General features: G+C 44.7%; 54 protein-coding genes (2 of these 54 only partly in view). 28 read left to right on the top strand and 26 right to left on the bottom strand.

Features of this window, described 5'->3' with window-relative positions; genetic code table 11:
• The 7 genes from L3V35_RS10160 to L3V35_RS10130 all read right to left on the bottom strand — a co-directional run.
• Positions 1–1,315, bottom strand: partial view of an amidase gene (locus L3V35_RS10160; protein WP_237299552.1) — the 5' portion only. 257 nt of this gene lie to the left of the window's left edge; the window shows 1,315 of its 1,572 coding nt (coding positions 1–1,315); it begins with the start codon at positions 1,313–1,315; its stop codon lies off the left edge, out of view.
• Between the two features lie 186 nt (positions 1,316–1,501).
• Positions 1,502–2,746 carry an alpha/beta fold hydrolase gene (locus L3V35_RS10155; RefSeq protein WP_065205601.1) on the bottom strand — a complete coding sequence of 415 codons (1,245 nt, stop codon included), beginning with the start codon at positions 2,744–2,746 and terminating at the stop codon, positions 1,502–1,504.
• A 168-nt stretch (positions 2,747–2,914) separates the two neighbouring features.
• On the bottom strand, positions 2,915–3,361 hold the full coding sequence (locus tag L3V35_RS10150) for a pentapeptide repeat-containing protein (protein ID WP_054546715.1): 447 nt from the start codon (positions 3,359–3,361) through the stop codon (positions 2,915–2,917).
• A 104-nt stretch (positions 3,362–3,465) separates the two neighbouring features.
• Positions 3,466–3,888, bottom strand: coding sequence for a rhodanese-like domain-containing protein (locus tag L3V35_RS10145; RefSeq protein ID WP_065205599.1), 423 nt, complete (start codon positions 3,886–3,888; stop codon positions 3,466–3,468).
• 127 nt (positions 3,889–4,015) lie between these two features.
• On the bottom strand, positions 4,016–5,464 hold the full coding sequence (locus L3V35_RS10140; protein WP_114633178.1) for an FAD-dependent oxidoreductase: 1,449 nt from the start codon (positions 5,462–5,464) through the stop codon (positions 4,016–4,018).
• A gap of 95 nt (positions 5,465–5,559) precedes the next feature.
• Positions 5,560–6,969, bottom strand: a complete 1,410-nt coding sequence (locus L3V35_RS10135) for a cation:dicarboxylase symporter family transporter (RefSeq protein ID WP_054546712.1) — start codon at positions 6,967–6,969, stop codon at positions 5,560–5,562.
• Positions 6,970–7,207: 238 nt separating this feature from the next.
• Entirely contained in the window at positions 7,208–8,470 is a 1,263-nt protein-coding gene (locus L3V35_RS10130) for an amidohydrolase family protein (protein WP_237299549.1), read from the bottom strand.
• 488 nt (positions 8,471–8,958) lie between these two features.
• Between L3V35_RS10130 and L3V35_RS10125 the strand changes: the two genes are divergently transcribed.
• On the top strand, positions 8,959–10,311 hold the full coding sequence (locus L3V35_RS10125; RefSeq protein ID WP_237299547.1) for a CAP domain-containing protein: 1,353 nt from the start codon (positions 8,959–8,961) through the stop codon (positions 10,309–10,311).
• Between the two features lie 305 nt (positions 10,312–10,616).
• Complete coding sequence (locus tag L3V35_RS10120) at positions 10,617–11,105, top strand: hypothetical protein (protein ID WP_010439759.1); 489 nt, start codon at positions 10,617–10,619, stop codon at positions 11,103–11,105.
• A gap of 99 nt (positions 11,106–11,204) precedes the next feature.
• Here L3V35_RS10120 and L3V35_RS10115 read toward each other — a convergent pair whose 3' ends face one another.
• A complete protein-coding gene (locus L3V35_RS10115) occupies positions 11,205–12,935 on the bottom strand; it encodes an amidohydrolase (protein ID WP_237299545.1) in 1,731 nt (576 codons plus the stop codon).
• Between the two features lie 125 nt (positions 12,936–13,060).
• Positions 13,061–13,237, bottom strand: a complete 177-nt coding sequence (locus tag L3V35_RS10110) for a hypothetical protein (protein ID WP_237299543.1) — start codon at positions 13,235–13,237, stop codon at positions 13,061–13,063.
• Positions 13,238–13,289: 52 nt separating this feature from the next.
• Here L3V35_RS10110 and L3V35_RS10105 point away from each other — a divergent pair, with 52 nt between their 5' ends.
• Entirely contained in the window at positions 13,290–14,252 is a 963-nt protein-coding gene (locus tag L3V35_RS10105; protein WP_237299542.1) for an AraC family transcriptional regulator, read from the top strand.
• Between the two features lie 150 nt (positions 14,253–14,402).
• Positions 14,403–14,927 carry a lipocalin family protein gene (locus L3V35_RS10100; protein ID WP_237299540.1) on the top strand — a complete coding sequence of 175 codons (525 nt, stop codon included), beginning with the start codon at positions 14,403–14,405 and terminating at the stop codon, positions 14,925–14,927.
• An 85-nt stretch (positions 14,928–15,012) separates the two neighbouring features.
• Here the strand turns inward: L3V35_RS10100 and L3V35_RS10095 are convergent, their stop codons facing one another.
• Positions 15,013–15,387, bottom strand: coding sequence for a hypothetical protein (locus L3V35_RS10095; RefSeq protein ID WP_237299538.1), 375 nt, complete (start codon positions 15,385–15,387; stop codon positions 15,013–15,015).
• Between the two features lie 76 nt (positions 15,388–15,463).
• Positions 15,464–15,769: a monooxygenase gene (locus L3V35_RS10090; RefSeq protein WP_076671309.1), complete on the bottom strand. Its 306-nt coding sequence runs from the start codon at positions 15,767–15,769 to the stop codon at positions 15,464–15,466.
• Positions 15,770–15,925: 156 nt separating this feature from the next.
• Between L3V35_RS10090 and L3V35_RS10085 the strand changes: the two genes are divergently transcribed.
• Positions 15,926–16,837: a LysR family transcriptional regulator gene (locus tag L3V35_RS10085; protein ID WP_237299537.1), complete on the top strand. Its 912-nt coding sequence runs from the start codon at positions 15,926–15,928 to the stop codon at positions 16,835–16,837.
• A gap of 22 nt (positions 16,838–16,859) precedes the next feature.
• On the opposite strand, the gene L3V35_RS10080 is transcribed toward L3V35_RS10085, so the two are convergent.
• The gene (locus L3V35_RS10080) at positions 16,860–17,474 is read right to left on the bottom strand and encodes a TetR/AcrR family transcriptional regulator (RefSeq protein ID WP_099166335.1); all 615 of its coding nucleotides are present in this window, start codon (positions 17,472–17,474) and stop codon (positions 16,860–16,862) included.
• A 200-nt stretch (positions 17,475–17,674) separates the two neighbouring features.
• Here L3V35_RS10080 and L3V35_RS10075 point away from each other — a divergent pair, with 200 nt between their 5' ends.
• The 7 genes from L3V35_RS10075 (at position 17,675) to cyoE (ending at position 27,423) form a co-directional block, all read left to right on the top strand.
• The gene (locus L3V35_RS10075) at positions 17,675–18,790 is read left to right on the top strand and encodes an efflux RND transporter periplasmic adaptor subunit (RefSeq protein WP_237299535.1); all 1,116 of its coding nucleotides are present in this window, start codon (positions 17,675–17,677) and stop codon (positions 18,788–18,790) included.
• An 8-nt stretch (positions 18,791–18,798) separates the two neighbouring features.
• The gene (locus L3V35_RS10070; RefSeq protein ID WP_237299533.1) at positions 18,799–21,897 is read left to right on the top strand and encodes an efflux RND transporter permease subunit; all 3,099 of its coding nucleotides are present in this window, start codon (positions 18,799–18,801) and stop codon (positions 21,895–21,897) included.
• Positions 21,898–22,640: 743 nt separating this feature from the next.
• Entirely contained in the window at positions 22,641–23,537 is an 897-nt protein-coding gene (gene cyoA / locus L3V35_RS10065) for a ubiquinol oxidase subunit II (protein ID WP_237299532.1), read from the top strand.
• A 5-nt stretch (positions 23,538–23,542) separates the two neighbouring features.
• Positions 23,543–25,624 (top strand): cytochrome o ubiquinol oxidase subunit I, encoded by a 2,082-nt coding sequence (gene cyoB / locus L3V35_RS10060; RefSeq protein WP_237299530.1) that lies wholly within the window; start codon positions 23,543–23,545, stop codon positions 25,622–25,624.
• The gene (cyoC, locus tag L3V35_RS10055) at positions 25,614–26,231 is read left to right on the top strand and encodes a cytochrome o ubiquinol oxidase subunit III (protein WP_010439790.1); all 618 of its coding nucleotides are present in this window, start codon (positions 25,614–25,616) and stop codon (positions 26,229–26,231) included. The genes cyoB and cyoC overlap by 11 nt, the downstream gene beginning before the upstream one ends.
• The gene (gene cyoD, locus L3V35_RS10050; RefSeq protein ID WP_052879838.1) at positions 26,231–26,542 is read left to right on the top strand and encodes a cytochrome o ubiquinol oxidase subunit IV; all 312 of its coding nucleotides are present in this window, start codon (positions 26,231–26,233) and stop codon (positions 26,540–26,542) included. The genes cyoC and cyoD overlap by 1 nt, the downstream gene beginning before the upstream one ends.
• 8 nt (positions 26,543–26,550) lie before the next feature.
• Positions 26,551–27,423 carry a heme o synthase gene (cyoE, locus tag L3V35_RS10045; RefSeq protein ID WP_237299528.1) on the top strand — a complete coding sequence of 291 codons (873 nt, stop codon included), beginning with the start codon at positions 26,551–26,553 and terminating at the stop codon, positions 27,421–27,423.
• Between the two features lie 140 nt (positions 27,424–27,563).
• Here the strand turns inward: cyoE and L3V35_RS10040 are convergent, their stop codons facing one another.
• From L3V35_RS10040 to L3V35_RS10025, 4 genes are all read right to left on the bottom strand, one after another.
• The gene (locus tag L3V35_RS10040; protein WP_237299526.1) at positions 27,564–28,052 is read right to left on the bottom strand and encodes a hypothetical protein; all 489 of its coding nucleotides are present in this window, start codon (positions 28,050–28,052) and stop codon (positions 27,564–27,566) included.
• A 161-nt stretch (positions 28,053–28,213) separates the two neighbouring features.
• Positions 28,214–30,190: an alkyl sulfatase dimerization domain-containing protein gene (locus tag L3V35_RS10035; protein ID WP_237299524.1), complete on the bottom strand. Its 1,977-nt coding sequence runs from the start codon at positions 30,188–30,190 to the stop codon at positions 28,214–28,216.
• A 265-nt stretch (positions 30,191–30,455) separates the two neighbouring features.
• Positions 30,456–31,445, bottom strand: coding sequence for a biotin/lipoyl-binding protein (locus tag L3V35_RS10030; protein WP_171314722.1), 990 nt, complete (start codon positions 31,443–31,445; stop codon positions 30,456–30,458).
• Positions 31,445–32,071: a magnesium transporter gene (locus L3V35_RS10025; RefSeq protein WP_237299523.1), complete on the bottom strand. Its 627-nt coding sequence runs from the start codon at positions 32,069–32,071 to the stop codon at positions 31,445–31,447. The genes L3V35_RS10030 and L3V35_RS10025 overlap by 1 nt, the downstream gene beginning before the upstream one ends.
• Positions 32,072–32,975: 904 nt before the next feature.
• On the opposite strand from L3V35_RS10025, the gene L3V35_RS10020 reads away from it, so the two are divergent.
• The 4 genes from L3V35_RS10020 to L3V35_RS10005 all read left to right on the top strand — a co-directional run bounded on the left by L3V35_RS10020 (position 32,976) and on the right by L3V35_RS10005 (position 36,589).
• Positions 32,976–33,911: a LysR family transcriptional regulator gene (locus tag L3V35_RS10020; RefSeq protein ID WP_054546694.1), complete on the top strand. Its 936-nt coding sequence runs from the start codon at positions 32,976–32,978 to the stop codon at positions 33,909–33,911.
• 217 nt (positions 33,912–34,128) lie between these two features.
• Positions 34,129–34,506: a lactoylglutathione lyase gene (gene gloA / locus L3V35_RS10015; RefSeq protein ID WP_237299520.1), complete on the top strand. Its 378-nt coding sequence runs from the start codon at positions 34,129–34,131 to the stop codon at positions 34,504–34,506.
• A gap of 14 nt (positions 34,507–34,520) precedes the next feature.
• Positions 34,521–35,618: an alkene reductase gene (locus tag L3V35_RS10010; protein ID WP_237299518.1), complete on the top strand. Its 1,098-nt coding sequence runs from the start codon at positions 34,521–34,523 to the stop codon at positions 35,616–35,618.
• A gap of 110 nt (positions 35,619–35,728) precedes the next feature.
• Positions 35,729–36,589: a DMT family transporter gene (locus L3V35_RS10005; protein ID WP_054546691.1), complete on the top strand. Its 861-nt coding sequence runs from the start codon at positions 35,729–35,731 to the stop codon at positions 36,587–36,589.
• Positions 36,590–36,679: 90 nt separating this feature from the next.
• Here the strand turns inward: L3V35_RS10005 and L3V35_RS10000 are convergent, their stop codons facing one another.
• Together L3V35_RS10000 and L3V35_RS09995 are read right to left on the bottom strand one after the other, a co-directional pair.
• Positions 36,680–37,108, bottom strand: a complete 429-nt coding sequence (locus L3V35_RS10000) for a MarR family transcriptional regulator (protein ID WP_054546690.1) — start codon at positions 37,106–37,108, stop codon at positions 36,680–36,682.
• A 16-nt stretch (positions 37,109–37,124) separates the two neighbouring features.
• Positions 37,125–37,769, bottom strand: coding sequence for a cytochrome b/b6 domain-containing protein (locus tag L3V35_RS09995; RefSeq protein WP_065205577.1), 645 nt, complete (start codon positions 37,767–37,769; stop codon positions 37,125–37,127).
• 208 nt (positions 37,770–37,977) lie between these two features.
• On the opposite strand from L3V35_RS09995, the gene L3V35_RS09990 reads away from it, so the two are divergent.
• On the top strand, positions 37,978–38,415 hold the full coding sequence (locus L3V35_RS09990) for a cytochrome c (protein WP_065205576.1): 438 nt from the start codon (positions 37,978–37,980) through the stop codon (positions 38,413–38,415).
• Positions 38,416–38,545: 130 nt separating this feature from the next.
• Here L3V35_RS09990 and L3V35_RS09985 read toward each other — a convergent pair whose 3' ends face one another.
• The 4 genes from L3V35_RS09985 to L3V35_RS09970 all read right to left on the bottom strand — a co-directional run bounded on the left by L3V35_RS09985 (position 38,546) and on the right by L3V35_RS09970 (position 41,018).
• Positions 38,546–39,040, bottom strand: a complete 495-nt coding sequence (locus L3V35_RS09985; protein WP_004736286.1) for a peptidylprolyl isomerase — start codon at positions 39,038–39,040, stop codon at positions 38,546–38,548.
• Positions 39,041–39,243: 203 nt separating this feature from the next.
• A complete protein-coding gene (locus tag L3V35_RS09980) occupies positions 39,244–39,843 on the bottom strand; it encodes a thiol:disulfide interchange protein DsbA/DsbL (RefSeq protein WP_065205575.1) in 600 nt (199 codons plus the stop codon).
• Between the two features lie 89 nt (positions 39,844–39,932).
• Positions 39,933–40,307 carry a hypothetical protein gene (locus L3V35_RS09975; protein ID WP_237299516.1) on the bottom strand — a complete coding sequence of 125 codons (375 nt, stop codon included), beginning with the start codon at positions 40,305–40,307 and terminating at the stop codon, positions 39,933–39,935.
• 102 nt (positions 40,308–40,409) lie between these two features.
• On the bottom strand, positions 40,410–41,018 hold the full coding sequence (locus tag L3V35_RS09970) for a TetR/AcrR family transcriptional regulator (RefSeq protein ID WP_237299515.1): 609 nt from the start codon (positions 41,016–41,018) through the stop codon (positions 40,410–40,412).
• 167 nt (positions 41,019–41,185) lie between these two features.
• Here L3V35_RS09970 and L3V35_RS09965 point away from each other — a divergent pair, with 167 nt between their 5' ends.
• Positions 41,186–42,172, top strand: coding sequence for a glycosyl transferase family protein (locus L3V35_RS09965; protein ID WP_081279963.1), 987 nt, complete (start codon positions 41,186–41,188; stop codon positions 42,170–42,172).
• Positions 42,173–42,271: 99 nt separating this feature from the next.
• On the opposite strand, the gene L3V35_RS09960 is transcribed toward L3V35_RS09965, so the two are convergent.
• Both L3V35_RS09960 and L3V35_RS09955 read right to left on the bottom strand, forming a co-directional pair.
• A complete protein-coding gene (locus L3V35_RS09960; RefSeq protein ID WP_054546683.1) occupies positions 42,272–42,568 on the bottom strand; it encodes a hypothetical protein in 297 nt (98 codons plus the stop codon).
• 184 nt (positions 42,569–42,752) lie between these two features.
• Positions 42,753–42,986, bottom strand: a complete 234-nt coding sequence (locus L3V35_RS09955; protein ID WP_004736278.1) for a hypothetical protein — start codon at positions 42,984–42,986, stop codon at positions 42,753–42,755.
• 283 nt (positions 42,987–43,269) lie between these two features.
• Between L3V35_RS09955 and L3V35_RS09950 the strand changes: the two genes are divergently transcribed.
• From L3V35_RS09950 to udp, 4 genes are all read left to right on the top strand, one after another.
• Positions 43,270–43,686, top strand: a complete 417-nt coding sequence (locus tag L3V35_RS09950; RefSeq protein ID WP_054546682.1) for a CBS domain-containing protein — start codon at positions 43,270–43,272, stop codon at positions 43,684–43,686.
• A gap of 185 nt (positions 43,687–43,871) precedes the next feature.
• A complete protein-coding gene (locus L3V35_RS09945) occupies positions 43,872–45,335 on the top strand; it encodes an MATE family efflux transporter (protein ID WP_017086104.1) in 1,464 nt (487 codons plus the stop codon).
• Positions 45,336–45,509: 174 nt separating this feature from the next.
• Positions 45,510–47,858 (top strand): zinc/cadmium/mercury/lead-transporting ATPase, encoded by a 2,349-nt coding sequence (locus L3V35_RS09940; RefSeq protein ID WP_237299513.1) that lies wholly within the window; start codon positions 45,510–45,512, stop codon positions 47,856–47,858.
• Positions 47,859–48,143: 285 nt separating this feature from the next.
• On the top strand, positions 48,144–48,902 hold the full coding sequence (gene udp / locus L3V35_RS09935; protein ID WP_004736272.1) for a uridine phosphorylase: 759 nt from the start codon (positions 48,144–48,146) through the stop codon (positions 48,900–48,902).
• A gap of 239 nt (positions 48,903–49,141) precedes the next feature.
• Here udp and L3V35_RS09930 read toward each other — a convergent pair whose 3' ends face one another.
• Both L3V35_RS09930 and L3V35_RS09925 read right to left on the bottom strand, forming a co-directional pair.
• Positions 49,142–50,308 (bottom strand): DUF1887 family protein, encoded by a 1,167-nt coding sequence (locus L3V35_RS09930; RefSeq protein WP_004736271.1) that lies wholly within the window; start codon positions 50,306–50,308, stop codon positions 49,142–49,144.
• Between the two features lie 197 nt (positions 50,309–50,505).
• Positions 50,506–52,497, bottom strand: coding sequence for a methyl-accepting chemotaxis protein (locus L3V35_RS09925; protein WP_054546680.1), 1,992 nt, complete (start codon positions 52,495–52,497; stop codon positions 50,506–50,508).
• A 277-nt stretch (positions 52,498–52,774) separates the two neighbouring features.
• On the opposite strand from L3V35_RS09925, the gene hinT reads away from it, so the two are divergent.
• The 6 genes from hinT to ycfP form a co-directional block, all read left to right on the top strand.
• Complete coding sequence (gene hinT / locus L3V35_RS09920; RefSeq protein WP_004736268.1) at positions 52,775–53,125, top strand: purine nucleoside phosphoramidase; 351 nt, start codon at positions 52,775–52,777, stop codon at positions 53,123–53,125.
• 523 nt (positions 53,126–53,648) lie between these two features.
• Complete coding sequence (locus tag L3V35_RS09915) at positions 53,649–55,040, top strand: hypothetical protein (protein WP_237299512.1); 1,392 nt, start codon at positions 53,649–53,651, stop codon at positions 55,038–55,040.
• Positions 55,040–55,423, top strand: a complete 384-nt coding sequence (locus L3V35_RS09910) for a YcfL family protein (protein WP_017060222.1) — start codon at positions 55,040–55,042, stop codon at positions 55,421–55,423. Before L3V35_RS09915 ends, L3V35_RS09910 begins: the two co-directional genes overlap by 1 nt.
• 90 nt (positions 55,424–55,513) lie before the next feature.
• Positions 55,514–56,104, top strand: coding sequence for a penicillin-binding protein activator LpoB (gene lpoB, locus L3V35_RS09905; RefSeq protein ID WP_004736264.1), 591 nt, complete (start codon positions 55,514–55,516; stop codon positions 56,102–56,104).
• 189 nt (positions 56,105–56,293) lie between these two features.
• Positions 56,294–57,148, top strand: coding sequence for a phosphotransferase (locus L3V35_RS09900; protein WP_237299510.1), 855 nt, complete (start codon positions 56,294–56,296; stop codon positions 57,146–57,148).
• A gap of 108 nt (positions 57,149–57,256) precedes the next feature.
• A protein-coding gene (ycfP, locus tag L3V35_RS09895; protein ID WP_237299508.1) for an alpha/beta hydrolase YcfP crosses the window boundary here: on the top strand, positions 57,257–57,671 show its 5' portion. It continues 125 nt past the right edge of the window; only the first 415 of its 540 coding nucleotides appear in the window; it begins with the start codon at positions 57,257–57,259; its stop codon lies beyond the right edge, outside the window.

Here is a 57,671-nt window from a genome sequence, read left to right as displayed (position 1 = left end):
TCTCCAAAGGCACGTGGTTTGCACAAGGAGTCAGCCAAATATCGATGCTTTTAAAGAACTCTCGGTTGTGAGTGAGCGCGAAACTTTGGCATTGCGCTTGAGAGTCGATATACATGTTAGGAGCGGCTTTCAAGCGTGCTTGCATCGTACGAGCTAAATAGACGATGTTATCGCTTACTTTGTCGGGCATCGATTCTAGCGGCATGCCTAGGCGGTCGAACTGCTCAGCAAAGCTTGCCATCTTGTTGCCAAATACGCCCATGTAGTTGTGCATGAATACATCGCCATCTTGGATCGGTTGCTCAACTTCGATAACGATATGTCCAAGTCGCTCGAGCAAAGAGACCGTCGAACGAATAGCTGCGAGCGTATCTTCATCGGGAAGCCTGCCGTGGATATCTTTGAGGGTGACGCCAATTTTTACCTGACGGTTAAGAGAAGCATTAACCATTCCTATAGGGGTTCGAGGAAAAGGCGTCTCAAAGTCATTTTTTGTATGATGCTCTGTGACTGATACAGCCAAAGCTGCATCACGAACGGTTCTCGACATAAACGATTGATGAGTAAAATCTTCGTTTGTTGAGCCGTCAGTTAGCCCTGAAATCAAAGACTCTCGACTTGGCTTAAAGCCAAAAATACCTGTCGCTGAAGCGGGCATGCGCGAAGAGCCGCCACCATCAGTGGAATGCACTAATGGTACATAGCCAGCAGCAATTGCCGCTGCGCCACCACCAGTCGATGAGTGAACACCTCGGCTTAGATCCCATGGGTTACGCGTCGCGCCATAAAGGGGATTCTGCGTGCAGCCTAGTGCCATCATCTCGGGGATATTCGTCATACCAATGGTGTTGAGCCCTGCATTCTGTGTTGCACGAATAAACCAAGAGGTAGCGTTGGGCTTTCTACCTTGGTTTAACTTCGATCCCATCGTGCATTCAAGCCCGACAACATCAACGCAGTCTTTCGCTAAGAAAGGCACGCCTGCAAAAGGGGAGTTCGGGTTAAATGAGTTGGCACGCTCTAGCGCTAAGTCAAAGCACTCAGAAACAACCGCATTAACTTGATCGTTTGTCTGGCGAATTTTATAGATGGCTTCTTGTACGAATTCTTTTGGCGAGGCTTTTTTGTCTCTTATCAGATTTGCCATCTCAGTTGCATCCAGTGGCGAGTCAACGGTTTGGTGATCTGAAGGTAAATTTGTTGGTGAAGTTGGCGTTGCATTCGCTAAGGTCGGCAGAGAGAGAGCCGCAGCAGAAACAGCACCTTTCCCCATAACTTTGAAAAAATCTCTGCGTTTTAATTCATTGATAGTCATCGTTTCTATCCCAAGTTAGAAAGTCACTATCCTTGTTTCGAAACCTAGCTCGCTAGGCTTAGCGTCACTCCGTGTGCTTATTTATGGGATTAGAATAAAGATTAGCGTGTTGGCTTGCAGTGCAAATACCGCCAATGTTCATACCATTCACGCCAACTGGTTTGTCGGGTTATGTATAGGGAGAGGTTATCGCTCAGCTGTTAACCAAAAGCTGGACAAGTCTTCAAACAGAGCGTCATTGTCTAAAATACTGAGATGGTTTTCGTTGTAACCGCGAATTTGGTCGGCATTCAATTGAGCGGGGCGCGACAACTGGCTTGATAAATTGATGACGCCATCGCTACTGTTGGTATTAAATAGATCGCCCGAGTTATAACCAAAGGCCAAAAAGTGGGGTATGTGAATCTCACTGCTATCAATGAATAAGTCAGCGATAAATTTTCCGTCTGGATTTAAATCAACCCATGCAGGCATTACCACGGGGGAGTACTCCATTCCTTGTTTAGCAGACTTAACACCATCAAACGGCGAAGAGATGGTGGTTACGCTGCTTACAAAGTCGCATAGCTGTCCGATTCGGCATTGACGAATACTGTTGGTTACGATCAAGCCGCCCATGCTGTGGGCAACAACATGTAATTGTTGGATCTTATATTCAGTCACCACCGTGTGTAACAGGTTATTTAAGCCTCTCGAGTTCAAAGATAGAGATAAACCTGAAGGGTAGTTAAACACCCATATTTGGTATTTAGATTGGTCTATTTTTCCAATGAGAGGGGAGAAATCTAAAGCCGTTGCATTGATCCCATGCACAAATAAGATCGGGATTTTAGCTGGGTCATATTCAGATAAAAAATAGAGACCCGCATTACCTTCGACCAAAAATGTCAGCGGTTGCCACATACCGAGCTTTGCGTTCCCTTTCTCAAAAGGAGGATCGGTTAAATTTGCCACGGTGCCTATATCAACGAGGTCTAATTCTATTTTCAATAGCGAAGATAACGAACGATCAACAAACGCACTTGGGGCTTCATTTTCATTAACGGATAATGAGACTTCTATTGTTGATTTGTCTTTATGAGAACGAAGTTTTACCACACTGAAAGCTTCATTGGCTTGTAGGGTAAGATCTTGATTTTTATCTTCAAAGATAAGTAGGTAGTGGACGTTATTTGATACGTGCAAGTGAATGCTGTCACTGTCTATGATGCCATCGTAGCCATCCACTTCGCTTTTATTGATGTCTTTGATTTGTTCAATCACCACGGCAGAGCCGGAGGCAGGTTGACTCAAGGTAACCATGTATTGATTGGTTATGGAGTCGATGGCTTCTATCTCATTAGATAGGTTTTTAAAGTTATTGCAACCTGATAACACTGAACTGAGTAACAATGCTGAACTGAAAAATAGTGCAGTAAGTAATCGCCTCATTCTAATTTCATCCTTAAATCAACCCGATTCATCCATAAATCAAAAACCTGTGTTTAATAGTAGCAATAAAGCAGAGAGTCATCTTATCCATTATGTTTGAGCGTATCTTGTCTTGAAGCCCCGCTGATTTCGGCTGTTGGAACATTTGATATCGTTGCTTTGTTGCTCCTACTCAGAAGCGAAACATTCTTGGTTCGGGTTGCGTAGCTTGATGATGGTATTGCTTGGGTCTACTCGATTCAACGCGTCATCATTGAGATTAGCGTGACTGAAATCGGTGCGGAATAGATCCGCGCGATACAAATCAACGTTGAGCATTTGTGCGTGGCTCATGTCTGAGTTTCGTAAATCGGCATCGCGGAAAGCTGTGTTGTTTAGGTTGGCGTGGCTAAAATTGGCATGGGTGATATCAGCCTCACTCATGTCAGTGCCTGATAAGTCGGCGCCACTAAAATTGGTACGAATTAGGTTAGCGCAACGCAGGTCGATGTTTTGAAGTACTAGGTTACTTAGGTCGGCATTACGTAATTGTGCACGTTCACCACCTTGGTTCTCTAGCCATAGTTTGTGTTGTTCAAGAATAGAATAAAGTTCTTGTTGAGTGTATTTGTTCATACTTCACATCATCATTTTATTGAGCCCGCTGTTCTAGTCACCAGCGGGCTCTCATTAACTGAAAGCTTTGTTTAGTCGTTAGCCTTATTTAATAGACAGTTCTATTAAATCGGAAGTTCAATGTCACCTGATTGCTCCGCCCAAGCAGCAAAACCACCTGCGAGGTTTTTAACGGGTTTTAACCCCATCTCCGCGGCCATCTTGGCAGCGTAAAGAGAACGCAAACCGTGGGCACAATAGAACACGTAGGTTTTGTCTTGGTTGAACACCTTATTGTGAACGGGGCATTCAGGGTCAATCAAGAATTCCAACATGCCTCTTGGGCAAGTAAAAGCGCCGGGAATAATGCCGAGCTTGTTTCTTTCTTCGGCTTCCCTCACATCGACAAACACGTAGTCATCAAGTGTGTTTTGTTTGTCGTCGCTGCCGTTGAATAGCGCTATTGCTTCTTCTACCGACATATCTTCAACGACTTGGTAGGCTTCTTCTTTTAGGGCTTTAATGCCTTTGGTAATGGTTTGTGCCATGGTTTTCTCTCTTATTAAAATAGGATGACGGTTCTGTGTTTTGTGTTGCGGTGTCACTTAGTTATTTCATTCATTATCTAGTTTGGTTACTTCAAGGCAGCTATTTCGTCTGGTTATTTTGAGACTGTTATTTCGCAACATTGCCCGCCACATTCAGCGCGTCCCATGTTCGTGCAAAAGGAGGAGCGTAGCTGAAATCAAGGTAACCCAATTGTTGAGTCGTCATGCCTGCAGTAATTGCAACGCCTAATGCATTTAGCCGACCTACAGCGCCTTTCTTGCTGACAATTTCGCCGCCTAAAAGGCGTTTAGATTCAGGGTCGTAAGCAAGTTTTATCTTGATGTCTTCTTGGCCGGGATAATAATCCGTTTGGTTCTTGTCATTAATGACTGAGGTACTGGTTGGCACTGCGTATTGGTTTGCCATCCAATGAGAAATACCTGTGCTAGCAAGCTCGTAATCCAGCACTTTCAATGAAGATGAACCTAAGAAACCATCAAGGAAGGTATCTTTGCCTGCCAATTTGTCGGCCATCATTCGAGCCTGTTTATTAGCTGTGGTGGCGAGTGGCAAATACACGGGTTCATCAAGCGTTAAATGATGAACCGTCGCGCAGTCGCCCACCGCGTAAACATTCGGTACTGACGTTGCACCAAACTTATCGACTAATAACGCACCGTTGCCCATTTTTGGCAGGTCAAACAACTCGGTGTTAGGTTTGAAACCAAGCGCCAGAATCACAATGTCGGCTTGAATGGTGATGTATTCCGGTTCTACCGAATGGCTGGTGGCTTCGTTAGTGTTATTGGTCGCGGATCGAGTTTTGCTCACTGTAAGCAGATAACTCGCTTTCTCACTATTCCCTTCGTCGCTGTCTTTTGAAGCAAAACGTTCAATGTGTTCGACTTGGGTATTGGTCAGCAGGTTGGTTCCTGTGTCACGAATGGCATCTTCGACGTCGGAGATCATCTCTGGGCTGAATTGGCGGCTCATGATGTGCGCTTCGCGCTCAATAATGGTGATGTCTTTTCCTAAGTCATGTGCCGCATCGAACATCTCTAATCCAATAAAACCTGCACCAATGATTGCAACGCGAGGTTTATCTACTGCGAGCATGGCTTGTTTCATGGCAACGCCATCTTCCATGCTAGTGAGTGTGTAAACATGCTCGGTGCTATTCGAATCAGCACGATCATGATTACCCACACGAAAAGAGGTCGCGAAGTCTGGAATTAAAGGGCGCGCACCTGTCGCGATGATTAACTTATCAAACGGAATATCTTGTGATTCGCCTTGCGTGTTGACTGTGATGATTTGCTCAGCAGCGTTCACTGCGACCACCTCAGTATTGATACGAACATCGAGTCCGGAATCGATGGCTTGCTGCGGCGTGCGAGAGATCATGCGATCTGTATTTGGGAACTTGTCGCCAACAAAGTAGGGCAAACCGCAGGCACCAAACGAAAGGTAGCTGCGTTTTTCAATGACAATAACGTCATCTGTGGGTTGGTTTCTTTTGTATTTGGCAGCAAAGCTCATACCAGCAGCACTGCCACCTAAAATTACGATTTTCATAGTGGTACTTCTTCTTATAAGGACGCGGCATTCGCGCCCTGTGTTTATTGGGATGATTCTGAGTGACTTGAAGCGACTGACGTTAAGTTAAAAACTTAAGCTGGAATCTCGCCATTGGTCGTATTCGACAGGGCTTGTGCTTTGTACTGTTCTGTATTCAATGAGCCGTTAGTCTTAGCAGTAAGAACACCAGACAACATCGACCCAGAGATATTGAGAGCGGTGCGTGCCATATCAATCAAGGCTTCAATAGATACCAGTATCGCTACAATCGTGATGTCCAATCCCATGATGGTTAGCACGGCAACCGCTGCAAAGGTCGCACCGCCGCCTACACCCGCAATACCGAATGAAGCAATGGCAATCACGGCAATAAGTTGTAGAACAAAGCTCAAATCAATCGGGATACCCATCACTTGTGCAGCCATGATGGCAAGCATTGCAGGGTAAATACCGGCACAACCGTTTTGGCCAATGCTGGTCCCGAATGTTGCCGACATATTGGCTGTCTCTTCATCTACACCAAGGCGCTGAGTTTGTGTTTCAACGTTTAGCGGAATGGCTGCCATGCTTGAGCGAGAACCAAATCCGAACACCAGTACGGGCCAAGATTTTTTAGCGAATGTCTTCGGAGACAAACCAAACAAGCCAACAAGTACAAGGTGAACAATGAACATCGCTGCGATCGCCGCGTAGCTTGCAATAACGAATCGGCCCATTTCAGAGAGTGCGAACAAATCGTTGCTCATCATGAACTTGGTCATTAAAGCAAATACGCCATAAGGGGTGAGCTTAAGTATTTCTCGCACCATCGATAGCACGACTTCTTTTGCTGCATTGATGAAATCAACAAAGCTTTGCACTTTCTCTGGCTTACGCTTTTTCACTTGGAGAATGCTAAAACCAAGGAACATACCGAATAGAACCGTCGATAGTGTTGAGGTTCTTTCTGCGCCAGTCAGCATTTCAAAAATATTGGTCGGGATGATAGACAACACCAAGCTTGTGAAGGTGTTGTTCGACATCAGCTCTTGAGTCGATAGCAGGCTATCGCTGCGCGCTTCAATGGCAGTGCTAGTTCCCATTGCATTGACTAAGCTGTTCGCGTCGATGTTGAACAAGTAGATACTCGCAATTCCGATTACTGCAGAAATAGCCACGGTGAAAATCAACACGCCAATCACTTTTGGTGCGATTTTCGAGAGTGCACTGGTGCCTTCTACATTCATGATGGAAGCTGTCATGGCAACAAACACTAACGGTATTACTATCATCTGGAGTAGCTTGACGTAGCCATTACCGAACAAAGAGATAAGCTCTGAGAACTGCAAGCCAGCCGCGCTGTCGGTGCCCAGTACTACTTGGATAATGCCACCAAACAGAAGGCCGCCAACCAGTGCGCTAAGAACGCGGAAGTTGAAGCTTTTTTTCTGTTTTTTAAAGCGAGATAACACGACGTAAAAGCCGAGAAAAATGGCACTCAGTGCCAGTAACGTAAAGCTCATTTTAAGCTCCTATATCTACATCAAATAAAAGCACTGGAGTGGGGCACATAACGTGTGTGAGGTGGTGTTTTACCAAAGGCGCACAAGGTTTGAAGCGTTGTCCAGTGAAGGAATATCTGTAAGACGAAGCTTGATTAAAAAAGACGGTAAAAAATCACAATTAATTTTCAAATAAGAAAACGGTGCTATGACGAATCCGCCATAGCACCGTTGTTTATTCTAATCTTTAGGTTCTTAATTAGAGGTTATTTTTATATACCTTGCCGTCTTTCATGATCAGCTTTTGTGTCTCTGTGTTGGCAACACACGCTACGCCTTCGAGTGGGTTGCCATCGATGATCAATAGGTCGGCATACGCGCCTTCAACAATCAGACCTAACTTGCCTTCTTGGTATGGGTGTTGGTAAGTCGACATCTCGAACAAGCGTCCACAGTTTGATGTCGCCATGCGAAGTGCGGTGATGGTATCGAATGTTTTCTCAATCGCACCAAGTTCATTCAATTGTGTAGCATGAACGTTGGTTTCACCCACGCAGTCAGTGCCAAAAGCAATGTTCTGAATATCGTATTTCTTAATCAGTTCCGCCGATTTGAACATGGCTTTACCTACGCGTTCTGTCTTGCGGTATGTCTCTTCGTTCGGCAGTGGGATCTTGCGTTCTGCAATCAATGAAGAGGTAAAGTAAGACGGAATCACCCAAATGCCTTTCTCTTTGATGATCTCGGCAATGTCGTCATCCATAATTGTCGCGTGTTCGAAAGACATCACGCCCGCTTCGGCTGCTCGGCGCATCGCATCAGAGGTGTGGATGTGCGCGGCAACATAAGTGCCATAATCAGAAGCGGCATCAACCGCGGCTTTCATTTCTTCTGATGTGAATTGCAACGTGTCTAGTGGGTCGAATGTTGAAGATGCACCACCGCCAGCCATGATCTTGATTTGAGAAGCGCCCATAAACAGCTGTTCACGCACGGCTTTTAATACTTCTGAACGACCATCAGCAATTTTCATGGCACCTAGCTTCATCATTGGTGAATCTTCGTGACCGTTTGCCAAACGTTCTTGTGCTTGGTTCTGACGGTAATCGGAGTGACCACAGGTTTGAGATATAGCGGCCATTGACGGAAGAATTCGTGAGCCAGTTGCGTAACCGTTATCGATACTTTTCTTTAGGCCAAGCGTATTACCCGCCACATCACGAATAGTCGTAAAACCGCGCATCAACATCTCTTCTGAAATCTTTGCTGAGCGAATCGCCACTTCTTCACGGGTCATTGTATCAATGACATTAAAAGAGGCAGAGAGCGTGATATGAACGTGCGCATCAATCAGGCCTGGCATGACCGTGCCGCCTTGAGCATCAATAATTTCATCGGCTAACGTTGAATCAATCTCACCAATCTGAGTGATCAAGTTATCTTCGATGAGGATTGATACGTTCTCGATTAAGTTGTTATCAACACCGTTGAATACGTTCGCGTTAGTGATTAGCTTTTTCATAGTCTGCACCTTTTGGAAATGAGTGTGTGTCGCTGATGGAGTCATAATATGGGGCGCAGCATTTGAAGAATGGCCATTTGGTGACAAGCAATGACGAGACTTATCTTTTGGTGCTTTTCTATATTTCTAAGTTTTTCCTATTCGAACGTTAAGGTGTATTTCAAATCGAGGCGATTTAACGAAGCACCTGAGTTTGAGTAGAAGATACAAGGAAGGTCGGTGCTATCGAAGAGTGTTGATTGTTCAAATCGTCGTCACCTTGTTTTGAGAGTCAATTTACCGAACTGTAACTGGCTCTGAAACGGAAGGCTTAAGGAAAATACTGAATGAGTTCATTGGCTTATGAATTGAACGTTAAATTGACAGTATCTTATAAAATGTAAAATCGGTGTCAGTATTTGGGGGCTCTGACATTGGTCTGAAATTTAAGTTCGTTCTATGAGGCAACATCCTTACATCAAGAAAAATATATGGTTAAGGATTAACTCATGAAAAAACAAAATATCTCGGCAGTCGCCCTTTTAGCACTGATTATTACAGGTTGTGGCGGAGAAAGTTCATCAGGAGGTGACAGCACAACGTCTAACAACGCTAATGTTCCAAGTAATCCAAGTAATCCAAGTAATCCAAGTAATACCGGCTCATCATCTACCTCTCAGCAGCCTGACATTAAAGCTCTTAGCAACAATATGATTTTTGCTATCGAAGGCTTTGTCGATACAACGGCTCCGATCAGAAATTATTCTTCTATAACCGTTAAAAATGAATTGCCTGCATTCAAAGGTGGGGATACTCAGAAGGTTGATGTGGATATCGCGGTACCAACGATCGTTATCGATAATGGCAGTAACTTTGTTAACGATTGGCACTGTTATGAAACCGCAGGGTTAAGGGCGCAAAGGAAAAGTCATCAGTTACTTGTGGACGGTACAATTTCTGAATATCGATACGATATGCAAAGCAACGCTTGTTCTAGTGAGCTCTTGGGGTCGTATGTGTTTAACGATGCGGTGTTCGACAGTTCGTTGGAATTTAAAACCGTTGGCAGCGTAGTTTCCAAAGATGAGAACGGAGTGGAGTCTAATCTACCCACTTACGATTTTATCGCTCAAGCTTATGGAGAGCAGTCAAAAGAGCGGTTTGGTGATTCTTGGGAATTATTACAGCGCGATAAAATTAATGCAGCAGCTAAGGAGGTTGGGGCCTCGATCTTTGAGTTGAACACTTCATCTGGAAAGATCGATTTGGATCTAGGTCAGCTTAATAGCGACACTCTCATCGATTTCTCTTCACTAGATACAAATCAATTATTGAATGGTGCGATTTGGGGGATGCCCGGTCAAGGCGTTGCCGATGAAAAATGGTGCCGAATTGTGAACATTCCGGAAGATCTAAGTCAGAATAGTATCAAGTACCAATCTGTTATCTCGACAAATTGTGCGAGGTCGGCACAACGTTATTGTGATGCCTTTGGTTCATCGTTTTCGAGTGGTAACTACCCACCAGCAGCTCCTATCGCTTGGGACAATAATACGGCGAGTAATGCCCAGTTGAACTCAGATGAGCAGTACCGAAGAGATGCTCAAGGTCACTTTGTTGTGAACAGTTCTGGTCAGAATGCGTTTGTCCTCTCATCCAATTCGGTTGTGATTCCTATTTTTGGTTACACCAGTCCGCGAAGTGATGGGCAAGTTAACAATGCCGGTCTTAATAGTTGGGCTGGTCACGAAGGTCACTGCCAAAACGTGATGAATAGCCAACACACAAAGATGGGGATTGGATACAAAGTCAGTAAGTCAGATACATCGAAGATGTCTTATTGGACGCAAGATTTCAACTAACACACTCATTGCTTAAATACGGGTCATCCATTTAGCGTCTCTATTCTTTCTTTAGTTGGTAGTGGAAGGTTACTTGGGAGTAGCAAATTACTCGAGAGTGGCACTTTGCTCGATAGTGCCATTTTACTTTACAGTGATACGTGGTCGATCAGGATTATTGAAGGTGGAGGTGCGAAGACATTATGACGATTCATTTGTGTTGTGAATGATTTTGAGTGGTGTCATGAAATGGTAAGTTTTGCTTCTATTCGAACGCTAAGATGTATTTCAAATCAAGGCTACTTATCAAATTAGAGAGAGACAGAATGACTAAATCAGACAAAGTTTACGGGTTCAACACACCACAACGCCTATTTGTAGGTTACACGTTAGCCGTGCTGGTGGACTTAGTCGTGCTTAACTTTTTCGATGAGTACTGGGACTTCGTCAACATTGAATCTTTCACTATTTCTTTGATAGCGGCGTTGTTACTGCAGTTATTGTTGAAGCTCTCTATTGGCTTAGAACACAAGGTAGCGGATTACTTCAAACAGAAATCTGGAACGGCACCTAAGGTGTATCGAGCGTTGTCGACATACATTATTCTTGTTGGCTCAAAATTTGTCATGCTAGAAGCGATAAACCTTATGTTCGGTGACAAGGTGAGCTTCACAGGCCCTTGGGGCGGTGTGGTAGCGTTCTTCGCTGTGGTATTTACGATTCTGGTTGCTGAAGTGATTGTATCAAAAATCTACTTTGCTCTGGATGAAAAGCAAGAATCAAATGAGAAAGCACTAAAAGAGCCCAACGCGTAACAGAACTAAAATACATATGTGAATAACAGACGAGCCAGCTGAATAAGCTGGCTCGTTTTCGTTTGTGTGGCGATAACCAATTCGCTCCGCTTATTGGCTTTATTTTCCGTAAACCACATCCCCTCTTAACACTGTCATCAACACCTGAGTTTTGGCTATTTGTCTTGCCGATACTGTGGTGATGTCTCGGTCGAGAATCGCGAAGTCCGCTGATTTTCCAACCTCAATAGAACCCGTGACGTCTTCTATTCCAAGACTTTTGGCTGCATTGAGCGTGTAAGCGTCGATAGCTGTGTAGATATCAGTTAGGCCTGTTTTGCCCATGATTAAGCTATTTGCGATGCCAACTAAGGGATTGATGTCGTGTACGTTCCAGTCACTGCTCAGGGTGATATTGGCGTCGGTTTTGAGTATCGCGTCTAGGTTCATCATGGCTTTGGCGCGGCGAGCACCAAGGAAGGCTTCAGCCCATTGGTGTTGATGCTTGGCTACGTAATCGGAACCGACTTGGAAGTCCGCCGAGACATTGAGCAGCTTGAAGCGGGGAACGTCTTCATCATTGATTAACTCTACGTGGGTGAGGGTATAAGGCTTTTGCGAACCTTGTTTACGCACGCTTTCAATCGCATCAAGAGATTCACGAACGGCACCATCACCAATCGCATGAATATGAGCGCTAAAACCGATTTTATCGAGCGCGGTTAGCCACTCTTTCATTTGTTCTGGCGGAATATAGTTCAAGCCATTAGGAGACCGGGGAAGATAAGTATCTAAGTAGGGTGCGAGCGTTTTGGCGGTGCCGTTGATAAAGATGCCGTCGCTGTACATTTTCACCTGATCGACAAGTAACAGACGGCTTTTATCGTCGGAATACATCTTCTCAAAGACTTCTAATTGAGAAGGTATTGCCATCGATGGGTATACCCAAGGGCGCAGCGACACGCGCGCCGTTAAGTCTTGATTTTGCTCGGCCTCTAGCCAAACGTCATACCAACCTCGTTTCCAATACATGCGACCGTCGCCAATGGTGGTGATGCCGTGGGCTGCCGCTTCCTCAAGTCCGAACATTAACCCTTGGTAGCTTTGCTCAAACAGTTCGCTTTGGCTATTCCAAGCCATCTCCATCACTTGATCGCCAGCATTGTCTAATAAGATGCCGTTAAGTTTTCCGCTATCAGAATCTTTTAAATAGGCACCGCCTTGTGGGTCTGGAGATTGTTGGCTGATTCGGGCGATTTTCAGTGCCTTTGAGTTGACCCACATTGAGTGGGAAGTCTGCTCCATGATCACCACTGGGCGATCCGGGAAGATGCTGTCGATGATCTCAAGTGGTGTGTATTCAGAGTCGCTATCGAGCGTCGCTTCCAAAGAAAAACCATAACCCATCAGCCAACCTCGACCATCGGTTTCGGCGTTGATCTTACAGGCTTCTAAGTAGGGGATTTGCTCTTCTAATGTGGCTTCAGAATCCAGTTCGCAATTGCCACCCAGCTCTGAGGCGGCTTCAAACACATGGTTATGGTTGTCAATGAACCCCGGCAAGACAAAGGCATTGTTTAGATCAATGACATCAGTACTTTGCCCTTGAAAAGTTTGCGCCTGTGATTGGTTACCAATGAAGATGATCTTGCCGTTGTGGGTAACGATCGAGTCCGACTCACGATGCCCGTATATATCTGCATTGGTAAATATCTGGTCTGCACTTTGGCTTTTAACAGCTGTTTGTGTTTGAACAATAGTGTTGGCTTGTGCAAGAACCGGAGCTACGGCCGTTAAGCTTGCGAGTAATGCCACCCATGCAGTGCGTGGCAAAGTGAGCTTATTGTTCATTATTATTTATTCCATGTTCCACTGTTTAATAAGTATAGAAAGCGAGTGGCCAGTGTGGAACTCTACATGAATGACAGATAAAAGCCGCGACTAATCAATAAATTGTGGCTTGAACAAATCTTCAATCACGACTCTTTTCTTAGGCTTTCACGCAGATCTTTTCTGTATTCGTCATAAGAGTTATAGCCATAGAGTTTCCAAGTGTGATCACCCTTAATGTTGTGGTTGTAGGTGATCTCGCCTATCCACTGCTGACGTGTGGCAAGAATCATATCGCGAATTTTTAATAATAAAGTGTCCATAGTTGCTCTCCTGATTAAGTTCACCTGAAGTATATTTAGCGGTGACAACCGGATGAGTATCGTTAGCGCAATGTTCAATACTTTTCAGTCAATGTGCTCATCTGAATGGTTTGATGCGTATACTTTCAATATTAAAACGTCACTGAGCATCACAATGAAAGGTTACTTGGAAAAAGTGCCACAACGAATTGGCACATCATGGCGCTATAAGAGAATCGTCGAGAACGGTAAAAGCTATGGTTGGCACCGACATGAAGAGTACGAGATCGCGATTCATCGTCACTTTACTGGCCATAGCTTTATCGGGCATCACCAAAGCGATGTGTTTCACAACCATATGATCTTGGTTGGGCCAGATTTACCTCATGCCATCTATTCGGACGAGAGCACTGATGATTCGCGAATATGTGAAACGCACGTAGTTTGGTTTCGCAAAGATTGGATAGAGCAATTGATAGCGTGCTGTCGAGAGCTCGAACCGCTACGTGTATTGCTAGAAGAATCAAAGAAAGGGCTTCAGTTTTCACCCGCGACTGCAGAGAAAGCGACGGAATTGTTGAATAAGGTGATGAACCAGTCGCCACATCAACAACTGCTTACCTTGTTCTCTTTGTTTGCACTTTTGCTTGAGGATCAAGAGGTAGTGCAGTTGATTAACCCTGTCTTCAACTCGGATGATGAAGATGAAGTCAGCGATAAGTTGGACAAGGTTGAAGCTTTCTTGGTGAACAATTTTAATCACGACATCTCGGTTAATGACTTAGCCAAGCATCTCTACATTAGTGAGAGTAGCGTTAGGCGCTTATTTCAAAAGCACTACAACGAGAGTTTTAGTCAAAGGCTAAAGAAAATTAGGCTCAATGTGGCGTGTGATTTATTGATTAATACTTCACTGCCAGTGAATCTGATTTTGGAGAAAGTGGGATACGACAACCAAGCCAACTTTAATCGCCAGTTTAAATCGTATAAGCAGGTGACTCCGACTCAATATCGAATAGCAATGAAACACCATTGATTCATTCACAGACTAAACAATTCACATAAGATTCTGAATAAATTACAGTTAGGTGAACTTTAAAAATGGATTTAACGTATTACCAAGGATGTAAGTTTATGTTTTCACAAGGCTTACTCTCATTACTAATAAAAAAAAGCCGAGGTTAGGATGAAAAAAATATTATTGCTGCTTAGTGTGATTCTATTGGGTGGTTGCGTGGGCATGCCTGAAACGGTTAAGCCCGTTCAACAGTTCGAGTTGGATCGATACCTAGGGAAATGGTACGAAGTGGCTCGTTTGGATCACTCGTTTGAGCGTGGTTTAGATAACATCAGCGCGGAATACAGCCTACGTGATGATGGTGGCGTGAAGGTGATTAACCGTGGTTATTCAGTAGAGAAGGGTGAATGGAACGAAGCGGAAGGCAAAGCTTATTTTGTAGAGGGCAGCGACCAAGGTTACCTGAAAGTGTCATTCTTCGGCCCATTCTATGGTGCGTATGTGGTGTTTGAATTGGATAAAGAGGACTATCAATACGCGTTTGTTTCTGGCCCTGATACTGACTACCTATGGTTACTTTCTCGAACACCAGAGGTTGCTCCAGAAGTGATGGAGAAGTTCAAAGCGATGTCGAAAGAGCGCGGCTTTAATACCGATGAGCTAATTTTTGTTGAGCACAACGATCAACAATAGTGAATGAATCGTTTTTGACGATGATAAGAAAGGGACAGTGAATAAACTCATTTGTCCCTTTTTTTGTTCTGATTTTTTATATTAGCTAGCCTTGTCTGCGAACTTGCAAAACGCTGAGAATTGAAAGCGAGATAAAGAAAGCGGGGTCACTCCAACCAAAGCCAACAAAGATACCAGTGAAAGCCGCATACAGTGCGATGATAGCCCCCAGCATATTGGTGATAACCAGCCCTTGGATGAGCTTTTTGGCGGTAATTCCCGCTTCAATGTCTCGCAATAACCAGCTTATCGCGGCAATACCACCAAGGAAGATACTGGTGTGCTGAGAGAGAAAATAAGCGTACTGATCATTAATTTCTACACCGTACATAGGCCACATGACCGTTGGTAGGAAAAACAACGCCAAGGCAAACCCTGCGTAAATGATGCCGTGTAGGCTTAAAAACGTTTTATTGTTCATTTGCTATCTCTCTATCTCGTGCCTGTCGCTAATTCTTTATTCATTCCAATCGCTTTGTTTTCATTCAGCGAATTAACTAGCCGTTGATTGGGCCTTTGTTAATGGTAGTTAAAGGCTGGTTCACGTCAAAAATCACACCACGTACTTCATCGACGCCCATCTGTTTAAGGCGAGCGCTATGCATCGCTAGGTAAGTCTCTGCGCTGAGTTGGTCTTCAAAAAGGTAGACACCACCGCCCAGTTTTTCAGCTTCGCTTTCTGTCCAAATTTTCCAGATCATACCCGGTTCGTTGTTAATAGATTTTGCTAGGTCAACGAGTGCGTTCGACATCTCTTCACCAAATGGGCCGCTAAATTCAAAATCGACTTGTAATAATTTCATGGTTATTTCTCCAAACAGTTACTTGGTATTGCGCTGAGACTCATGGTCATTTCGCAAAACGTAGGGGGCTTGATTGCCTGTTGGAATAGATATTACCTGTAAAAAACAGACAGAAAAGTTCATAATATAGCCTTTAACTGTCAGGATTTTAGACCGATGAGATTGAAAACCACCCTCGACCAATGGCAAACCCTTTACGAGATTGACCGCGCAGGCAGTATTCAGGCGGCGGCACTGCAATTGAACAAGAGCCACACCACGCTGATTTATGCGTTGAGAAAATTGGAAGACCAATTGGGTGTTTCTTTAGTGCAGGTTGAAGGTCGTAGGGCTGTATTGTCGGAGGATGGGAAATCACTGTTGCGCCGAGCGAGTAGCATGCTGGAACAAGCCAGAGAGCTAGAGTTGATCAGTGAACAACTGGCGAAAGGTGTAGAATCTGAAATTGTGGTTGCGGTTGATCACTTGTGTTGTCTTGAGCGTCTTTATCAACCGATGACTGCATTTTTGGCGGAGAACAACACCACATCAATACAAGTTATTGAAACATCACTGTCTAAAACAACCGAAATGGTGACTCAAGAACTGGCCGATGTGGCTATCATCAACTTGCCTATTACTAATTACTCAGCAGAAGCCTTTGGTTTTACGATGATGGAGCCCGTTGTCGCAAGTTCGCACTCTTTAGCTAACGTGTCATCTATATCGCTAAACCAGTTGTCGTCGCTGCCACAAATTGTGGTGCGAGACTTAGGTGCTCAAGCTAGTCAAGGCAGTAAAAAGCAAGGTGAGAAAAAGGATGTGGGTTGGTTGAAGTCGAGTCAGCGTATTACGGTCGATAATTTCGATCATGCGTTTGGCGCGGTAGAGCAGGGAGTCGGGTATTGTCGACTACCAAAGCACATTGTTGAAAGCCGAGGAAGTGACAAGCTCACGGTGCTGAATATGGAAAATGGCAGTGGATACCAAGTCCCGCTTCATCTCACTTTGCCAAAAGGGGCAAAGACAGGCCCTGCTGCAAAACGGTTCTACGAATTGCTACTAGAGTCAGTTGCTCCTGCTAACTAACCCTTATTCAGTTGGGCTCAAACTAGCGAGGCTGGTTGCCGTTTAAGAATAGTGCAACACATTCACGCGTGTAATTCAGTCTTTCATTATCAGACTCGCCGCTGTCGTGTCCGAAGAATGCCCAATAAGCCGACTTACCATGAAACATCAGCAACAATTGTCGTGCAGCAATGATCGGTGAACTTGATGTTGAAAGCGTTAAGTCACCCGAATCTATTTTCGACTGCAAATAATCAGCGAGTAACTTAGTGGTCTTCTGTGGCCCTGTTTCTAAATAAATAGAAGCAATTTCTGGATGTGTGTTGGATTGGCTCACCGCATTTTGAAAGGTCTGCCTAGACTGCTCATCAAGTAACAAATCTTGAAACTTCACACCAAACTTCACCAATTCTTCTTCCAAAGTGGCCTTCATATCAAATGCTGAAGGGCTGAGTTCGCGTTCCGCACACTTGGTTTGCATGCAGGTTTCGAAAAGTTCGTCTTTGTTTTTAAAGTGGGAGTAGACCGTTTGCTTAGAAACGTTCGCTGCTTTCGCTATCTGATCCATATTGATCTTGAAGCCATGATCAGAGAAAAGTTGGCTTGCTGCGGTTAAGATCTGCGATCTCTTCTGTTCACTCTTGATGATTTTAGTCACGTGCTGTTTCTCGTTGCTTGGTACTTGGTGTTGCTCAGTTCAATGCATTTCGTTCTGCGCTAAGCATTATGCTTTTTGTGATGGTTTTATCAATCATTAACGATGAAACTTATTTTTAACATAATCAAACTAGACAGTCTAGTTTGGTTTGGTTAGTCTAAAAAAAGAATAGGATTGAGTACCGCATAGGAACAGTGAGTATGTATAAATTGATGAAGGGAAGTGCGGTGGCGTTATCTCTATCGGCTTTTCTTGTTGGATGTGGCGAAAAGGAACAAGCCCAAGAGTCGGTTGATTCAACCACTGAAACGGCTTCGAGCGTCCAAACCATTTTAACCGTGGAAACGATGGCCTTAGCGCTGTCTTCCTCTTATGCAGTTCAGCGTGAATATGTTGGCGTGGTAAAAGCAGGGCAACAGGCGAATCTTGGTTTTGAATTAGCGGGTAAAGTAAACGAGATTCTGGTGGATGTCGGTGACACAGTAACCGAAGGTCAACCCTTAATCCGTTTAGACACCCAACTGCTGCAGACCGAATCTAGCCAATTGAAAGCACAAGCCGAAGAAGTGAAAGCTCAACTGAGTCTTGTGGCCGCGAACTTAAAGCGTCAGCGCTCATTGAAAGCAAAGGGCTTCAGTGCCGAGGCTGAGATTGATTCTCTTACTAGTGAACAACGTGTATTGCAGGCGAATTTGCTGCGCATTGATGCTTCAGTAAAAGGCAATCAATTGAAGCTGGTGAAATCGACAATTCTTGCGCCATATTCAGGCACCATCGCAACACGCTTTGTCTCTTTAGGTGATGTTGTAAATGTAGGTAATCCAACCCTGACACTGCTTGCCTCTGAAGGTAAAGAAGCGTTCATTGGTATTCCTGCCCATCAAATGCAAAAAGTGACTTCGCTTTCTTCGCCAAGTATTCGTGTCGGGCGAGACGATTTCGCTGTGAGCCTGCTCAATCCGGGGGCGATGGTGGATACTCAATCTCGCAGTGTTGGCCTACGTTACCTGTTTCCAGAGCAAGCTTCTGTTTTAGAAGGGCAACTTGCGTACCTTAAGTTTGATGAGCAAATCGATGACCAAGGTTACTGGGTGCCATTAACTGGTTTGATTGACGGCCTACGTGGTGTGTGGAATATCTTCGTTATTGGTGAAGATAATAAGGTTGAACGTAGAAGCGTGCAGGTGTTGTTTGCCAACAACCAACAAGCCTACGTGAGCGGTGCAATCAACGAAGGCGAGCAGGTGATATCCAGTGGTTTACATCGTTTGGTTCCCGGCCAAACCGTGAAGCCAGCCAGCGTTACTGCTGAATAGGAAATAGTATGAAAATCATAGAGACTATTTCTAACACTCGATTGCTTATTTTAATGACCGCACTGCTGATGGTGAGTGGTATTTCTGCGTTCATGACTCTGCCGCGTGCAGAAGATCCAGTCATCATCAACCGCTACGCGAACATCACAACCAGCTTCCCCGGCGCCAGTGCTGAGCGTGTTGAAACCTTGGTCACCGAGGTTATTGAGAACAAGCTGCGTGAGCTGAGTGAAGTTAAACTCGTGAGCTCAACCTCAAGGCCGGGCGTGTCTATTGTCACCTTAGAATTGAATGACACCATCACCGAGCCTGAGCCGGTTTGGTCTCAAGCTCGCGATAAGCTATCTGACATCGAATCCATTTTGCCTGCGGGCTCTCATTCCCCCGATCTCGACAGTGACCACACCTATGCTTTCACGACCATCGCATCTCTAACTTGGTCTGGTTCAGGCGAGCCTGACCGATTAACGCTGGGTCGTTATGCCAAAGAACTCGCTAAGCGATTACGAACTTTATCGGGCACTGAATTCGTTGATGAATACGGGATGCCACAAGAAGAGATTCAAATCAGCTTGCGTACTGCCGATGCAGCGGCGTTAGGGCGCTCAAGTGCCAATATTGCTGAGTCGCTAGAAGGGGCAGACGCCAAGAACTCCGCCGGTGAGTTAGTGAGTGCTTATTCTCGCTTTGGCTTAGAAATTAAATCTGAACTCGATTCTATTGAACGCATTAAGCAAGTGCCAATAGCCACTGATAGCAATGGTCACATCATCCGTATGGAAGACATTGCTTCTGTGAAACGTGGTGAGAAGACCCCACAAGACCAGATTGCCATTATTGATGGTGAGCCGGGTGTGATTGTCGCGGCAAGAATGCATCCTGATCTGCGAGTCGACAACTGGACGTCGCGAGCTAATGCTCTGATTGGTAAATTTGAGCAAGAGTTACCAAGTAACGTTAAGGTGACGGTGCTCTTTAATCAGCAAGGTTATACCGAAACTCGCTTAGACGATTTAGGCAAAAGCTTGATGATCGGTTTTGGTCTGATCTTGATTGTTCTGTTTGTCACTTTAGGCGTGCGTGCCGCGATCTTAGTGGCAATTTCTCTGCCGTTAACCTCATTATTGACCTTGTCGATCATGAAAATGACCGGTGTGCCGATTAACCAAATGTCGGTGACAGGCCTAATTGTGGCGCTTGGGATCATGGTTGATAACGCGGTGGTGATGGTCGATACCATTCAGGCGTATCGTTTGAAAGGGCAACAACGAGCAGAAGCGACCATGAATGCGTTGAAGCATTTATGGGTGCCGTTATTAGGCTCAACCTTAACTACCGTGTTGGCGTTTGCCCCGATTATCTTGATGCCGGGAGCATCGGGTGAATTTGTCGGTGGTATTGCGATTACCGTTTCTTTCTCATTGATCGGCTCTTACATCATCTCGCACACCTTAATTGCGGGCTTAGCGACCAAGCTACTGCCGAAACAACTCAGTGATGTCGACAAGAAAGGGCAGCACCATTGGTACATGACGGGTTTGAGAATCCCGGCTTTGACGCGCTGGTTCTCATCTTCTGTCCGCTTTGGTGTCACGCATCCAATCATCACGATTGCTTTGGTGTTGTTGGTACCGTTTACTGGTTACTGGAGTATGTCTCAGCTTACTGAGCAATTTTTCCCGCCATCAGACCGAGACATGTTTGAGATTCAGGTTTACATGCCGCCGCAAGCGAGCATTTACGCCACTAAAAACACCTCTGAAAAAATTGACGATATCATTCATCGTTACCCTGAAGTGGAGCGTATCGATTGGCTCGTGGGTGCAAACTTCCCATCTTTCTATTACAACCTGCAAGCAAGGCAAAATAATGCGCCGTACTTCTCGCAAGCTATGGTGAAAACAGAGAACTTTGATCAAGCCAATGCGCTGATTCCTGAGTTGCAAAAGGTGTTGGATAACGAGGTGCCGGAAGCACAAATCTTGGTACGAAAGCTTAATCAAGGGCCTCCATTTACTGCGCCTGTTGAGCTGCGTGTTTATGGTGAAAACCTCGATACGTTGAAAGCGATTGGTGAGGATGTGCGATTGATTTTGGCGGGTGTTCCTCATGTGACGCACACAAGGGAAACGCTGCAACCAGGTACTCCGAAGGTGTGGTTGAAGGTTGATGAAGACACCGCAAAGCTGAATGGTATTTCATTGAACCAGTTCGCAGGTATGCTGCAAACTACGTTGACAGGTCGTGAAAGTGGCTCTGTGATTGAAGGCAGTGAGTCGGTACCAATCCGTGTTCGTGTGGCAGATGAGGCGCGTGAAAACTTGGCTCACTTAAGCAATATTCGTCTGCCTATCAGTTCAGATGTTTATTCCACGGGGATTAATGTTTCGACTCTGGCCGAGCTTGAACTGACCACCAGTCGTGGCGCGATTACTCGTCGTAACGGGCAGCGTGTGAATACCATTGAGGGCTACATTGAAGCAGGTGTCTTGCCTCAAACCGTGCTCAATGAATTCCAAAAACGCCTAGAAAACTATCAGATGCCATCGGGCTATACGATTGGTTTTGGTGGTGAATCCGCTGAACGAGATAATTCAGTCAACAGCCTGATTTCGAATGTCGCAGTCGTGGTGGTATTGATGGTGTTGGTGGTGGTGATGTCATTCAACTCGTTCCGAATGAGCAGCATCATCTTCATGGTAGCAGGATTGGCTGGTGGGCTCGGGTTGTTGTCGGTGTGGATTTTCGGTTATCCGTTCGGCTTTACGGTGATCATCGCCATGCTCGGCATTGCAGGTTTGGCTATCAACGCGGCCATTGTCATTCTGACGGAATTAAAACTCGATAAGCAAGCCTCATCAGGCAATGTGGATGCGGTGGTAGAAGCTGTGATGTCGTGTACTCGTCATATCAGCTCGACCACGATTACAACCGTTGGCGGCTTTATGCCGTTGATTATTGCTGGTGGCGGTTTCTGGCCCCCATTTGCGGTCGCGATTGTCGGCGGTACAGTATTAACCACTCTTATCTCGTTCTACTTTGTGCCTGTGGTTTATCATTTGATGACTAAAAATCAGCGCAAAACCGTCGTCGAGCCAACAGCATAATCTCTTCTTTGGTAACACTTACTCCTCTCTATTGAGGGGAGTAAGGCCCACTTAAAACACATCAAAATACTCATGAAATCGGCTTTTTATCCCCATTTCTGCTCGTTTTCTGCTGCGTATAACTGACATGATTATCATAAAAAGCAGGGTGTTATTTGAATATCTGATGGGTTGCTGTCTGAAGTGATGCCTTTTCTAAATACCTTTAAAATCGCATGTGAATTCATAAATTTGATAGCCATCACACTTTGCTTAATTCGCTCTTTCTAATGTAATCAATCATTGTTGTTTCTACTGCGTGTTTACTTTGAGCTCTCCCGTTTCGCTTTAATCCTTTTCCGTACATGGCTCAACTCGTGTGGCACGTTCATGCTGTGCGTCTGAATTGCAACAATTTCTCACATCTTACTTTCATAACTGGAAGGTTAGTTTCCAAGTTTGTTTGGTGAGCTTTCAATTTCAACTCCTCATAATGCGCCAAATGTAACAATGTATTTCAAAGTGTAACAATTAAGTCATATTTTTTGTGTGGTTTTAACCGTGCGGCAATGTTTCGGCTGCGCAGCACTGTCGTTTTAACTTGTCAGTTCAACGGTTCAACTATCAACTGTTCAAAATCGTGGCTAATTCCGTTTCGCTTTGAGATGCGTCGTTTCACATGCTCAACACATAAATATTCTAATGACCATGACAACCAGTACTCGGGCGTTCGTTCTGAGGCTGGATAACCATCGAGAAAGTTAATGGAAGCTTCAAGATATAAACGCATTTTATCGAGAGCAAATCTGTCGAGGATTGGTTTGGTGGGAACCGTCCTGATGCTCGAAGGATGTAACTCCGCATTGCTCGACCCAAAAGGTAGCGTTGGCGTTCAGGAAAAGGAGCTGATTATTACAGCTCTGTTGCTGATGCTGATTGTCGTCATCCCCGTGATTCTGATGACCATCTACTTTGCCTATAGATACCGCGAAAGTAATACCACAGAAGAGTATGCACCAGATTGGGCGCACTCAACCAAGATCGAAGTGGTGGTATGGACGATTCCAATCATCATCATTGCGATTCTGGCTACCATCACTTGGCGAACAACACACGAACTAGAGCCTTCCAAGCCTCTGGAGAGTGACGTTAAGCCTATGGTGATCGAAGTGGTCTCTCTGGACTGGAAGTGGCTGTTCATCTATCCGGAGCAAAACATTGCGACGGTTAACTATGTTGCGTTCCCGAAAGATGTTCCGGTGACGTTTAAGCTGACTTCAGACAACATCATGAACGCATTTTTTATCCCGCGTCTTGGTTCGCAGATCTACGCGATGCCGGGAATGGTGACCAAGTTGAATTTGATTGCAAACCACGAAGGTGACTTCAAAGGCTTTGCATCGAACTACAGTGGGAAAGGGTTCTCTCAGATGAAATTCACCGCATCGGCCATGCCTGATCAAGTGGCGTTTTTAAACTGGGTGGAGAAAGTGAAAGCAAGTCCTGATCGCATTGAAGATTGGGATCAGTTCCGTTCATTGGCTGCGCCAAGTGTGGCTGAACCTGTGACTCTGTTTTCTAGTATCCCACCATTTTTATTCACTGATGTCGTGACCCAGCACCCTGGTTCAATGAACTGTTTGCCGGAAACCCAAGGATAATCGTCATGTTTGGAAGATTAACTCTAGACTCAATTCCCTACCACGAACCCATTATTTTGATCACCTTAACCATGATCGCTTTAGTGGGTAGTTTAGTGGTGTATGCGGTAACAAAAGCCGGTAAGTGGCAATACCTATGGAATGAATGGTTTACTTCTGTAGACCACAAAAAATTGGGCTTCATGTACATTGCGGTCGCGATGGTGATGTTAGTTCGTGGCTTTGCCGATGCGGTCATGATGCGCAGTCAGCAATTGCTTTCTGCAGCTGGTGAGACTGGCTATTTACCGCCACATCACTACGACCAGATCTTCACGGCTCACGGCGTGATCATGATTTTCTTCGTCGCGATGCCTCTGGTTATCGGCTTGATGAACATCATCGTACCGCTGCAAATTGGCGCTCGTGATGTTGCATTCCCTTATCTGAATAACTTGAGCTTCTGGCTGTTTGTGGTGGGTATTATCCTAACCAACATGTCGCTTGGCTTAGGTGAGTTTGGCCGTACGGGTTGGTTGGCGTATCCGCCGCTGTCTGGCATTGAGGCGAGCCCGGGAGTCGGGGTCGATTATTGGATATGGGCACTGCAAATATCCGGCGTTGGTACCACGTTAACGGGTGTGAACTTCTTCGCGACCATTTTGCGCATGCGTACTCCATCTATGCCAATGATGAAGATGCCAGTGTTCACTTGGGCATCTCTGTGTGCCAACATCCTGATCATAATCTCTTTCCCAATCCTAACGGTCACCATCGCATTACTGACTTTGGATAGATACATCGGCACGCACTTCTTCACCAATGACCTTGGTGGCAACGTGATGATGTATGTGAACTTGATTTGGGCATGGGGACACCCTGAGGTGTACATCCTAATCTTGCCTATCTTCGGTGTGTTCTCTGAAGTGACTGCAACCTTCTCTCGCAAAAAATTGTTTGGTTATACCTCACTGGTATGGGCAACAGTGGCGATCACTATTTTAGCGTTTGTGGTTTGGCTGCATCACTTCTTCACCATGGGTTCTGGCGCCAATGTGAATGCCTTCTTTGGCATCGCGACCATGATTATCTCTATCCCAACCGGGGTTAAGATCTTCAACTGGCTATTTACCATGTACAAAGGTCGTATCCGCTTCACCACACCAATGATGTGGACAGTGGGCTTCCTAATCACCTTTACCGTGGGTGGTATGACGGGCGTATTGATGGCAGTTCCGGGGGCAGATTTCATTCTGCATAACTCGGTATTCTTGATTGCTCACTTCCACAACGTAATCATCGGTGGTGTTGTCTTCGGTTGTTTTGCTGCGATTGGTTACTGGTTCCCGAAAGCGACTGGTTTCACTCTGAACGAGCTTTGGGGCAAACGCGCATTCTACTGCTGGATCATTGGTTTCTTGATGGCGTTCTTGCCGCTTTACGCTCTCGGCTTTATGGGCATGACGCGTCGTTTGAGCCAAGACATCAACCCTGAGTTCTTCCCTCTACTGGCGGTTGCGGCTGCAGGTACGGGCGTGATTGCGATGGGTGTGGTGTGTCAGTTCGTTCAGATTTACGTGAGTGTTCGTGACCGCGACCAAAACCGAGATCTAACCGGTGACCCGTGGGGTGGACGTACATTCGAATGGGCAACGTCTTCACCACCGCCGTTCTACAACTTTGCAAAATTGCCTAAGGGCGATGAGATCGATTCGTTCTGGTATCAAAAGCAAAGTGGTGAGTTTGACCCAACTCAGGAAGAAGAATACGAACGTATTCACATGCCAAAGAACACACCGACAGGTATTTACGTGTCTGCATGGGCGTTGGCATTTGGCTTCGCAATGATTTGGTACATCTGGTGGCTAGCGGCTGCAAGCTTAGTGGGCATCGTGGTGACGTGTATTCAACACAGCTACAACGACGATGTGGACTACTACGTGGAAGTTGAAGAGATCAAAGCGATTGAAGCGGCTCGACGTGCACAGCTTGCAGAAGCGAAGAAACAGTTAGTGAAAGGCGACCATTCTGGTCGTGGTAACAGCGCTGACGGTGACAGTGATAACAACGAAAATAAAGATGATTTGGAGACGACGTATGCAAGCTAATACTCCGTCACACACTTATGATCTTGCACACTCGCATGATCATCACCATGAAGCTGCGGGCAATAAATTGTTTGGCTTCTGGGTTTACTTGATGAGTGACTGTGTCCTGTTTGCCACGCTTTTCGCGACTTATGCCGTGCTTGAGAGTGGATCTATTGCAGGGCCGACAGGTAAAGACATCTTTGAACTGCCGTTCGTGTTTGTCGAAACCATGATGCTGCTGTTCAGTAGTATCACCTTCGGTTTTGGCATGATTGCGATGAAGCGCAAAGATGTGACCGGATTGAAGCGATGGATAAAAGTCACTTTTGTATTGGGTTTAGCCTTTATCTGTATGGAAGTGTATGAATTTCATCACTTGATTGCAGAAGGCTATGGTCCTCAAGAGAGTGCGTTCCTTTCAGCATTCTTTACCTTGGTTGGCACACACGGTTTGCACGTAACGTTCGGTCTGATTTGGATGGCGGTGGCGTATCACCAGCTTTCAACCAAAGGTTTGAACGACAATATGTCGATGCGCTTCCAGTGCTTGAGCTTGTTTTGGCACTTCCTTGATATCGTTTGGATTTGTGTATTTACCATCGTGTACTTAATGGGGGTGATGTAATGGAACAGCATCTAGATAGCGGTGCAACGGATTATGTGAAAGGCTTTATTGCGTCACTGATTCTGACCATTATTCCGTTCTACATCGTGTGGGCACATGCGCTACCAAGCGCGGAAACTTATGTGATCTTGTTCGGTTGTGCGCTGGTACAAATCTTTGTCCACTTTAAGTACTTCTTGCACATGGAAGCGAAATCTTCCGATGGGCGTTGGAACTTGGTGTCACTGATGTTTACCGCCATCGTTGTATTGATTCTTATCGCTGGCTCGGTATGGATCATCTACAACATGAACGTCAACATGAAGTTGTAGGTTAGGGTATGCTGAAAAGATATCTGTCTATCACCAAACCGGGCATCATTTTCGGCAACCTGATTTCTGTTGCGGCGGGGTTCTTCCTCGCCGCAAAAACAGAACCAGCCAGTGCGTTGTTGTTACTGACGACATTAGCGGGTGTAGGGCTTGTGATTGCATCAGGTTGTGTGGTTAACAACATTTTTGACCGAGATATCGACCAGAAAATGAAACGTACCCAGAACCGTGAATTGGTTCAGGGCAACATCAACACAGACGTGGCATTTATCTATGCATTGGTCATGTTGTTGGCTGGCACGGCGTTGCTGTTTCAATTCGTTAATCCGATGTCTGCGGTTGTGGTGTTGCTTGGCTATGTGTTTTACGTCTTTTTCTACACCATGTGGTACAAGCGTAATTCGGTTTACGGCACCTTAGTGGGAAGCATCTCTGGCGCGGTTCCTCCATTGGTTGGCTACCTTGGCGTGACTAACTACCTGAGCTTAGAAGCCGTTCTATTGTTCATCATGTTCTGTTTATGGCAGATGCCACACTCGTATGCGATTGCGATGTTCCGCATTCAAGACTACCGCGATGCAGGTATACCTGTGTTACCGGTGAAAGAGGGTGTAGACAAAGCACACCAACATATGAAAGCGTATGTAGTAGCGTTTGGTGCGGTTGCTCTGGGACTATTTTTGCTTGGAGAAGCGGGTTACGAATACCTAGCGGTGTCGGCGGCCGTTTGCTTTATGTGGACCAAAGTGACATTCCGTAAGGTTGATTGCGCCAACTACATCCAGTGGTCAAAGACGGTCTTTAAAGTCTCTTTGCTGGTGGTGATGAGCATCAGTGGTGTGCTGGGACTGGAGTTGATTCCGTTGCCTACGTTTTTTTGATTTAAGTTTGTCGTTGAACCCTCAATGTTCTGAAGTCCGAGGGTTTGACGACTTTTTATTGTTTGTTTTTGTCGTCTGTCTTATTTTTCTTTGCTGCTCCCCCTTTAACTATTCAGCCTTGAATTACTTAGGTTTCGCTATTACCCCTCAAAAATATCATTGAACCAAGCTTCTAATTGCTCGCGTTTATCTTGCGGTCCGTTGATGACGATTAAACGTTGTAAGCTTGCTTGATCCCAAGAAATGGTTCCTGTTGCTAGCGCATCGAACACGTCTAACTCTGTGATCAGAAGTAAATCTTCCTCGGTTGGCAATGTATCTCTTCCTGAAACTTTGACACCTTTAGCAAAGCTGATTTCGCTGTAGTGGCCTTTAATCGCTTCAAATAGGTTGAACTTAATCTTGTTTGGATGTGCTTTGCCAAGTGCTGATTGGATTGCAAAAAGGCGGAAATGGTCAGGTTTATTTAAATTGCCAAATTCGTCACCTTGTCTTGCATTGATTATGTTGCCAAAGACTTCGAGAGAGCCCGGTTCAGTGATCAAGCTAAGTCCAGTATCCTGATGTAGGCCGCAGGCAAAAACCAGAGATGAACTGAGTGAAAGTAGCAGAACGAAACGTTTTAGCATCAAGAAACCTTAAATTGAACGAGTAAATTTCCCATCACGTCATCATTAAAGTTGATGTGAACGGATGAGATCAAAAAACACACAATAAACAAAAGGGACCACGAGGGTCCCTATATTTATCCGCTTGCTATCCTAGCGAGCCTTTAACTAACGTGCGTCAGTTAACGAACGATAAGCATGATCTCTTCAGGAGACATTGATTTATCGAAGTAGCTCATGAAGAGACCGAAGCCTTTGATGTCGCCATTCGAGAACTTGAATGCACCAGACTGTAGGTTGGTACCTATCACTTGTTGAGCGTTTGGACCCGCAATCAAGATTTGGTTCAGTACGGCACGAGTGGTGTCGATTTGAACGTCTGCCCCTTGAACCGCTTCTTCGTGTAACTGAGCAATACCGTTACGGATTTCGATAGTGAATGCTTCGTTCGTATCCGAGAAGTTGTACGTCAGCATCATGTTCACGTCTAACGAGTTCTCAGCGATAAGTGTTGAAGTCATCATGTCGAAGATCTGCTTGCTTGGTAGCGCAGTAAGAACGTCAACAGAAGCGAAGCTGATCATGTTAGAGAAATCACGACTACCTTCTAGTTCAGCTGCGGCATTTAATGCCCAGTTGCGCCAGTTGATGTTCACTTGATCGGCAGACCATGCTTTGTAAGCTTGTGCTTTCAGTAAGCGTGCTTCCATGTCATCTTTGTTTACCGTGATTGGGTAAGAAAGAATCTCTGCTGCAAAGGTGTAGTTCTCAGCCTTAATTGCGGCTTGTGCAGTAGTAAGGATGTTGTCACGACCGCCCATGATCTCTACGAATGCTTTAGCGCGTTGCTCGTAAGCCATTGGCTCTAGCTGCCATGGATCCGCTTCGAAGAAACCGTTGTAACCTACGTAAATCTGACGCACGGCATGTGCCACAGTGCCGTAGTGCTCACCTAACCAAGGGTGCTCTGCAAGGTGCTTAGGAAGTTTAACCACTTCAACTAGCTCGTCTGGCGTCATACCTTTGTTCATGTAACGGATAGTTTGGTCATGCGTGTATTGAATCGCATCACGGTAGGCCGTTAATACGTCAGATACCGCTTCTTTACCTTCAACAGGACGACCGTGAGAGTTAATCATGATCTCAGTGTCGAACTTACGCATTACGTCGATGCCCTTGAACCACATTGATGGGTCACGGAATTTAGTACCACGGATGGTGTGAAGGTTAGGGAAGTTTTCGCCTTGAAGTACTTCAGCCGCGTGCAGGATTTTTTGCTCTGGGAAGTAAATCACTAGCTCATCTTTGGTTTCAGATGGCACGTTCTCGATGTGCATCTTAACGCCAGCAATTTCAATTTCGATGTGGCTTTGGCTTGGTACCAGCAGGTTTGGTTCAATGAACGAGATTGCACCTTGCATGAAACGTGGACCAAGGCCGTCGTTTACTGTGCCGTGCTCACCTTCTTCTACGTGCTTAGCACCTGTGTAAGAAGTACGATGACCAAATAGAGTACCTAGGTTTGAAGACCAGTTAGCCACTGCTGCGGTTAGGCCTTCTTCAGCGATGATTTTTACTTCGCCTGATGCTACTTCTTCATCAGTCACCCATGCACGCACACCAGAGATGTGGTCGATGTGGTTGTGAGAATAGATGATTGCTTTAACCGGTTTGTCTGTGATTTGACGGAACTGTTCTTTAACCGATTGAGCCATTTCTACCGACTCGCCTGGATCAACAATGATGATGCCGTCCGTACCTTCGATCATGACAGGAGTGTCTAGACCGAAGCCGTAACCAAGATAAATATTGTCATCCACTTTGATGATTGCTTGGTCCATTTTACGACCGTGCTTGGTGAGGATTGGATGAACGTGATCAGATTCTTCTGTGTAAGCCAGAGAGTCGCCCGTTTTCGATACAACTTGGATGCGCTCGCCTTTGCCCCAGAATAGGTTTGACTTGTGTTCGAATAGAACCTCGCTCTTGTAGCGAGCATCAAGGTCAATGTTTTGGTATTGCGCAGCATTTGCTGTCTGAAGTTCTTGGCCTACTTTCGATGTCGCTTCTACAGTTGGAGTTGCAGATGCAAAACTAGAAGCAAATAGAGCGCTCGCAACAGCAACAGGAAGTGCCATTTTTTTGAATGTATTAGTCATGGTAGTGACCTTATTTTGGATACAGGAATTGGATTTCTTGAGCCAAATGATAGAGGTGGGAAAGGTCGCTATCTACGCGCTAATAGGATATCGATATATCGTTTTTTCGATGGTTTATTTATCTAATGATTGTAATGACGATTTATATTGATCTAAATCAATTAGTAAGTGGGGCTTGCAACAGATACAAAAATGCCCTGAAATTCAGGGCATTTAATTTGGAACTAATGGCTGTTATATAAGTGTTTACCGAGAACCTCAGTACTTACCAAGCACCTAAGTATGACTTGTAAGATTGTAGGCGAACCGTTGCTGCGCCGATTACATCAATGAAGCCCCAGAACGGATGTGGTTTCTCAGCCGAGATCCAAGCCGCGCCAGTTGAACCTATAGGGATGTTGTAACCTTCAGGTTCGATGATCTCAAGTACGATAGTACGACCTAAACCATTACCGTTTCTTACCACGTGTTGACCGACGCTTTGTGGTCCCTGAAGCGGAGAAATACTCGACTCACCGGTACCTGCATTAAAGCTGTGTACTTTTGCTCGGAATACATGCCCTGGGTAGGCATCAACGAAGAACTCAGCGAAGTCTCCTACTTGAACATAGCCGTAAGTTTGGTCTGAAATACGCATCTCAAGGAATTTTTTGCTGGTGTTGTAGAGGTGCATGTTACCCATTACAGAACCTTCAGCAATATTCACTATCGAAACCTGACCATCAAATTCAGCCCTAATGGTTTTCTTCTCTTGCGCCCAATTTACTTTTTGTAGGTCGGCTTTTAGCGACACAAGTTCAGCGTGCAACACTCGAAGATCGGAGTCGTACTTTTCTACGTCACGCATATTGAAGATTTCAGGTGACGTTTCAGCACGCTCTAAGTCGCGATTCATTTGCTTGATCTCTTCTTCTTTCTGAATAATTGAAGATTCGATCTTTGCTTTGTCGGCGGCAGAGTCAATGTCGACGAGTGTGTAAATTACGTCGCCTTCTTTAACCATTTGGTTGTGCTCAACAAGCACTTGGTCGATCTGCTGGCCAAAGATAGGTGACATCACCGCGTGTGGTGCTTTCACTGTGGTTGAGTTCGTTAAATCAACGGGTGCCCACAAGCGAGAGATAACCGCTAATATCGCAAGAATCGTTACACCGCCAATGGCAGCCCACGTGTAGTTTTTGAAGTTCTTCTTAAGTGCGCCTGTCGCAAACAGTGACCATACAATTAGGATGTATGGAATCATCATCTCTTTCATTATGCGACCTCTTTTTCTGTAGGGGATGGTTTTGTTGGAGCTTTTTCTTCTGAAGACTGTTCTTTTGAAGATTGCTCTACTGGAGACTGTTGTGTTTGAGACGGCTCTGTTACCGATTGTTCAGGTGATACGTGGACTGCAGCTGTCTCTGTATTGGCCGCGTCTTGTTTAGGTTGTACACCACGGCGAATCACATCACTCAGTGATTGACCAATATGTTTCCAATTCGCCAACGCGATAACCAAGGCGATAACCCAGAATGTTTTGCTGATGAAGAGTCCGCAAAGTGACAGTGCAAACACGATCTGTACGTGAGCGCTTTTGTGCTCTTTTGCTTTATGTACACCCAGTTCATGCAACTGCCACATGCCGTAAACACCGGCTAATACCACAGCAATTGTCACTGAGAACAAGTAACCAGAGAAGTACTCCATCTGGAAGAAGTTCATCATCATTTCATTGGGATGGTTGTTGAATTGAGACATGTCGATGTCTTTAGAATGGATAGTGCCTAGCGGTGCAAGAGCCCATGCACCAGCAAACATCACCGCCATAAACAGGCAGAATTTAATCAAGACCATAGCAACGGCCCAGATCTTCTGGAAAACGATTTTTATAAAGTTCATATCTCAACCTACATCAATAAGAAGAGAGAATTTGCAGCCTAGAAGTCACCTTTAATGACATCTTAAAAAGTAGATGTTTATTATGTGGGTAGATTGGTGCTCATAATAAACAAAAGTAATAGATGACATTTAAAGTGATATTGCTCAGTCCAGACAACCGATTCTCGGTATCAAGAAGCGAATATGCTCCTCTACAAATCAATCTCTATTATTTGTCAGCAGACGTAAATTAGATGGCTATGAGGCGTTCGAATTAATATTCGTGCGGCTTTTCAGCGACTGTCTTTATTACGTGTATTACCTCGGCAATCGAGGGGCTCTTCCATGACAATTGACATACCAAAGTAAAACATTTGTCAGTTTTCTGTTTGGGCTGATAATTGATTTGTTAGCAGGATAATAGGAAGAGTTTTGACCAGTATCTACCCAGAATTACGATTTGATAATATCGTAATTACGATTAGTAGTTATAACTCTAAATCGGTAGGTCGATTTATTTGAAAAGGCTCATATAGACATAGAAAACATTGTTCATTAACTTGGTTTGGATCAAGGAAATGATTAATAAAATCACCAGTAAGTAATTTATTGAAATTGATATTTTTACACTAGAAAGAGTGATGGATATGAATGATGAAATATATATGACTGATAATAAGTTTGGTCCGTAAAGGGAGTTATTCACTGAGTATTTGCAAGCTATATTAATGATATGCCAAATGTATGAGTATAGTTGTTAGAAAAGAAGTCTTTGTTGAATGTTGAATTAAAAATATTGTAGCTATTATTGGTCAAATGTATATCCCAATGCGTTGAACAAAGTGTCATGAAAAGCGAGACAATTGTATATTCTATCGTTTTTACGATAGCATAGTACTTATGGTCGCCTAATGAGTAATGATATATGAGCAACGACATCCCCAACTTCAACCTACTTGCCGTGTTTTCTGCGGTGATGGAGCAGGGCAGTTTAAGTAAGGCTGCGGATCAACTCAGTACCAACCAATCGACCATAAGTACCGCATTAGCACGCCTAAAAAAAGAGATTGGCCAAGAGCTTTTTGTTCGAAAAGGACGTGGTGTTGTGCCCACATCCTATGCCCAAAGTTTGTATGAACAGATCAAAGCGCCGATCAATGAATTGAATGGCGTGTTTCAATCGATGGCTAGCTTTGATGAGCAAGTCTCTGAACGTAAGTTTGTTATTTCTTGTCCCGAACATCTTCAGTGGGTACTACTCGACAGCTTTGCGGCGCTTCCCAATCAAAATTTGTCGCTAGAAGTCTTTGATCAACCAGACAGTGATGATCGCATCTATGAAGATCTTTTGACGCAAGAGTTCGATGCCATGATTGAGATAGTGGTTCCTGAACACCCAAGTATTGCGAGTGAAACCCTGTATCAGGGAGACTTTGCCATCGTGTGCCGTTCGGGGCACCCTCGCATTCAAGGTGAGATCAGCGAAGCGCAGTTCATGAGTGAAAAGCATGCCGTATTAGACAGAACGCGACGTAAAGTTCGTAGCTTGAGTCATTATACTTCTTTGGATTTAACCAAACGTAAAATCGCATTTCACGGACGGTCGCTGTTTAGCAATATTTTGCTGTGTAGTCAGTCGGATTATATCACAGTAGTCCCACTCTCTATGGCTCTGCAGTTCCAAGAGAGGCTCGGCTTACAACTCTTTAAGCCTCCTTTTGATTATGAGCAAATGTCTCACTACCTGATTTGGTTGAAGAAGCAAAATAGCGACCCTGCTCATAAATGGTTCAGAGAACAAGTGATTAATACGTCTGATGCAATGTCAAAAACTCTTAAAGATAGGCGTTTACGGTTTTAGTTAAGAGTCTAACTCGAAGGGAAGCATTGGCTTCCCTTTTTTGTGTCATTGAGTTCGATCTAGCCATAAAATGCATAACAAAAAATTATCACATTGAGAATTTTTGATAATTTCCTTAATTCCTCGCTGAATCGTATTATTTCACTCAGAGATTAGTGGATAACCTCCACTCAAAATAATAACGGCGCCATGCTTGTGGTGCTAATAAGGGCGAAATATGAAATTCCTACACACAATGATCCGAGTTACTGATTTAGACAAGTCTATCGAGTTCTACACCAAGGTATTGGGAATGACGGAACTTGAACGCCATGAAAACAAAGACTACCGCTACACATTGGTTTTTGTTGGCTACGATCAAGGTGGTACGACGATCGAGCTAACGTACAATTGGGATACGAATGAGTACGAGATGGGCAGCGCGTTTGGTCATCTGGCATTGGGTGTAGACGATATTTACGCAGCATGCGACAAGATCAAATCGCTAGGTGGTAACGTCACTCGCGAAGCGGGTCCAGTGAAAGGTGGTTCAACTCATATCGCTTTTATTACTGACCCAGACGGCTACCAAATCGAACTGATTCAACTAGGTTAATCGAGGATATAACAATGACAAATGCATTATTTCAACCAATTCAACTTGGTAATATCGAGCTTAAAAACCGTATTGTTATGCCACCGATGACTCGCTCACGTGCGACGCAACCTGGTAATTCAGCAAACGACATGATGGCGGATTACTACGCTCAACGCGCTTCTGCAGGTTTGATTATCGCTGAAGGCACACAAATTTCACCTATGGGCCAAGGTTACGCTTGGACTCCGGGTATCTATTCTGACGAGCAGATTGCGGGTTGGAAAAAAGTCACCGATGCAGTACATGACAAAGAGGGTGTTATCTTCGCTCAACTTTGGCATGTAGGCCGTGTAACACACCCAGATAACATCGGCGGTGAACAGCCAATCTCGTCTTCTGCACTTAAAGCAGAAAACGTAAAAGTATTCATCGATAACGGCACTGATGAACCGGGCTTTGTAGATGTGGTTGAACCTCGTGAGATGACGAAACAAGACATCAAAGTAGTGGTTGAACAGTATCGCCAAGCGGCTTTGAATGCGATTGAAGCAGGCTTTGATGGTATCGAACTTCACGCAGCGAATGGTTACTTGATCAATCAATTTATCGATTCTGAAGCAAACAACCGCACCGACGAATACGGTGGTTCAATTGAAAACCGTTTACGTTTCCTTGGTGAAGTGGTTGAAGCTATGGTTGAAGCGATTGGTGCTGACCGTGTTGGTGTGCGTCTTGCTCCGTTCACATCGTTGAATGGTACCGTTGATGCTACGCCAGTAGAGACTTACACAGCGGCGGCAGCACTACTTAACCTATACAAAATTGTTTACCTGCACATTGCAGAAGTCGATTGGGACGATGCACCTGAAACACCGAAAACCTTTAAATCAGCAGTACGTAATGCTTATCAAGGTGTCCTGATTTATGCGGGTAAATACGATAGTGAGCGTGGCGAAAAAGCGGTTACTGAAGGCGTAACTGACATGGTTGGTTTTGGTCGTCCATTCGTTGCTAACCCAGACTTACCTGCTCGTATTCAAAATGGTTACCCACTTGCAGCCCACGATCCAAACACATTGTTCGGTGGTGCTGAAAAAGGTTTAACGGATTACCCAGAATACGCAGGCTAAAAACAGCTGCCTGAAACAGAGTATTGAGATAGTATCTTGATCCTGTTGAATGTTTATAAAAAGCAACCTTGCAGAGTCGGGTTGCTTTTTTTGTTATTGGACCAAGTAAAATGATGAAAGCGATGCGCGGAGAGCTTTACCTCCTATTTGCTACCCTGTTAGCTGGGATAGGATGGATTGCATCTAAGCTGGTGGTATTAGAAATGCCGGGGCCAGTGTTCATTGGTGTGCGATTCCTCGTCGCGAGTTTGATTCTTTTGCCATTTTGTATTCATCATATTCGTAAGCTTTCGCTTAAGCAGGTTCTTTCTCTTTGCGGCGTTGGTTTGCTGCTGTCTGCCTCATTGCAGGTATGGGTGTTTGCAGTATCGGTGACAGAAAGCTTGTCGGAAGGGGCATTCATCATGAGCTTAGCTATGATCATTGCCCCCTTTGTGTCTTGGATTTTGTTTCGAGTTAAACCTAATAGTGCGTTTTGGATGTCTTTCCCGATCGCGATTATCGGCATGCTACTGCTGACTTTGGGCAATGGTTGGAATGTAGAGCAGAGTCAGATTTACTTCTTGCTAGCATCGATGTTGTTGTCTGTTCACTTTGTGATGAACAAACGTGTGATTACCAATATTAAACCTATCGCATCAATCTGTGTGCAACTGTTTGTGGTGGGTGTGAGTGGTTTAGCCTTTGCTTCCATGACGACTCAGCCGGAGTTCGAAATCACCAAAACTTTAGTCTTCTGGTTTATCGTGTCTGCGGTGATCGCGACGTCTATCCGTTACTTATTACAAACCGTTGGTCAGCATTCCGTGAACATGGAAGTGGCGGCATTGATCATGATTCTTGAGCCCGTGTGGACATTGTTATTGAGTGTCAGCGTGTTGGGTGAAACGGTTGAGATGCAAAAGTTGCTAGGCGGAGCGGTGATTATTGGTTCGCTATTTTGTTATATCAAATGGTCGAGACGAAAATAAAACACTCGGCGCAAGGCCGAGTATTGTTTGTTAGTGTATGTTTAGAACTCATTAAGCATGCACTAGCAATAAGACCCGGTCACAGTAAGATCAGATCGCTGCGACCATCTTTTGAAGTAGCTTGATCATCTGCTGTTGTTCTTCAGCGTCCAATTCATTCATTAATTCTTTGTTTAAACGAATAGGGATTGGAACGAGTTGTTCTTCGAGTGCTTTCCCTTTTTCCGTTAAGTAGATTCTGAAAGAACGACGACTGTTTGGATCGGCTCTGCGTTCAACCAACTCAAGCTTTTCTAGCTTGTCTAATGTTCGTGTTGTTGTCGAATTCTCGACTTTGGACTTCGCAGCAATATCACGCTGTGTAAGTCCTTCTTCTTCCCAAAGGCACATCATGGTTGGCCATAGAGCAATGGTTAAGCCATGTTCCTTCAATTCCGTGTCAAAATCTTTGGTCGCTTTATTGGCGATCACATTGATCATCCAACCAAAGCTTTTTTGTCTATCAAACTCTTCTGGCATCTTTCGCTACCTAATTTTACTGTGATATTACAACTATTGTCATCGTAACTAATACCGATGCAATTAGCACCAACAACGCTTTCCTATTTGATGAAAAAGCTAATTGACTGCTATTTATGAAATAATCCGTTGACGCTGAATGGTTTTGTTTACCTGTAATCATGGCAAGGACTAGCGGCTTTGAACGCAGTTTGTAGATGATAATGGCCACCAAGTGCAGTATGACAAATACCACTAACATACGTGCTGCAATGCCATGCACCGTACATAACACATCGAATACTGCATCAGTAATTACGAGTTCCGAACCTGGAATCGCATCAAAGAAACCAGCAATAACAAGCCCAGTCATACATTGGACAAACAGAGTCGTGATCATTCCTATCACCATCCACGCACCTAACGGATTATGCCCCGGTTTTGGTCGTGCTTTTCCGCGGAAGTAATTCCAAGCCGATTTTGGGGAGCTAATAAATTGAGAAAAGCGACTGGTATCGCTGCCGACGACTCCCCAAACCAAGCGCCATAAAATTAGACTGAACAGTGCGAGGCCCAAGTAGACATGAGGACCTTGTCCGTTAAACCCTGACGCAGCAAGACCAATAAAGAGTGCGGCTTGAAGCCAGTGATAAAGTCGAGTTGGTAGATCCCAGATTTTCATAATGCTTTTCCTGTTTGCGAATTTGCTTGGTGGGAATAATTTACACAACAATAGTTGCTTAAGCAACTATTGTTGTGTAAATTGAATGCATATCTTCGATTACGGTTGAACTATCAAGCCGTAATTTACTAAGAAACCAATCAGTAATTAACGACGAAATCATTCAGTCAATTAACCACTCAATCAATTAATCACTAGGAATGACATTATGAAAAAATTCACTATCGCTCTAATCATCGCACTGCCTACGATTGCTCTACCTATGATCTCTATCGCCGCAGCGGATGCTGTAAATAATCGTCAGCAAGCTTTCAGTTCTATTGAAGAGGTTACTAAACAAGTTGATTCTGAACTGAATAACAGCGATGTAGATTGGCAGAGAGTGGGTGAGCTAAGTGAAATGTTGGTGGAACATGGAACCGTATTGAACGCGAATTTTGCTGAAGGTGATACTGGAGGTAAGGCAAAAAGGGAGATTTGGAGCAAGCCTGAGAAATTTAACCAACTGATGTTGCAGATGAACCAAGGCTTTTCAGAGCTTTATCAAGCGAGTGTTGAGCAAGATTTGTCGAGCGCAGAACAAGGGTTAGATTCTGTGAACAATACTTGTAAAGGATGTCACCGTACTTACCGCTCTCGTTGGTAACGGTTCTAACAACGAGCTTTGAATACAGGTGGTAAAGTCGAACCCTTACCACCATAGTTCTATCGCGCTGCCTTCTTTTCTTTGTGCAATCAATTCGAATGCACTAGGGGCTGGAAAGCACGTGAGTGAATTAGTCGCGAACAGTGACTTTAGTAATCACGATGTCTTCACACGGCACATCTTCATGTCCCCAGCGAGTGGTGGTTGGTGCAAGCGCAATCTTGTTTACCACATCCATACCTGCTGATACCTTACCAAACACAGCGTAGCCCCAACCTGAGTTGCTGGTTGCTGTATGATCAAGGAAATCATTGTCGTCAAGGTTGATAAAGAACTGCGCCGTTGCTGAATGGGGTGCGTCAGTGCGAGCCATTGCGAGAGATCCAATCACGTTCTTTAAGCCGCGGTTAGCTTCATTCACAATAGGTGCACGAGTTGGCTTTTCTGTCATGTCGATAGTGTGTCCACCACCTTGAATCATGAAACCTTCAATAACACGGTGAAATGTTGTGCCTTCGTAGAAGCCATCTTGGCAGTATTTAAGGAAGTTTTTCGACGTTACCGGCGCTTTTTCAAGGTTCAGTTCAATTTCAATGTCGCCAAAGTTTGTGGTCAGAATGATCATAAAGGTCCCAATATTTGAGTGCTAATATTTTGAATGCTACAGCACAGTGGATAGCTTAATTGAGTGCAGTATATGAAAAATTGTGGAGGATGCCAGTTAACAATACTTCCCAAGCGGATTTACGGGAATGGTGAGTGACTAGGGATACTTCATATATAAGAAAGCCAGCGATGAAATCACTGGCTTTGAGATGAAAAACAGACTTAGAGCGTTAGCAGGTAATTCACTAGTTGGTTGTACTCTTCGTAGCTCTTGATTTGATCCGGTTTCACGATGTATTTGTTGTTAACCAGAACTCCAGGAACACCTGTTAGTGTGCTTTGATCAAACTCTTTATCGAAACGTTTTTGCATCGAGTTCACTGCAAAGCCGTTGTATGCCGCATCAAACTTCTTCGCATCGATACCGTTATCAATGAAAACTTTACGCAGTTCTGCTTCATTTTTTGGTGTTTGTTGCTTCTCATGGATCTGAGCAAACATGGCAGGAACCATACTTTCTTCAGCGTCTAGAGCAATCATGGTCGCGTAAGCCTTCGCCATTGGTACTGCCATGTTGTTACCCATAAAAGCGACGTGCACTTTTTTGAAGCTTGCAGACTTTGGCAAGTCTGCTTTTAGGTACTTAATGACCCCTTCAAACTTGTAACAATGCGGGCAGTAGAAAGAGAAAAATTCGGTAACGACAGGCTTGTCGGCCTTTGCTACATCAAGGATTTTGTAGTGCGTGCCTTCTTCAAATTGTGCGGCGTTTACTGAAGCGCTCAAGAGTAGAGCGGCAAAGAGATTAAATAGTTTTTTCATGTGTTCATTTCCTAAATTCGGATGTCATTTGATACAGCAAAAGTGCTGTTATAACTTGGTGGCAGATATTACCAAACAGGGACAAACGATTAGGAAATAGGGGGGCGGTATGGCGCTTGTGGTGAAACAATCGCTTTGTGCGAAGGCTCTTTTTCTATCAGTGCCAGTGATTCAATCTGCGATTCGAAAGATTCAGAAACGATAAGTGGTGGCATTTTCAGTAGACAGACTGATCCACAGCAGTGGTGCTCAACGTTGGGTTGTGCGCTGGAATAAGGTGTTGGGGTGCTCTCTACAGAACTGATGTTAGAAGCAGAGAAAGAGAAGCTATTGGCAGAAGTTGATTGAGCTTGAGGGGCTTGCAGAGCATTGCTGCTCGCGATGCTGTCCACACTAATGGTGGCCATTAGCATAGCGAAGAGCATGAAAGCGTGTACCCAAATTTTGTTAATCAACTTTGGCATGAATTCTTAGTCTTGGTAAACGAGTGAAGCGGGCGAATCATACCTCACTCGTTTGTGCATCTCTAATCAAACCCAATAAAACTTAGCCGAGCTCAACTTTTATTACGCTTGATACTGTTTCAGGAACATCTCGACACTGGACTGGATGATCACCTGTTTGTGTTCCGCATCCGGTGACGGCGCATGACCAATGATTTGTGGCCAAAATGCAAAAGACTTTAACAGTGCAATAAATTGGGTAGATGCAAATAGAGGGTCTAGTTCAATTAAGCGGTCGTCTGCCTGTGCTGCTTTAATCCAGGTTGTGAGTCCACTTTCTGCTTGGGAATATTTCTCCATAGCTTGATGCGCCAGTTCGGCGTTATGGAAATACTCAGAAAAGAGTACACGTGACAGGTCGATGAAGCCTTCAGAATCAAGTAACTCAAGTTCTTGGTTGGCTATCGACGAAAGTTGTTCTTCAAGTGGCAGTTCTGCTTGATAAGGGAAATGCGTCGCGGCGAGAGTCTTGCTCCAAATACTGTCTAGAATCTCATCTAAAAGCAGTTCTTTGCTGGCAAAGTGGTTGTATACAGTGCGCTTTGATACTTCCGCGCGGCTCGATATTTTATCCATGCTGGTGGCCTTGTAACCGTGCTCAGTAAACTCTGCGATAGCAGCGGCAACGATCGATTCACGTTTTCTTTGGCTCAGCGTTTTTTTTACAGTCATTTGGATATTACTCAATAGGTCGCAGTTAGCATTGCATACGATAATTTTACACCAGTAAGTTTACTTTTAGAACACCAATCCACGTATTGGTAATTAGGTCGATAGCAACTGAATCGCTTTGCAATGCACTGTGGGTATCATAGAATCGAAAGCGTATTCGAATTTTATTGATATCAACGGAAGAGAATAAACAATCAATGAGTAGTATTTTAGAGTGTATTCGTACAGTTGGACGAGGAGAAAGAGGGCGTAAGCCTTTATCGTTCGAACAAGCCTACCGCATCATGGATGAGTATTTAAGCGGAGAGGTCGGTGACGACCAAATGGCTATGCTACTGATGTTGATTCGTGTGCAGAATGAAACCAATGAAGAGATCGCAGGCTTTGTAAAAGCCTTTCAATCTCGAGTGCCAGACTTAGGCGCTGATATTGACTGGCCGTGCTACGCAGGTAAGCGTAACGATACCGCGAGTGGTAAGCCTTGGAACTTGCTGGCGGCAAAAATACTGGCAGACGATGGCTACAAAGTTCTGATGCACGGTTATATGGATAAGCCAAGTGGTCGCACACACGTCGAGACTCACTTGCATCTTGTTGGTGTTCGCAGTGCTGCCGACCCACAAGACGCAAAGCAGATCCTAGAAGCGGATGGCATTGCTTACTTACCTTTAGCGAACTTCGCTCCTGAAGCTCAAACTATGATCGGTTGGAAACACCGCTACGGACTGAGAACACCGATCAACACGGTAGTTCGAGCATTGAACCCAGGTGGTGGCCGTTTGGGTTTACGTGGAAGTTTTCACCCGGGCTTTCCTCAGTTACACGCTGAAGTTGAGCATGTCATTGGTAATAAATCCCACTCGGTGATTTCATTTAAAGGCATGAATGGCGAATCAGAATACAACCCTAAAGTGAGTCAAACTGTGTGGATGAGTTCTCCTGAGAAGGTGGAATCTTTCTACTGGGAAGGCACGATGAATGTTGAACTGCCTCTGCCTTCTGAATGTGTGCTGGGTACACCGGAAGATGAGATGGAGCTGATGGCGAACAGTGTTGTGGACAGTATGACTGCGATTTTATTCGCAGAAACGCACGATAAAACTGAGGCATACCAGAAAGCGGTGCGTCTGTGGCATGAGTATTGTGCGCGTTAGATGATGGTTTTTAATCAATGAGAGAAGGTCAGCGAGTGCTGGCCTTTTTTGTGCTTGATTTCTAGCAAAGGGCTTTCGTGAATGATCAAACAATAAGAGTTACTTTACTCGCATCAATCGATGCATCTTGTCTTCAAATTGAATCTCAATGACTTGTGAGATTTTCATCTTCTCTACTCGTTCAAGCATCGCGGTTTGATAGGCTCGTTTCTTCATCCACTCTAACGGCTCTTTAAAGCCATCTTCATTTATCACAAAGGACTGATCGGTGATGGAGTCTTCAAAGATATGAACCACCCAAATGCGCGATTGGAAATCTAACAATTCGCTAAAGTAGCTTTTTAGCTTAGGGATAAAGTGAGATAGAACAGTGTGAGGGGAACGAAGCGAAGTCATAGTGAACCGTTTGGACAATGAAAAGCGGTGCGACGGATGTCTCCAATTCGAGCGCTTATCGGTTAAAGCAGGTAATCATCGTCAATGTGATTACCTACTCAAGAACTTGCCACAAAATACGGTATTCATGTGTCGTTGACAATGCTTGTTGAGCTTGTCAGTTAAGACATGTGTGATGAGTTTGCTATTTAACGAACAAGCCGAAGTCGATTTCTTGCTCTCTTTGGTATTTGACCAGTTTTACTTTCAAATTGTGTTTTGCCGCCAGATCAATCGCTAAGCTAGACATGTGTTTTATCTCATCGACGCAGCTAGAGATAAGCGGCTTTTCTTGGTTATCGACAGTGGCGATGAGGGTATTTTCTGTACCATCGACACCGGAATAAATGTACGCGTACATACTGTTGTTGTGTTGCATAAACGGCCTAATTGTAACGATATAATTATTTATGGTGTGAAGAGTACAAGGTTTATTCATTCAAGCCAGTGTCATAAAGTAAGGCTTTGTAAGGACTCTATTTTTTATTTTTTTGCTCGCGTAAAAATGCTCACAAGCCTTTTGTGACCTTGTTTTCTCGCCTTGGTAGGTTTTACCTATCAATAAAATTGTTGAAATCCATTTAGTAAAATCAAGATTTTAGACAACAATTAGGTTAACAAGATAGAAAAAGACATGACGAAAAGTATTTAGGGAGAACGCAATGCATTCAATAAAAGTGAAAGATTACATGACGCCGCAGGTTGTGACATTCACTCCTGACATGCCGTTAAGTCTCGCGTTAGATAGGGTAATGAGCAGCCATCACATGGGCGGTCCAGTAATTGATGATAATGAGCAAGTTATTGGTTTCCTTTCTGAGCAAGATTTATTAGAAAAATTGGTGAAGGTAAGCTATTTCTGCCAAGACACACACATTGTGGGTGATTGCATGTACCAAGAGGTGCTGTCGGTATCACCAGACTTATCCATCATTGAATTGGCAGATATGATGCAAGTGGGTAAACCCAAAGCTTATCCAGTGCTCGATAACAAAAAGCTAGTGGGTATGATCACCAGAACCGATGTTTTGAGAGCAATTGGCAAGAACTTGGAAGAATGCTTCAAACATCAGGTATAGTAGCGTGTTAAGAACGATTATTTTTCTCAATACCCTCAATTGAAAAAGGCGCACTAGCGCCTTTTTTCTGTATAGAGCTTTTCTTGGTAGATCCTTTCTTTGTGGCTCCCTAGCTTGTGGAACGCTAGTTTTGGGTCACTAGTTTAGAGAGCTTGCTTGTGGGTGTCCCAGCTTTTGGAGGTTTCATGTCAAATCAAACGGCAAAGTTTGTAGAAGGTTCAACGATGCGCCACATATTGGTGATGTCGGGGGCTGGCTCAGTCGGTTTGATGGCGTTATTCGTGGTCGATTTACTCGATATGTTGTTCATCAGTATGTTGGGACAAGTCGAATTGGCCGCTGCGGTGGGTTTTGCAGGCACGCTGACTTTTTTCTCTACCTCCGTTTCGATCGGTACTTCCATTGCTATGGGCGCGTTAGTTTCCAAAGCGATCGGTTCAAAGAATCAGGAACACGCTCGAAACCTCGCCACCAGTATTATGCTGACCGCTTTTGTCATCAGTTTGACGATTACCGCGGTGATGTTTGCTTATATCCCAGAACTGTTAGCCGCTATAGGGGCAAAAGGGGTTGCCGCAGAGCGTGCTCAAGCTTACCTACAGATTTTGCTACCAAGTGGTCCCTTTTTGGCGTTGGCGATGGCAGCGGGTGCGGGCTTAAGAGCGGCAGGTGATGCCAAACGTTCGATGTGGGCGACCTTGTCAGGCGGTATCGTTAATGCGATTTTGGACCCCCTGTTTATTTTTGGCTTTGGCTGGAATATAGAAGGGGCGGCTATTGCTTCTGTTTTTGCCCGTTTTTCGGTGCTTCTCTTCTCGCTGTATCCTCTGATTCGTAGTCATCACTTGGTTGCACCTCCTTCACTGGTGCAGTGGCGCATTAATATTCGCCCTATATTGGCCATTGCGCTTCCCGCCATTATCACTAACACCGCAACACCTATCGGTAATGCGATTGTGACAACGGGTATCGCGCAATACGGCGAGGATTTTGTCGCGGGCTTTGCCGTGATTGGTCGTCTAACGCCAGTTTGCTTTGCGGTTATTTTTGCCTTGTCCGGCGCTGTCGGCCCAATCATTGGGCAAAACTTTGGTGCAGAACGAATGGACAGAGTAAAAGAAACACTCAACAACTCATTGTTGGTTACTACGGCATACACCATCGCCGTCTGTATTCTGTTGTACTTTGTCCAAGACTATGTGATCCAAGGCTTTAGCCTGCAAGGTGATGCTGCAATTATTGTTGCGGCATTTTGTACTTATGTCGCCTTAACCTTTACTTTTAATGGCGCGCTGTTTGTTGCCAATACTTCTTTCAATAATCTGGGTAAACCGCTTTACTCGACAGCACTGAATCTGGGTAAAGCCACTCTCGGTACATTGCCGTTCGTCTACTTAGGCTCGCAATGGTATGGCGCATTGGGTGTGTTGTATGGGCAAGCCTTGGGTAATGTTTTGTTCGGAATACTTGGTACCTTGGTGCTTCGCTATCATATTGCCGAGCTTATGCAAGGTTCCCAAGTTGACCCTGTAGAAGACGATGTGTCGATAGTGAGCTTGAATACACAGCCGTTTTGTTCACACGATGCGGTTCTTATTGATGATGTATCTGCGAACAGAGAAGAGTGTAAAGAGTTCAAGTCGCAATAAAACCGGCATTCCAATATGAGGTTGGTCGGTTTGCAAATTTCTTCTTGGCCTTGGACAATTTCTTCTTGACCTTGGAGTTACCTCCAAGGTTTATACTTTTGATGAACTTAAGGTTTGGTTGCTGTGATTAGCCGGCAACAACCTCAAGGCTTTTGAGTATTAAGGAGATACATTATGTGCGCAAAACATGCAGCGTGCCGCTCAACAAAAGTGGACGTTCAACCTCAAGCGGCAGGAGCAAGCTGTTCCAGCCCTAAAATTTCCAGCATCACGGCAGCGGGTACTTCATCATGCTGTAGTTCTACGACGGCTTCTGCATCAGCAGATGATTGTTGTGGTTCAGACAGTGGAGAAGAAGACCGGCTGCCCTTAACTGAGTCTATCAACGCCCAATTTTCCAAAAGTTGGCTGGTTGCCGGAATGGACTGCCCAGCTTGTGCAAGAAAAATAGAAAACGCGATCAGTAATATTGACGGTGTTATTCAAGCGAAGGTTCTTTTTGCTACCGAAAAACTGGTTGTTAAATTCGATAATGAAAGTCTGGCCGACACCATTGAACAGGTCTCTATCAAAACGGGTTTCCCTCTTTCGGAAGTCGGTTCTAAGAAAGAAAAACAACAACCTGAGACTTTTTGGCAAGCGTACATCCAACCTAATTTTCAGATTATCGCGATTGCAGCGGCAATGCTGTTCGCTGCGCTTCTGAAAAGTACATATCCTCAATTAAGTGAAGGCTTATTCACCGCAACCTGTCTACTCGGATTATATCCGGTTGCTAAGAAAGCGGTTCAGTTGGCACGTTCAGGTACACCTTTCGCAATAGAAACTCTAATGAGTGTTGCCGCGCTGGGTGCCTTGTATCTGGGCGAAACCGCGGAAGCGGCGATGGTTTTACTGTTGTTTTTGATTGGTGAGCGCTTAGAAGCGTTTGCTTCATCAAGAGCAAGAAGTGGCGTTCAAGCGCTAATGGCATTGGTACCAGAAAACGCGACTAAGATTATCAACGGCGAGCGTGTCGAAGTTGCAGTCAGTGAACTGGTTCCCGGTGATGTGATTGAAGTGGCGGCGGGCTCTCGTTTACCTGCTGATGGCAAACTGATTACCGACGCAGCAAGCTTTGATGAAAGTGCGTTAACCGGTGAATCTGTTCCTGTTGAACATATCGAAGGTAATAGCATCATGGCTGGCGCTGTGGTGGTTGATAAAGTGGTGCGTATTACCATCACTTCAAAACAGGGTGAGAACGCGATCGACCGTATTCTTCATCTGATTGAAGAGGCAGAGTCACGTAAAGCACCACTCGAGCGATTCCTCGATAAGTTCAGTCGCTGGTATACACCGTTAATGATGTTGATTGCTCTTTTAGTCATCATCACACCACCATTGCTGTTCGCCCAGCCGTGGGAAACGTGGGTCTATCGTGGTTTAGCGCTATTGTTGATTGCTTGTCCGTGTGCGTTGGTTATCTCGACTCCAGCCGCGATTACGTCTGGTTTGGCAGCCGCCGCGAAACGTGGTGCGCTAATTAAAGGCGGCGCAGCATTGGAGCAGCTTGGTAAAATTCAAACTATTGCCTTCGATAAGACGGGCACACTGACTGAAGGTAAGCCTCAGGTTACGGACATTCAGCCTCTATCGGGTTGGCAACAAGATGCGATGCTTCGTGTGGTTGGAGCAATTGAAGTGGGTTCTACTCACCCATTGGCGCAGTCGCTAGTTGCTAAAGTGAAAGAACTGAATATTGAGATTCCTGAATCACACAACAAGACCGCGCTGATCGGTAGTGGTGTTGAAGGCGATGTCGACGGAATTAAGTATCAGGTTCTATCGCCTTCTAAGGTGACGTTCGATCTTGGTGCCGATGTTGTTTCTCAGGTTGAGGCATTAGAAGGCGAGGGCAAGACGGTTGTGGTTGCTCTTGAGCTTAAAGATCAAGAAGAATCAATCGAGCAAGCTGCGACTGTGATTGGTCTGATTGCTTGGCAAGACACGTTACGTAGTGACGCTAAGCTTGCGATTGAACGACTCAATGACTTGGGAATTCAATCTATCATGCTTACTGGGGATAACCCGCGAAGCGCGGCAGCGATCAGCAGCAAGATTGGTATGCAGTATAAAGCAAGCCTATTGCCAAGCGATAAGGTGTCTTACGTTGAACAGTTATCTCAGCAGTCACACGTCGCCATGGTGGGCGATGGCATCAACGATGCGCCGGCTATGAAAACCGCTAATGTGGGTATAGCAATGGGCGGTGGCACAGATGTGGCGTTGGAAACGGCTGACTCAGCTCTGACTCATAATCGCTTAACAGAACTCCCTGCGATGATTGAACTGTCGCAAGCGACCATGAATAACATCCGTCAAAACGTCGCACTTGCACTCGGTTTGAAAGGCGTGTTCTTGGTGACAAGCTTACTGGGTATTACCGGTTTATGGGTGGCAGTCTTAGCGGATAGTGGCGCAACAGCTTTGGTGACACTCAACGCTCTGCGTTTGCTTCGATTCAAATCAAAAGCGGATTAAGCACTTCTAGCTAATATTCACTATTTTGATGCAAATAAACGCCTTTAGTCTTAATAAGCTAAAGGCGTTTTTTGTCTCATTAGTATGCAACGTAGGCGTATGGATTGCTTATTTTTGTGATGCCAATCGGTTTTTCGTGAAACTTGAAATCTTGTTGCGATCATTGGTGTGACGCTCGTCACTTCATTTTGTAATGAGCTTGGTTAGAGTGTGTTCGTACCCCACGAATTTACTATGAGCTTAAATAAGGGTTAACAAAGCCCAATAAGCCAAAAGGAGCGAACTATGTCTCAAGCTGTTTTCCATTTAGGTGTTACTGAAGCAGATCTTAACGGTGCTACTCTTGCGATCATTCCTGGTGATCCTGCTCGTGTGCAAAAAATTGCCGAAGAGATGGAGAATCCTGTATTTCTTGCTAGTCACCGTGAATACACGCTTTACCGCGCAGAGCTAGACGGCAAGCCAGTTGTTGTATGTTCAACAGGTATCGGTGGTCCATCTACTTCTATCGCAGTTGAAGAGCTTGCTCAACTTGGTGTTCGCACTTTCCTTCGTGTTGGTACTACTGGTGCTATCCAACCACACGTAAACGTGGGTGACATGATTGTTTCTACAGGTTCTGTTCGTCTAGACGGCGCTAGCCTGCACTTTGCTCCAATGGAGTTCCCAGCAGTTGCTGACTTCGAAGTTGCAACAGCAATGAAAGCGGCAGTTGATGAATCAGGTGCAACAGTTCACATGGGCGTAACGGCATCAAGCGATACGTTCTACCCAGGTCAAGAGCGTTACGACACGTTCTCTGGTCGCGTTGTTAAGCGTTTCCAAGGCTCTATGCAAGAATGGCAAGACATGGGCGTTCTAAACTTCGAAATGGAATCTGCAACGCTTCTAACTATGTGTGCAAGTTCTGGTCTTAAAGCGGGTTGTGTTGCTGGTGTAATCATCAACCGTACTCAAAAAGAGACGCCTGATCACGAAACGCTAAAAGTAACAGAAGCTCGTTCAATCAAAGTGGTTGTAGAAGCTGCTCGTAAAATGCTTTAAGTTGTAAAAATACTTTTAGTCTTAAAGTGCTTTAAGTCTGTTTCCAAGATTTAAAAATGGCCGCATCGAATGATGCGGCCATTTTTTATGAGGCAAAGAAATTAAAGGCATAGATAGTTGAAAGATGAAAATAGAGCAAAACAGACGAATAGCTGGAGAAAAAAAGGCGAGTGACTCAATAGTCATTCGCCTTTTTAGATTTACTTAAGAGCGTTCAGCTCTCAAGAGTCTATTTATTTTTAGCACTCTAAATCTTCATCACCACCGGCGGCGGTAAACCATGCCGCTAGGTGTGTTTTAAGATCTTTTAATTCGTCAGGGCCAATCAATGCAAGGCCAAGATCTTCTGCTCGTGTGATGTCGTTATGACGAAGAGGTCGGAAACTCACTAACATTGCACGTGCTTGTAGGCCACCCAGAAGGTCTCTAAGCGATTCCAGTTTGTACAAGGTATCATCGCCATCATCACGCATACCTTTGGTCTTACACTCGATGATGTGCAGCTTATTGTTCACTACAGAAGCAACATCAAGCTCGTTACGCACCTCGCGCTCGCCGAGTTGACGATAAACTTGAACATTCAAAGAGCGATCTTGAATGGTCGGCATATCATCTTGGATCTGCTTAACTGTGCTATGAACCAATGTTTCAAGCCATTCGCCGTTTGAGAAGCGTCGTGCGTCTTCATTGGCAAACGTCAAAATACCATTGTCATAAGTGGCGATCTTAGCTTCAACCAAATCGCTCAACAGCATGTTTAGCTCGCGATAACCTTGTTGTTTCTCTGACAACCCTACATCAAGCCTCTGTTCTTTACGGCAGGTCGTTGCAAGGTAGTTCAATGTAGCGAGGCCTGGGCCTAGTTCTAGTGCATTACTTGCCCAGCGTTCACCCAGCTCATAAAGCTTTTGATCAAGTTGCGGAGACAGCTGTACATCGCTGAATTCACCACGAGCGCCGAACACAGTCAGGTAGTCGTCGATAGTGATTCGGTCTTGAACTTGTGCGTCTTCTTTGCCATTCGGGTAAAGCCAGCACAGCTTGTCACTGTTTGGTTCAACAACAAAGATTGGCCAGTGGTAAGTACGAAATACTTCGTAGACAGAAAGTAGGCGGTGACGAAGGCCACAACTTGCATTGAGTTTCACTTCTTCACCACGAGCTTTGAGGTCTTCGGCAAGGTTTTGGATAGACTCTTTAATCGCGGATGTATTTACGAGGGTTGGAATCTCGAAAAATTCACTCGTAATGTCGCGTTTTTGCAAAACGCTGTCTAAGCGTTGGTAAATACTGACTTGATTCTTGTCACCGATGAACACGATGTGAGTGCTGATCGTTCGGTTATCGAGTAGTGGGGTGATCAAGCGAATGGGATCTTGATCGATAATGCCAACATGAACAGCCATATAAATTCCTTAATAGCGGCTCGCTCATAAAGGTGAAAGAAAAAACGGGAAGCAGCAAGCCTTAATAATCATATAATGACAAAGATCATAAAAAACAAGGGCAACCCTTGATAAAAGTTGCCCTTGTTCAAATAGTTATCACTATTGGGTAAGAAGTCCCAATATTCTCACTAAATATCTATCAATTTCTCAGCTATCTATAGCTTGAACTGATGAACCAAATCACCTTGTTGGTTTGCGAGAATTGTTAGGTTTTGGCTTGCTTCAGCAATTGAAGACATCGCTTGGTAACTCTTATCTGCGATATGGTTGATGTCTTCTATATTCCGCGCAATATCACCAGAAGTTTCACTCTGCTCAGCAGCTGCTTGAGAGATGTGTGTACTCATGTGGCTGATCTCTAGAATCAAGGCTTGGATCTCTTCCATCGCACTGTTGGCACTTGAAGCTTGTTGAACCGACATGTCCATATCGCTCATACAACTTTCAATTACGTTGCTTGCTGTTTTCGAGCTTGATTGCAGGTTGCTGATCATGGTCTCGATTTCAGACGTTGATTGAGTGGTCTTCTGTGCTAGCACGCGTACTTCATCGGCAACCACTGCAAAACCACGACCTTGCTCACCGGCACGCGCCGCTTCGATTGCCGCGTTGAGTGCAAGTAGGTTGGTTTGTTCTGCAATACCACGGATCACGTCGAGGATTGAGCCAATCTGGCTACTCATCTGCTGCAACTCACCTACAGCACCAACAGATTCAGTAAGACGAACCTCAAGCTGGTTAATGGTACTGATGTTGGTGTTCATTATCTGACGACCAGACTCAGAAGCCGATTCTACTTGTTGAACCATGGTAAGTGAGCTTTGCGCGCTGTTCGCCACTTCTTGTACAGAATGAGACATTTCTGTCATTGCGGTCGCGACAGTTGCCGTTTGCTCACGTTGGCTGTTCAGTTGAGCTTGCGTCTCTGTAGAGGTTTTCTGGTTTACGCTTGCGGTCTTCGTTAAGTCATCTGAAGCGTCATTCAGTTTCACCAGAATATTGCGTAGGTTGTCGGCTAAGGTGTTGATGTGACGACTCACTCGGCTGAATTCGTTGTCATAACGAATATCGATTCGCTGAGTCATATCGCCTTCAGTTAGGCCTTCTAATGTACCCAGGATGCGAGTTAATGGCTCTCTTACGCTATGTGCAATATGGTAACCAATTGCTGCAGCGAATACGGTGACAACAATACCAATTGCAATCGCATTGAACAGGCCTTTGTCGTAGATGCTGCTTGCGTCTTCAAGTGAAGCGTTCAGTTGCTCTTCCGCAGTCACGTTGAATGAGTCTAAAACAGCCATGGCTTGGTCTATTTCTACGGCTAAGTTAGCAATGTTGATGTACAGAGCTTGTTTCGCTTTCAAGTAGTTGTTGTGTTTGTCCAACACACCGCCTTTTTGACCAACGTCTTTGGTGAACTTCTGAACCGATTCATCAAAGACATTTTTAAGTGCTGGCAGTTGTGTGGATAGGCCGCGGTAAGCGTAGTTAAGGTGAGTAACGGCCTTTTTGTTTTGGTTAACAGCTTTCTGAACGAAGGCAACATCAGAACTCGCTAGCGCATCAGAGGTAATCACTTCAGCATCTTGAAGTTTAATGAAGTAGCTTTTTGCCATCACTTTTACAGAGATGCTTTTTTGGTCGGCAACGTACTCTTTCATGCCAACAGCTAACTCTGAATGTAAGCGTTGGAAATCGCGAGATGCTTTCTGTACTTGCTCTTGAGCTTCAAACATCGCGACGTAGTTGTTCATCGCTTCGTCAGCTTCAGCGAAGTAGCGTTCTTCCATTGCTCTTAATTGGGCAATGCGTTCAGTGAGCGAAACATTGTTTTGGCTTGCCGCTTCTAAACTTCCGAGAACTTCTGAAAACGAGTTTTGTGACGCAGCAAACTCAGTACGCATTGCAGACATGCGTTCAGCGTTTTGTGTGGTTAAGTAATCTTTGAATGATTTATCAGCAGAAAGCAATTGAACACTTGTTTGATTTGAAAGCGCGACAAGTGGTAGTGAGGTTTCTGAGACACTCTCAAAATTGCTGTGTATCTGATTCATGCTGTTCATCATGATGGTTATCGTGACTGCGAACATGATGATGATCAGTGCAAAACCAGCGTACATACGCTTGATCACAGATCCCTTCATGGCTTTCTCCCTAAATAAAAATGCAGACCTAATGTCAGGTCAAAGTAAAACTAACAAAATTATCAGCATTCTATTGAGCTCCGTTTACGCATTTTATGACGCACACGTCAAAAATAGCCCTCAGTTATAACCAACATGCCATTCTTGAGAGCTAAGGCTCGTTTTCTTTGATTTGAACGGTGTTTTTTATTATGCTTTAAAGCAGATTTATTGTGGTTTGATGCGGCATAGCGCATACTCAAAGCATTAAAAAATAAATGTTTTATCGGAGAGAAACATGGCTGAAGAAACCATTTTTAGTAAGATCATCAATAAAGAAATCCCAGCAGATCTACTATACCAAGACGATTTAGTAACGGCATTTCGCGATATCAACCCTCGCGCGCCAAGCCATATCTTAATCATCCCAAACAAGCTGATTCCAACAACGAATGATGTTGAAGTAGAAGATGAAGCCATGATGGGGCGCATGTTTACCGTGGCTCGCAAGTTAGCAAAAGAAGAAGGCATCGCAGAAGATGGCTACCGTCTTATTGTGAACTGCAATTCTCATGGCGGCCAAGAGGTTTACCATATTCACATGCATTTGGTTGGTGGCCGTCCACTTGGTCCGCTATTAATGAGCTAATGCAAAGCTAACAAGTTAATGAAAGCTAATGAGTTGGTTTAAACGAACTTATTAGTGGGTTAACACAAGTAGTTAGTTGGAAAATTTGTAGTTTGTATGCCAACTTTAAGTTCTATCTGTTGTCTGAATGTCGGCATCGCCTAGGCAGAGGCTAAATCAGTAGGGTTTCAACTGGCTTGAGATCCTTTTTACAACACGTTTCGTTTTGACAATGAGACTAGGGTCTGTTGACCTTTCGAGCTGATTTTTGCAGCACTTTGTGGGAAATTTCTACAAGGCAGAGGCTTTGAAGTGTAGCTAGCCTACATGAGAAGCTGATAACGCAGTAGAAATGAACCACAAAGACTGCCCGAAGGGTTCGGCTAGAATCGTTTTATGCTTTGTTAAGAAGTATTAACTTAGAATGACTAGGCTACATACTCCTTGCCGCGCCTAAAATGATTCTATCTCGAACAAAATTTAACCACGAAAGGTCAGCAGACCCTAACAAAGTTGGCATTTTAAACATGCACGGAGACGATAAGTGAAGCAACAGTTTAGATTCGCTTCCATTGCCCTGTTATCGGCGTTGACTGCGGGCTGTGCAAGTATGTCTGCAGGAAACCTGTTCAGTCATTACAGCGCGCAAAACAAAGAGATCTACCAAGCCGTTAAATCTGGAGATTATTCAGAGGCTCAACAAGAGCTACCAGATTACGCTGCGGGTGACATCCTTGATAACTTTGAAAGAGGCAGAATTAACCTTCTGGATCAGCAATACCCAGAGAGTAAGTCTTCGTTTGAAGTGGCGGATCAGGCGGTAACTGAGCAGCAAAGAAAAGCCGTGATCTCGATTTCAGACAGTGCAACCAGCGTGGGTGCGTTGGCGGTGAATGATAATATTACCGAGTATGTGCCAGCCGATTATGAGCTGGGGTTTCTTCATCTGTATCTCGGTTTAAATTATCTCAAGAAAAACGATTTAGAAGGTGCGGTGATCGAAATGCGTCGCGCCAACCAAGTTCAAGAACAAGCAAAGAAGCAACGTGAAGCTGAGTTAGACCGTGCAGCCAGCGATGCGAAGAAGCAGGGGTTGTCTGCCAATGTGGGGAGTATCCTTGCAAACTATCCTGACGCGGGTAAAAAGCTGCAGTCGGTACAGAATGCGTATTTGATGTTTTTGTCTGGACTGCTTTACGAAGCTTCGAATGATTTAAACAGCGCATACGTTGACTATCGTCGTGCTTTGGCTGTTATGCCAGACAACCAAGAAATTATCGACAGAACGATGGCAACTGCCGCGCGTTTAGGGATGCGACAAGATTTAGCGACATTGGAAAAGCGTTACAAGCAATCATCTAAGCTTGGTGCAGGTGAAGGGCGAGTGATTGTGCTTCAAGAACAAAGCGCTGTACAAGCAATGGACAGTTGGCGATTAGATTTACCTGTTTATGACAGTCGCGATCAGGGCGCAATATACTCTCTGGCACTGCCCTATTATCCGAGCCAAAACGTGGAGCGTTTTTCTGCCTTGCGAATCAGCGGGCAACCGCTACAAGAACATTTGATCACTGACGTAAACGCGATGGCGCAGAACGATTTATCTGAACGTATGACGAGCATTGTTATCCGTCAGGCTTTACGTGTGGTCGCTAAAGACCGTATCCGTAAAGAAGCGACCAAAGGCAACGATGTCGGTAATATCTTGTTCAATGTGTGGAATACATTCACCGAACAACCAGACACTCGCAGTTGGCAATCTCTACCGGCTGAGATTAAGAGCAGCACGTTCGTAGCAAACAGCGGTCAATATACGCTAGAAGCGGGCGCTAAAACGTACGACTTTGATATCCGAGAAGGGCAGACCACTTTGGTGTGGATTTCTCGACAAGGTAACAATGCAACAATGTGGCATAAACAGCTAGGGAGGCTGTAATGAAAAAGTGGTTAGTGAGTTTAGCAGCGGTTATGGCTCTGGCTGGTTGTGCTGATAATACAGCTGGCGTAAGGGTCGATAGTCTGACTCAGAACGTTTTCTTTGGTGACAAGGTATTGGGCAGCCGTTTACAGGTTGAAGATATCCGTACCGATCTGGTCGACGGTCATACGCGCGGAATCGTTCGTTTAAACAGTAACTATAAAGGCGATCAACATATCCTTTATCGTTTTTACTGGTACGACGATGCCGGGCTTGAGGTCAACCTAAAGCAAGGCCCTTGGAAGCAAGCGATCGTTCGTGGTTTTGAAAGTATCTCGTTGTCGGAAGTATCGGTAAACCCGAAAGCAACTCAATTCCGAGTTCAGTTCCGAGAGCAGTAACTTAGATTTAAGAAGCGGATTCATTGATTCGCCAATACAAGAATTTAAGAGTGAGGGTAACCCCACTCAGTGATAAGTTGAGGAAACAAAATGAAAAAGAGTGTCGTTGCGCTACTAGGTTTAGCGGTTATTTTAGGCGGTTGTTCAAACAAGGTAAGCTACGGTGATGCACAAGCAGTAGAAACCACGACAATCGATTTCGGTTCAACTGACCTTCAAACGATTGCGGGTGAAATGGTCGATAGCATGATGGCGTCTGGTTCTGTGTCTTACATTACTCGTGAGCAACGTCCAATCGTGTTTGTAGAGCGAATCAAGAACAAAACAAGTGAGCACATCGATACTGAGTCAATCACGGACACTATCAGTACTAAGATGCTGAACTCTGGTAAGTTCCGTTTCGTTGATATGGACCGTGTAGAGTCTGTTCGTGACCAATTGAACTTCCAAAACAATGATGAGCTTGTAAACCAAAGCTCAGCAATTCAATTCGGTAAAATGGTCGGTGCTCAATACATGCTGTACGGCAACCTATCAAGCATCGTTAAGAAAGACGGTAGCGACGAAGACGTTTACTACAAAATGACGATGCGTCTAATGGATCTTGAGTCTGGCTTGATTGAATGGGCTGACGAGACTGAAATCCGTAAGCAACAATCTAAGAGCCTATTGGGCCTTTAATTTCGCTTACTTACCAACTAAACGCAGCCAGTTTTGACAGCGTATAGTTTGGCCACACATAGCTTGGTTACACGCCAATGCAGTGCATGATGTGCTGCTTATGAAGAGACACTGGCTTTTGGTCAGTGTCTTTTTTGTAGGGAAATGAAGACGTTTATAGGGAAGTTAAGACGTTTATAGGGAGTAAATATGGCAATTTTTTCTTGGTCTGAAGCCAAGCTTCTTGATACCAGTTTGAGTTCGCTTGATGGATACTTTTCTGAGCCACCTGTTAGAGCGCAAACGCTGACCGGCGGTTTGACCAATCGATGTTGGAAGTTGGTGTTAGTCGATGGCACTGCGTATGTTTGGCGTCCAATCACTCCCATCACCAAAGCCTTCTTCATCTCTCGTCATGAGGAGTATCAAGTGCTTTCCGCAATTGAGCGTCTAGGTATTGGACCAAGTCCAATAGTGGTCAATGAGCAAGGCTTATTGGTTGAATGGATTGCGGGTGAGACGCTTTACGAAGGCTTAGAGCTTGATGATTTGTTGAAGACTCTGATCTCGGTGCATTTGGTTAATACCGCGCGATTGCCGCTCCAACCGTTCAGTTTCACAGCGCGAGTCGATCATTACTGGCTGCAGCTTGATGCTGTTCATAAGACGGAAGCCTGCACTAAAATTTACCAAGAGTGGCGAGTAGCACCGAGTGTTACAAATGTTGACCTGTCTTTGTGCCATTTTGATTTAGGTGGTTATAACTTAGTGAGAAATAGCGATGGGATTAAGATTATTGATTGGGAATATGCAGCATTAGCAGACCCTAGACTTGATCTTACGCTGACCATTGCTGTTGCAGGATTACCAGTTGCTGAAGCCGTAAACAAGTACTGTCAGCTGCGAGGCATCCATGATGTCCAACCTTGGCTTGATGGGGTAGAAGCATGGTTACCAAGAAGCCAAATGATGGCGATGCTGTGGTATTTACTTGCTCATCAGCTCTGGGGAGATGAAAGTTATCTGCGTGAAGCAGAGGCGCTGAGTCACACTTTATGTAGCTAGGATCACGTTTAGGAAGTGAAAAATATAATTTCGTTCGTGTTCCCTTTAAAACCTTATTTTTCATGTTAGATTAATTAAAACGTACCAATATTCAACAAGGAGGTACTAATGATTATTTATCTACATGGCTTCGACTCAACTAGCCTGGGCAATCACGAAAAAATACTGCAGTTGCAATTCATTGATGATGACGTTCGTTTCATCAACTACAGTACTTTGCATCCAAAACACGATATGCAACATTTGCTAAAAGAAGTGCATAAAGTGATAGAGCAATCCGATGACCCGCATCCGATCATTTGTGGTGTAGGCTTAGGTGGTTTTTGGTCTGAGCGTATTGGTTTCTTATGTGGTATTAAGCAGGTGGTGTTCAACCCGAATCTGCACCCTGAGAACAACATGGTAGGTCGAATTGACCGTCCAGAAGAGTACGAAGACATCGCGACTAAGTGTGTTGCTCAATATCGTATGAAGAACAAAGGTCGCTGCTTAGTGGTGCTTTCTCGTGAAGATGAGATTCACG

The organism is Vibrio sp. L5-1, assembly GCF_021728315.1.
Taxonomy (GTDB): Bacteria; Pseudomonadota; Gammaproteobacteria; order Enterobacterales; family Vibrionaceae; genus Vibrio; species Vibrio splendidus_K.
This window is presented reverse-complemented; position numbering and strand designations above follow the sequence as displayed.

What these genes read in the sequence shown, in the direction of transcription:
- L3V35_RS09985 (WP_004736286.1), bottom strand. Translation starts at nt 39,040, where the DNA reads ATGATCATTCTGACCACAAACTTTGGCGACATTGAAATTGAACTGAAC.
- L3V35_RS10130 (WP_237299549.1), bottom strand. Translation starts at nt 8,470, where the DNA reads ATGAAAAAGCTAATCACTAACGCGAACGTATTCAACGGTGTTGATAAC.
- L3V35_RS10005 (WP_054546691.1), top strand. Translation starts at nt 35,729, where the DNA reads ATGATGAAAGCGATGCGCGGAGAGCTTTACCTCCTATTTGCTACCCTG.
- L3V35_RS09930 (WP_004736271.1), bottom strand. Translation starts at nt 50,308, where the DNA reads ATGGCTGTTCATGTTGGCATTATCGATCAAGATCCCATTCGCTTGATC.
- L3V35_RS10100 (WP_237299540.1), top strand. Translation starts at nt 14,403, where the DNA reads ATGAAAAAAATATTATTGCTGCTTAGTGTGATTCTATTGGGTGGTTGC.
- hinT (WP_004736268.1), top strand. Translation starts at nt 52,775, where the DNA reads ATGGCTGAAGAAACCATTTTTAGTAAGATCATCAATAAAGAAATCCCA.
- L3V35_RS10105 (WP_237299542.1), top strand. Translation starts at nt 13,290, where the DNA reads ATGAGTATCGTTAGCGCAATGTTCAATACTTTTCAGTCAATGTGCTCA.
- L3V35_RS09960 (WP_054546683.1), bottom strand. Translation starts at nt 42,568, where the DNA reads ATGACTTCGCTTCGTTCCCCTCACACTGTTCTATCTCACTTTATCCCT.
- cyoA (WP_237299532.1), top strand. Translation starts at nt 22,641, where the DNA reads ATGGAAGCTTCAAGATATAAACGCATTTTATCGAGAGCAAATCTGTCG.
- L3V35_RS10155 (WP_065205601.1), bottom strand. Translation starts at nt 2,746, where the DNA reads ATGAGGCGATTACTTACTGCACTATTTTTCAGTTCAGCATTGTTACTC.
- lpoB (WP_004736264.1), top strand. Translation starts at nt 55,514, where the DNA reads ATGAAAAAGAGTGTCGTTGCGCTACTAGGTTTAGCGGTTATTTTAGGC.
- cyoB (WP_237299530.1), top strand. Translation starts at nt 23,543, where the DNA reads ATGTTTGGAAGATTAACTCTAGACTCAATTCCCTACCACGAACCCATT.
- L3V35_RS10000 (WP_054546690.1), bottom strand. Translation starts at nt 37,108, where the DNA reads ATGCCAGAAGAGTTTGATAGACAAAAAAGCTTTGGTTGGATGATCAAT.
- L3V35_RS09950 (WP_054546682.1), top strand. Translation starts at nt 43,270, where the DNA reads ATGCATTCAATAAAAGTGAAAGATTACATGACGCCGCAGGTTGTGACA.
- L3V35_RS10115 (WP_237299545.1), bottom strand. Translation starts at nt 12,935, where the DNA reads ATGAACAATAAGCTCACTTTGCCACGCACTGCATGGGTGGCATTACTC.
- L3V35_RS10085 (WP_237299537.1), top strand. Translation starts at nt 15,926, where the DNA reads ATGAGATTGAAAACCACCCTCGACCAATGGCAAACCCTTTACGAGATT.
- L3V35_RS10145 (WP_065205599.1), bottom strand. Translation starts at nt 3,888, where the DNA reads ATGGCACAAACCATTACCAAAGGCATTAAAGCCCTAAAAGAAGAAGCC.
- cyoE (WP_237299528.1), top strand. Translation starts at nt 26,551, where the DNA reads ATGCTGAAAAGATATCTGTCTATCACCAAACCGGGCATCATTTTCGGC.
- gloA (WP_237299520.1), top strand. Translation starts at nt 34,129, where the DNA reads ATGAAATTCCTACACACAATGATCCGAGTTACTGATTTAGACAAGTCT.
- L3V35_RS10070 (WP_237299533.1), top strand. Translation starts at nt 18,799, where the DNA reads ATGAAAATCATAGAGACTATTTCTAACACTCGATTGCTTATTTTAATG.
- L3V35_RS09945 (WP_017086104.1), top strand. Translation starts at nt 43,872, where the DNA reads ATGTCAAATCAAACGGCAAAGTTTGTAGAAGGTTCAACGATGCGCCAC.
- L3V35_RS10025 (WP_237299523.1), bottom strand. Translation starts at nt 32,071, where the DNA reads ATGAACTTTATAAAAATCGTTTTCCAGAAGATCTGGGCCGTTGCTATG.
- L3V35_RS10150 (WP_054546715.1), bottom strand. Translation starts at nt 3,361, where the DNA reads ATGAACAAATACACTCAACAAGAACTTTATTCTATTCTTGAACAACAC.
- L3V35_RS10035 (WP_237299524.1), bottom strand. Translation starts at nt 30,190, where the DNA reads ATGACTAATACATTCAAAAAAATGGCACTTCCTGTTGCTGTTGCGAGC.
- L3V35_RS09980 (WP_065205575.1), bottom strand. Translation starts at nt 39,843, where the DNA reads ATGAAAAAACTATTTAATCTCTTTGCCGCTCTACTCTTGAGCGCTTCA.
- L3V35_RS10010 (WP_237299518.1), top strand. Translation starts at nt 34,521, where the DNA reads ATGACAAATGCATTATTTCAACCAATTCAACTTGGTAATATCGAGCTT.
- L3V35_RS09940 (WP_237299513.1), top strand. Translation starts at nt 45,510, where the DNA reads ATGTGCGCAAAACATGCAGCGTGCCGCTCAACAAAAGTGGACGTTCAA.
- cyoC (WP_010439790.1), top strand. Translation starts at nt 25,614, where the DNA reads ATGCAAGCTAATACTCCGTCACACACTTATGATCTTGCACACTCGCAT.
- L3V35_RS10095 (WP_237299538.1), bottom strand. Translation starts at nt 15,387, where the DNA reads ATGAACAATAAAACGTTTTTAAGCCTACACGGCATCATTTACGCAGGG.
- L3V35_RS10020 (WP_054546694.1), top strand. Translation starts at nt 32,976, where the DNA reads ATGAGCAACGACATCCCCAACTTCAACCTACTTGCCGTGTTTTCTGCG.
- L3V35_RS10110 (WP_237299543.1), bottom strand. Translation starts at nt 13,237, where the DNA reads ATGGACACTTTATTATTAAAAATTCGCGATATGATTCTTGCCACACGT.
- L3V35_RS10125 (WP_237299547.1), top strand. Translation starts at nt 8,959, where the DNA reads ATGAAAAAACAAAATATCTCGGCAGTCGCCCTTTTAGCACTGATTATT.
- L3V35_RS10075 (WP_237299535.1), top strand. Translation starts at nt 17,675, where the DNA reads ATGTATAAATTGATGAAGGGAAGTGCGGTGGCGTTATCTCTATCGGCT.
- L3V35_RS09910 (WP_017060222.1), top strand. Translation starts at nt 55,040, where the DNA reads ATGAAAAAGTGGTTAGTGAGTTTAGCAGCGGTTATGGCTCTGGCTGGT.
- cyoD (WP_052879838.1), top strand. Translation starts at nt 26,231, where the DNA reads ATGGAACAGCATCTAGATAGCGGTGCAACGGATTATGTGAAAGGCTTT.
- L3V35_RS10030 (WP_171314722.1), bottom strand. Translation starts at nt 31,445, where the DNA reads ATGAAAGAGATGATGATTCCATACATCCTAATTGTATGGTCACTGTTT.
- L3V35_RS10090 (WP_076671309.1), bottom strand. Translation starts at nt 15,769, where the DNA reads ATGAAATTATTACAAGTCGATTTTGAATTTAGCGGCCCATTTGGTGAA.
- L3V35_RS09990 (WP_065205576.1), top strand. Translation starts at nt 37,978, where the DNA reads ATGAAAAAATTCACTATCGCTCTAATCATCGCACTGCCTACGATTGCT.
- L3V35_RS09975 (WP_237299516.1), bottom strand. Translation starts at nt 40,307, where the DNA reads ATGCCAAAGTTGATTAACAAAATTTGGGTACACGCTTTCATGCTCTTC.
- L3V35_RS10120 (WP_010439759.1), top strand. Translation starts at nt 10,617, where the DNA reads ATGACTAAATCAGACAAAGTTTACGGGTTCAACACACCACAACGCCTA.
- udp (WP_004736272.1), top strand. Translation starts at nt 48,144, where the DNA reads ATGTCTCAAGCTGTTTTCCATTTAGGTGTTACTGAAGCAGATCTTAAC.
- L3V35_RS10040 (WP_237299526.1), bottom strand. Translation starts at nt 28,052, where the DNA reads ATGCTAAAACGTTTCGTTCTGCTACTTTCACTCAGTTCATCTCTGGTT.
- L3V35_RS09970 (WP_237299515.1), bottom strand. Translation starts at nt 41,018, where the DNA reads ATGACTGTAAAAAAAACGCTGAGCCAAAGAAAACGTGAATCGATCGTT.
- L3V35_RS09925 (WP_054546680.1), bottom strand. Translation starts at nt 52,497, where the DNA reads ATGAAGGGATCTGTGATCAAGCGTATGTACGCTGGTTTTGCACTGATC.
- L3V35_RS10135 (WP_054546712.1), bottom strand. Translation starts at nt 6,969, where the DNA reads ATGAGCTTTACGTTACTGGCACTGAGTGCCATTTTTCTCGGCTTTTAC.
- L3V35_RS09955 (WP_004736278.1), bottom strand. Translation starts at nt 42,986, where the DNA reads ATGCAACACAACAACAGTATGTACGCGTACATTTATTCCGGTGTCGAT.
- L3V35_RS09900 (WP_237299510.1), top strand. Translation starts at nt 56,294, where the DNA reads ATGGCAATTTTTTCTTGGTCTGAAGCCAAGCTTCTTGATACCAGTTTG.
- L3V35_RS10140 (WP_114633178.1), bottom strand. Translation starts at nt 5,464, where the DNA reads ATGAAAATCGTAATTTTAGGTGGCAGTGCTGCTGGTATGAGCTTTGCT.
- L3V35_RS09995 (WP_065205577.1), bottom strand. Translation starts at nt 37,769, where the DNA reads ATGAAAATCTGGGATCTACCAACTCGACTTTATCACTGGCTTCAAGCC.